General features: G+C 64.8%; 60 protein-coding genes (2 of these 60 running past the window's edge). 25 read left to right on the forward strand and 35 right to left on the reverse strand.

The features are described from left to right. The 3 genes from K3M67_RS03705 to K3M67_RS03715 form a co-directional block, all read right to left on the reverse strand. Positions 1-312 carry the beginning of a 23S rRNA (adenine(2030)-N(6))-methyltransferase RlmJ gene (locus tag K3M67_RS03705; RefSeq protein WP_285832317.1) on the reverse strand. Its footprint begins 519 nt before the window's first position, so only the first 312 of its 831 coding nucleotides appear in the window; the start codon lies at positions 310-312; its stop codon lies off the left edge, out of view. A 342-nt stretch (positions 313-654) separates the two neighbouring features. Beyond that, the gene (locus K3M67_RS03710; protein WP_066856183.1) at positions 655-1,584 is read right to left on the reverse strand and encodes a hydrogen peroxide-inducible genes activator; all 930 of its coding nucleotides are present in this window, start codon (positions 1,582-1,584) and stop codon (positions 655-657) included. Between the two features lie 39 nt (positions 1,585-1,623). Then, a complete protein-coding gene (locus K3M67_RS03715; protein ID WP_066856179.1) occupies positions 1,624-2,397 on the reverse strand; it encodes a sulfite exporter TauE/SafE family protein in 774 nt (257 codons plus the stop codon). A 177-nt stretch (positions 2,398-2,574) separates the two neighbouring features. Here K3M67_RS03715 and epsC point away from each other — a divergent pair, with 177 nt between their 5' ends. Genes epsC through K3M67_RS03730 form a run of 3 tightly spaced genes read left to right on the forward strand, consistent with a single transcriptional unit; the run spans position 2,575 to position 4,004 of the window. After that, positions 2,575-3,288, forward strand: a complete 714-nt coding sequence (gene epsC / locus K3M67_RS03720; RefSeq protein WP_066856176.1) for a serine O-acetyltransferase EpsC — start codon at positions 2,575-2,577, stop codon at positions 3,286-3,288. Then, the gene (locus tag K3M67_RS03725; protein WP_066856173.1) at positions 3,288-3,626 is read left to right on the forward strand and encodes a DUF2794 domain-containing protein; all 339 of its coding nucleotides are present in this window, start codon (positions 3,288-3,290) and stop codon (positions 3,624-3,626) included. Before epsC ends, K3M67_RS03725 begins: the two co-directional genes overlap by 1 nt. 48 nt (positions 3,627-3,674) lie before the next feature. Continuing rightward, positions 3,675-4,004 carry a YnfA family protein gene (locus K3M67_RS03730; protein ID WP_285832318.1) on the forward strand — a complete coding sequence of 110 codons (330 nt, stop codon included), beginning with the start codon at positions 3,675-3,677 and terminating at the stop codon, positions 4,002-4,004. Positions 4,005-4,102: 98 nt separating this feature from the next. Here K3M67_RS03730 and K3M67_RS03735 read toward each other — a convergent pair whose 3' ends face one another. After that, positions 4,103-5,155, reverse strand: a complete 1,053-nt coding sequence (locus K3M67_RS03735) for an NAD(P)-dependent alcohol dehydrogenase (RefSeq protein WP_285832319.1) — start codon at positions 5,153-5,155, stop codon at positions 4,103-4,105. Positions 5,156-5,316: 161 nt separating this feature from the next. Between K3M67_RS03735 and uvrC the strand changes: the two genes are divergently transcribed. The 8 genes from uvrC to K3M67_RS03775 all read left to right on the forward strand — a co-directional run bounded on the left by uvrC (position 5,317) and on the right by K3M67_RS03775 (position 14,358). Continuing rightward, positions 5,317-7,230 (forward strand): excinuclease ABC subunit UvrC, encoded by a 1,914-nt coding sequence (gene uvrC / locus K3M67_RS03740; RefSeq protein ID WP_285832320.1) that lies wholly within the window; start codon positions 5,317-5,319, stop codon positions 7,228-7,230. Positions 7,231-7,394: 164 nt separating this feature from the next. Beyond that, positions 7,395-8,966, forward strand: coding sequence for a methyl-accepting chemotaxis protein (locus K3M67_RS03745; RefSeq protein ID WP_285832321.1), 1,572 nt, complete (start codon positions 7,395-7,397; stop codon positions 8,964-8,966). Between the two features lie 49 nt (positions 8,967-9,015). Further along, positions 9,016-9,762 carry a DNA repair protein RecO gene (gene recO / locus K3M67_RS03750; protein ID WP_285832322.1) on the forward strand — a complete coding sequence of 249 codons (747 nt, stop codon included), beginning with the start codon at positions 9,016-9,018 and terminating at the stop codon, positions 9,760-9,762. A 63-nt stretch (positions 9,763-9,825) separates the two neighbouring features. Further along, the gene (gene leuB / locus K3M67_RS03755; RefSeq protein ID WP_285832323.1) at positions 9,826-10,869 is read left to right on the forward strand and encodes a 3-isopropylmalate dehydrogenase; all 1,044 of its coding nucleotides are present in this window, start codon (positions 9,826-9,828) and stop codon (positions 10,867-10,869) included. A 61-nt stretch (positions 10,870-10,930) separates the two neighbouring features. Beyond that, positions 10,931-11,929: a threonine dehydratase gene (locus tag K3M67_RS03760; RefSeq protein WP_066856155.1), complete on the forward strand. Its 999-nt coding sequence runs from the start codon at positions 10,931-10,933 to the stop codon at positions 11,927-11,929. Further along, a complete protein-coding gene (locus K3M67_RS03765) occupies positions 11,926-13,134 on the forward strand; it encodes a trans-sulfuration enzyme family protein (protein ID WP_066856151.1) in 1,209 nt (402 codons plus the stop codon). Before K3M67_RS03760 ends, K3M67_RS03765 begins: the two co-directional genes overlap by 4 nt. Before the next feature lie 37 nt (positions 13,135-13,171). Beyond that, positions 13,172-13,570 carry a Co2+/Mg2+ efflux facilitator ApaG/CorD gene (apaG, locus tag K3M67_RS03770; RefSeq protein WP_066856315.1) on the forward strand — a complete coding sequence of 133 codons (399 nt, stop codon included), beginning with the start codon at positions 13,172-13,174 and terminating at the stop codon, positions 13,568-13,570. Further along, positions 13,567-14,358 carry a LysR family transcriptional regulator gene (locus tag K3M67_RS03775; RefSeq protein WP_066856148.1) on the forward strand — a complete coding sequence of 264 codons (792 nt, stop codon included), beginning with the start codon at positions 13,567-13,569 and terminating at the stop codon, positions 14,356-14,358. The genes apaG and K3M67_RS03775 overlap by 4 nt, the downstream gene beginning before the upstream one ends. A 30-nt stretch (positions 14,359-14,388) precedes the next feature. Here the strand turns inward: K3M67_RS03775 and aguB are convergent, their stop codons facing one another. Both aguB and K3M67_RS03785 read right to left on the reverse strand, forming a co-directional pair. Continuing rightward, on the reverse strand, positions 14,389-15,252 hold the full coding sequence (gene aguB / locus K3M67_RS03780) for an N-carbamoylputrescine amidase (RefSeq protein WP_285832324.1): 864 nt from the start codon (positions 15,250-15,252) through the stop codon (positions 14,389-14,391). 17 nt (positions 15,253-15,269) lie between these two features. Then, positions 15,270-16,268: an agmatine deiminase family protein gene (locus K3M67_RS03785; RefSeq protein ID WP_285832325.1), complete on the reverse strand. Its 999-nt coding sequence runs from the start codon at positions 16,266-16,268 to the stop codon at positions 15,270-15,272. Positions 16,269-16,368: 100 nt separating this feature from the next. Here K3M67_RS03785 and K3M67_RS03790 point away from each other — a divergent pair, with 100 nt between their 5' ends. Continuing rightward, on the forward strand, positions 16,369-16,812 hold the full coding sequence (locus tag K3M67_RS03790; protein WP_084438945.1) for a DUF6265 family protein: 444 nt from the start codon (positions 16,369-16,371) through the stop codon (positions 16,810-16,812). A gap of 30 nt (positions 16,813-16,842) precedes the next feature. Here the strand turns inward: K3M67_RS03790 and K3M67_RS03795 are convergent, their stop codons facing one another. Further along, positions 16,843-18,513, reverse strand: coding sequence for a M28 family metallopeptidase (locus K3M67_RS03795; protein WP_285832326.1), 1,671 nt, complete (start codon positions 18,511-18,513; stop codon positions 16,843-16,845). 134 nt (positions 18,514-18,647) lie between these two features. Here K3M67_RS03795 and K3M67_RS03800 point away from each other — a divergent pair, with 134 nt between their 5' ends. Then, positions 18,648-20,570, forward strand: coding sequence for an alpha/beta hydrolase family protein (locus tag K3M67_RS03800; RefSeq protein WP_285832327.1), 1,923 nt, complete (start codon positions 18,648-18,650; stop codon positions 20,568-20,570). A gap of 111 nt (positions 20,571-20,681) precedes the next feature. On the opposite strand, the gene rpsD is transcribed toward K3M67_RS03800, so the two are convergent. Beyond that, positions 20,682-21,296, reverse strand: coding sequence for a 30S ribosomal protein S4 (gene rpsD, locus K3M67_RS03805; RefSeq protein ID WP_066856133.1), 615 nt, complete (start codon positions 21,294-21,296; stop codon positions 20,682-20,684). A gap of 190 nt (positions 21,297-21,486) precedes the next feature. On the opposite strand from rpsD, the gene K3M67_RS03810 reads away from it, so the two are divergent. Continuing rightward, on the forward strand, positions 21,487-21,783 hold the full coding sequence (locus tag K3M67_RS03810) for a chorismate mutase (protein WP_285832885.1): 297 nt from the start codon (positions 21,487-21,489) through the stop codon (positions 21,781-21,783). Positions 21,784-21,804: 21 nt separating this feature from the next. Here K3M67_RS03810 and K3M67_RS03815 read toward each other — a convergent pair whose 3' ends face one another. Then, complete coding sequence (locus K3M67_RS03815) at positions 21,805-22,941, reverse strand: aminotransferase class I/II-fold pyridoxal phosphate-dependent enzyme (RefSeq protein ID WP_285832328.1); 1,137 nt, start codon at positions 22,939-22,941, stop codon at positions 21,805-21,807. A gap of 58 nt (positions 22,942-22,999) precedes the next feature. On the opposite strand from K3M67_RS03815, the gene K3M67_RS03820 reads away from it, so the two are divergent. Beyond that, on the forward strand, positions 23,000-23,263 hold the full coding sequence (locus tag K3M67_RS03820; RefSeq protein ID WP_285832329.1) for a hypothetical protein: 264 nt from the start codon (positions 23,000-23,002) through the stop codon (positions 23,261-23,263). 138 nt (positions 23,264-23,401) lie between these two features. On the opposite strand, the gene pgl is transcribed toward K3M67_RS03820, so the two are convergent. The 5 genes from pgl to K3M67_RS03845 all read right to left on the reverse strand — a co-directional run bounded on the left by pgl (position 23,402) and on the right by K3M67_RS03845 (position 29,124). Next, positions 23,402-24,094, reverse strand: coding sequence for a 6-phosphogluconolactonase (pgl, locus tag K3M67_RS03825; protein WP_066856125.1), 693 nt, complete (start codon positions 24,092-24,094; stop codon positions 23,402-23,404). A gap of 5 nt (positions 24,095-24,099) precedes the next feature. Then, positions 24,100-24,576: a YbaK/EbsC family protein gene (locus K3M67_RS03830; protein ID WP_066856121.1), complete on the reverse strand. Its 477-nt coding sequence runs from the start codon at positions 24,574-24,576 to the stop codon at positions 24,100-24,102. Positions 24,577-24,586: 10 nt separating this feature from the next. Continuing rightward, entirely contained in the window at positions 24,587-25,588 is a 1,002-nt protein-coding gene (galE, locus tag K3M67_RS03835) for a UDP-glucose 4-epimerase GalE (RefSeq protein WP_285832330.1), read from the reverse strand. 68 nt (positions 25,589-25,656) lie between these two features. Continuing rightward, positions 25,657-27,834: a 3-hydroxyacyl-CoA dehydrogenase NAD-binding domain-containing protein gene (locus K3M67_RS03840; RefSeq protein ID WP_285832331.1), complete on the reverse strand. Its 2,178-nt coding sequence runs from the start codon at positions 27,832-27,834 to the stop codon at positions 25,657-25,659. An 81-nt stretch (positions 27,835-27,915) separates the two neighbouring features. Beyond that, positions 27,916-29,124 carry an acetyl-CoA C-acetyltransferase gene (locus K3M67_RS03845; protein ID WP_285832332.1) on the reverse strand — a complete coding sequence of 403 codons (1,209 nt, stop codon included), beginning with the start codon at positions 29,122-29,124 and terminating at the stop codon, positions 27,916-27,918. Positions 29,125-29,354: 230 nt separating this feature from the next. Between K3M67_RS03845 and K3M67_RS03850 the strand changes: the two genes are divergently transcribed. Together K3M67_RS03850 and K3M67_RS03855 are read left to right on the forward strand one after the other, a co-directional pair. After that, the gene (locus K3M67_RS03850) at positions 29,355-30,089 is read left to right on the forward strand and encodes a metallophosphoesterase family protein (protein ID WP_285832886.1); all 735 of its coding nucleotides are present in this window, start codon (positions 29,355-29,357) and stop codon (positions 30,087-30,089) included. Between the two features lie 39 nt (positions 30,090-30,128). Beyond that, positions 30,129-31,799 carry an MFS transporter gene (locus tag K3M67_RS03855; protein WP_066856108.1) on the forward strand — a complete coding sequence of 557 codons (1,671 nt, stop codon included), beginning with the start codon at positions 30,129-30,131 and terminating at the stop codon, positions 31,797-31,799. 3 nt (positions 31,800-31,802) lie between these two features. On the opposite strand, the gene K3M67_RS03860 is transcribed toward K3M67_RS03855, so the two are convergent. Beyond that, a complete protein-coding gene (locus K3M67_RS03860) occupies positions 31,803-32,381 on the reverse strand; it encodes a nucleotidyltransferase family protein (RefSeq protein WP_285832333.1) in 579 nt (192 codons plus the stop codon). 149 nt (positions 32,382-32,530) lie between these two features. On the opposite strand from K3M67_RS03860, the gene folE reads away from it, so the two are divergent. From folE to K3M67_RS03875, 3 genes are all read left to right on the forward strand, one after another. Continuing rightward, positions 32,531-33,136, forward strand: coding sequence for a GTP cyclohydrolase I FolE (gene folE, locus K3M67_RS03865; RefSeq protein ID WP_066856101.1), 606 nt, complete (start codon positions 32,531-32,533; stop codon positions 33,134-33,136). Beyond that, complete coding sequence (locus K3M67_RS03870; protein WP_066856099.1) at positions 33,133-33,972, forward strand: SDR family oxidoreductase; 840 nt, start codon at positions 33,133-33,135, stop codon at positions 33,970-33,972. Before folE ends, K3M67_RS03870 begins: the two co-directional genes overlap by 4 nt. 141 nt (positions 33,973-34,113) lie before the next feature. Then, positions 34,114-34,893 (forward strand): enoyl-CoA hydratase-related protein, encoded by a 780-nt coding sequence (locus K3M67_RS03875; RefSeq protein WP_066856303.1) that lies wholly within the window; start codon positions 34,114-34,116, stop codon positions 34,891-34,893. Positions 34,894-35,036: 143 nt separating this feature from the next. On the opposite strand, the gene mmsB is transcribed toward K3M67_RS03875, so the two are convergent. Genes mmsB through K3M67_RS03900 form a run of 5 tightly spaced genes read right to left on the reverse strand, consistent with a single transcriptional unit; the run spans position 35,037 to position 39,929 of the window. Further along, entirely contained in the window at positions 35,037-35,942 is a 906-nt protein-coding gene (gene mmsB / locus K3M67_RS03880; protein ID WP_325230173.1) for a 3-hydroxyisobutyrate dehydrogenase, read from the reverse strand. A 7-nt stretch (positions 35,943-35,949) separates the two neighbouring features. Then, positions 35,950-37,017: an enoyl-CoA hydratase/isomerase family protein gene (locus K3M67_RS03885; protein ID WP_285832334.1), complete on the reverse strand. Its 1,068-nt coding sequence runs from the start codon at positions 37,015-37,017 to the stop codon at positions 35,950-35,952. 29 nt (positions 37,018-37,046) lie between these two features. After that, positions 37,047-38,189, reverse strand: coding sequence for an acyl-CoA dehydrogenase family protein (locus K3M67_RS03890; RefSeq protein WP_285832335.1), 1,143 nt, complete (start codon positions 38,187-38,189; stop codon positions 37,047-37,049). Next, entirely contained in the window at positions 38,186-38,425 is a 240-nt protein-coding gene (locus K3M67_RS03895; protein WP_285832336.1) for a hypothetical protein, read from the reverse strand. Before K3M67_RS03895 ends, K3M67_RS03890 begins: the two co-directional genes overlap by 4 nt. 4 nt (positions 38,426-38,429) lie before the next feature. After that, positions 38,430-39,929 carry a CoA-acylating methylmalonate-semialdehyde dehydrogenase gene (locus tag K3M67_RS03900; RefSeq protein WP_285832337.1) on the reverse strand — a complete coding sequence of 500 codons (1,500 nt, stop codon included), beginning with the start codon at positions 39,927-39,929 and terminating at the stop codon, positions 38,430-38,432. Between the two features lie 106 nt (positions 39,930-40,035). Between K3M67_RS03900 and K3M67_RS03905 the strand changes: the two genes are divergently transcribed. From K3M67_RS03905 to K3M67_RS03920, 4 genes are read left to right on the forward strand one after another with little or no spacing between them, the layout of a single operon-like run. After that, positions 40,036-40,938: a LysR family transcriptional regulator gene (locus K3M67_RS03905; RefSeq protein WP_066856084.1), complete on the forward strand. Its 903-nt coding sequence runs from the start codon at positions 40,036-40,038 to the stop codon at positions 40,936-40,938. A 38-nt stretch (positions 40,939-40,976) separates the two neighbouring features. Further along, positions 40,977-41,606: a class I SAM-dependent methyltransferase gene (locus K3M67_RS03910; protein ID WP_066856081.1), complete on the forward strand. Its 630-nt coding sequence runs from the start codon at positions 40,977-40,979 to the stop codon at positions 41,604-41,606. Between the two features lie 59 nt (positions 41,607-41,665). Continuing rightward, the gene (locus K3M67_RS03915; protein WP_285832338.1) at positions 41,666-42,598 is read left to right on the forward strand and encodes an ABC transporter ATP-binding protein; all 933 of its coding nucleotides are present in this window, start codon (positions 41,666-41,668) and stop codon (positions 42,596-42,598) included. Next, entirely contained in the window at positions 42,595-43,365 is a 771-nt protein-coding gene (locus tag K3M67_RS03920) for an ABC transporter permease (protein ID WP_066856075.1), read from the forward strand. Before K3M67_RS03915 ends, K3M67_RS03920 begins: the two co-directional genes overlap by 4 nt. Before the next feature lie 44 nt (positions 43,366-43,409). Here K3M67_RS03920 and K3M67_RS03925 read toward each other — a convergent pair whose 3' ends face one another. The 9 genes from K3M67_RS03925 to rpsF all read right to left on the reverse strand — a co-directional run bounded on the left by K3M67_RS03925 (position 43,410) and on the right by rpsF (position 49,518). Further along, a complete protein-coding gene (locus K3M67_RS03925) occupies positions 43,410-43,730 on the reverse strand; it encodes a WYL domain-containing protein (RefSeq protein ID WP_066856072.1) in 321 nt (106 codons plus the stop codon). 91 nt (positions 43,731-43,821) lie between these two features. Further along, positions 43,822-45,132, reverse strand: coding sequence for an MATE family efflux transporter (locus tag K3M67_RS03930; RefSeq protein ID WP_066856300.1), 1,311 nt, complete (start codon positions 45,130-45,132; stop codon positions 43,822-43,824). 126 nt (positions 45,133-45,258) lie between these two features. Next, positions 45,259-46,188, reverse strand: coding sequence for a DUF808 domain-containing protein (locus K3M67_RS03935; RefSeq protein ID WP_066856069.1), 930 nt, complete (start codon positions 46,186-46,188; stop codon positions 45,259-45,261). A gap of 103 nt (positions 46,189-46,291) precedes the next feature. Further along, entirely contained in the window at positions 46,292-46,525 is a 234-nt protein-coding gene (locus K3M67_RS03940; protein ID WP_285832339.1) for a hypothetical protein, read from the reverse strand. Then, the gene (locus K3M67_RS03945) at positions 46,522-46,854 is read right to left on the reverse strand and encodes a hypothetical protein (protein WP_285832887.1); all 333 of its coding nucleotides are present in this window, start codon (positions 46,852-46,854) and stop codon (positions 46,522-46,524) included. Before K3M67_RS03945 ends, K3M67_RS03940 begins: the two co-directional genes overlap by 4 nt. A 129-nt stretch (positions 46,855-46,983) precedes the next feature. Then, the gene (locus K3M67_RS03950) at positions 46,984-48,051 is read right to left on the reverse strand and encodes an extracellular catalytic domain type 1 short-chain-length polyhydroxyalkanoate depolymerase (protein ID WP_285832340.1); all 1,068 of its coding nucleotides are present in this window, start codon (positions 48,049-48,051) and stop codon (positions 46,984-46,986) included. A gap of 196 nt (positions 48,052-48,247) precedes the next feature. Further along, positions 48,248-48,844, reverse strand: coding sequence for a 50S ribosomal protein L9 (gene rplI, locus K3M67_RS03955; RefSeq protein ID WP_285832341.1), 597 nt, complete (start codon positions 48,842-48,844; stop codon positions 48,248-48,250). Positions 48,845-48,857: 13 nt separating this feature from the next. Continuing rightward, positions 48,858-49,082 (reverse strand): 30S ribosomal protein S18, encoded by a 225-nt coding sequence (rpsR, locus tag K3M67_RS03960; protein ID WP_004212076.1) that lies wholly within the window; start codon positions 49,080-49,082, stop codon positions 48,858-48,860. Between the two features lie 13 nt (positions 49,083-49,095). Further along, entirely contained in the window at positions 49,096-49,518 is a 423-nt protein-coding gene (gene rpsF / locus K3M67_RS03965) for a 30S ribosomal protein S6 (RefSeq protein ID WP_066856054.1), read from the reverse strand. A gap of 256 nt (positions 49,519-49,774) precedes the next feature. Between rpsF and K3M67_RS03970 the strand changes: the two genes are divergently transcribed. Continuing rightward, a complete protein-coding gene (locus tag K3M67_RS03970; protein ID WP_285832342.1) occupies positions 49,775-51,175 on the forward strand; it encodes a GntP family permease in 1,401 nt (466 codons plus the stop codon). Here K3M67_RS03970 and K3M67_RS03975 read toward each other — a convergent pair. The 6 genes from K3M67_RS03975 to K3M67_RS04000 all read right to left on the reverse strand — a co-directional run. Then, entirely contained in the window at positions 51,154-51,573 is a 420-nt protein-coding gene (locus K3M67_RS03975) for a BLUF domain-containing protein (RefSeq protein WP_285832343.1), read from the reverse strand. The genes K3M67_RS03970 and K3M67_RS03975 overlap by 22 nt on opposite strands. A 149-nt stretch (positions 51,574-51,722) precedes the next feature. Beyond that, positions 51,723-52,100 carry an RcnB family protein gene (locus K3M67_RS03980; protein ID WP_285832344.1) on the reverse strand — a complete coding sequence of 126 codons (378 nt, stop codon included), beginning with the start codon at positions 52,098-52,100 and terminating at the stop codon, positions 51,723-51,725. A gap of 204 nt (positions 52,101-52,304) precedes the next feature. Further along, positions 52,305-52,469 (reverse strand): hypothetical protein, encoded by a 165-nt coding sequence (locus K3M67_RS03985; protein ID WP_198162808.1) that lies wholly within the window; start codon positions 52,467-52,469, stop codon positions 52,305-52,307. 112 nt (positions 52,470-52,581) lie between these two features. Then, on the reverse strand, positions 52,582-53,787 hold the full coding sequence (locus K3M67_RS03990) for an ABC transporter permease (protein WP_066856041.1): 1,206 nt from the start codon (positions 53,785-53,787) through the stop codon (positions 52,582-52,584). Beyond that, positions 53,787-54,500 (reverse strand): ABC transporter ATP-binding protein, encoded by a 714-nt coding sequence (locus K3M67_RS03995; protein ID WP_285832345.1) that lies wholly within the window; start codon positions 54,498-54,500, stop codon positions 53,787-53,789. Before K3M67_RS03995 ends, K3M67_RS03990 begins: the two co-directional genes overlap by 1 nt. Positions 54,501-54,505: 5 nt before the next feature. Beyond that, positions 54,506-54,625 carry the end of an efflux RND transporter periplasmic adaptor subunit gene (locus K3M67_RS04000; RefSeq protein WP_285832346.1) on the reverse strand. It continues 1,410 nt past the right edge of the window, so the window shows 120 of its 1,530 coding nt (coding positions 1,411-1,530); the start codon falls outside the window, past its right edge; its stop codon occupies positions 54,506-54,508.

Consider the following 54,625-nt stretch of genomic DNA (forward strand, 5'->3'; position numbering starts at 1 on the left):
AAGCTGCGCCAGAATCTGCGGCGAGCCGGGGTAAAGGCGCGGTTCGCCACTCACATTCACCGCCTGCACGGCGGCGCGGTAGTCGTCCAGCAAAGGGTTCGGGTCTGCAACGGCCCGCAGCACGCCTTGCATGGCTTCGCCGGTACGTTGGGCCTCGTCGCCGCCAAGATCGTACAGCCCGCAGCCGGCATGGGTGTCAATCAGGGTCAGCGGACCCGGCTTGTGTTGCAAGGTCCGCACCAGGGTGATCAACAGGCTGTGCTTTACGACATCGGCGCTATTGCCAGCATGGAAGGAATGGCGATAATTCATTGTGCTTCAAAATCCTGATGATCTGCCTTTACGAGTTGCTGGACCTTCTGCAAGGCGAAGCTATGGCAGTGCCGCTATTGGCCGATTTTGCGACGGCGGCTGGCTGGCCGGTAAAAGCAGATAGCTGTCCATCTGGTTGTGGCATGGATATTGATAGCAAGTGGCCATTAGCTGTCGGTCGGCCGCCGCGCGTATATCGCCAGGTGATTTTCACCGTCCAGTGTCAGATATTGCCACTTGCCTCACTGAAAGCAGACAGTCGCCTCGCCACCCATTTCCGTCACTGCGAGCCGCCAGTTTCCCGACCCTTTCGCCCTTCCCTTCGAACGAACGGGATGGTCTTCAGGCCGCTTCCGGCAGCCGGCAACTCGTTGCCGCCGCGTCGCGCAATATGCCCGCCAGCATGTGAAATTCCTTCTCCCGCGGGCTGTTCTTCCGCCATACCAGCGCGATGTCGCGCGAAGACCGCTCCGATTTCAGCGGCCGGGCGGCGATGCGCGTATGCTCCAATATGCCGCCGGCGATTGCCATTTCCGGGATCATCGTCACGCCTAGCCCATTGTCTACCATCTGGATCAGCGTGTGGAGCGAAGTGCCCATCATCGTCGCGCTGGCACGCAGGTCCGGTCGGTTGCACGCCGCCAGCGCATGATCCTTCAGGCAGTGGCCATCCTCCAGCAGCAGCAGCTTGCTCTCATCGATCATGTTGGGGCCGATCCAGTCGGGTGGATTGGTCGGGTCGTCATGCGGGAAGGCGACATAGAGCCGGTCCTGGAACAATATCTCGCTGTCCAGTTCGCCCATGGGGAAGGGCAGGGCCAGCAGCACGCAGTCGACATTGCCGTGGCGGAGCGATTCGATCGCCGCCTGCGTCGTTTCCTCGCGCAGATAGAGTTTGAGTTCGGGCCGTTCCCCGCGCAGCCTGGGCAGCAGCCGCGGCAGCAGGAAGGGGGCGATGGTCGGGATCACGCTCATCCGCAATTCGCCGGTCAGCGGCTTGCCGGAGGCTTCGGCGATCGCGGTCAGTTCCTCCGCCTCGCGCAGGACACGGTGCGCCTTTTCCACGATCCGGTCGCCCAGCGCGGTGAAACGCACCACGCGGCGGGTGCGCTCGACCAGCGTGACACCGATCAGCGACTCCAATTCACGGATGCCGGCCGACAACGTCGACTGGGTGACGAAACAACTGTCAGCGGCCTTGCCGAAATGGCCCTGCTCCTTGAGCGCTACCAGATATTGCAGCTGTTTCAGCGTGGGCAGGTAACTGGACATTTATCGGCTTCCTCGATCAGAAAGCCGGATATAAGCGCATTATCCGATATATCCAAGATATTTGGCGACGCCGAACAGCGACGTGATCGTCAGGATGATGCCGACCGCCGTGAAGAGGACGCGGGGCGAGACGCGCCGGGCGAGCATCGCGCCGAAGGGCGCGGCGACGACGCCGCCAATCAGCAGGCCGACCGTGTAGGTGGTGAAGGTTTCCCAGCCCAGATGGAACAGGAAGGTCAGGCTGATCGAGGTGGTCAGGATGAACTCCACCGTGTTGACTGTGCCGATCGTATGGCGCGGGCTGGACCCCTGGAGCAGCAGGTTGGACGTCACGATCGGTCCCCAGCCGCCACCGCCGGTGGCATCCATGAAGCCGCCCACGAGGCCCAGCGGCGTCACCCATTTGGGATCGCGCGGCTTGGGCGGCAGGTGGAAGCCCCGCCAGATGAGATAGACGCCGATCGCGGCGAGATAGAATTGGACGAAGGGCTTGATGACCGATCCGTCGATGTTCGACAGCAGATAGGCGCCCGCGACGCCGCCGATCACGCCGGGAATGATGAGCCGGGCAAACAGCTTCCAGTCGACATTGCGGTGCAGGATATGGCTGACCGCCGACACGCCGGTAGTGAAGGTTTCGGCGGCATGGACGCTGGCGGACGCGCGGCTGGGCGGCACGCCGAGCGCCAGCAGCAGCGTGCTGGAAATAACTCCATAGGCCATGCCGAGTGCGCCGTCGATCATCTGGGCGCCGAAACCAATCAGGATGAAGGGCAGAATGTCGCCGAAATTGGCGATGAAGGCGTCAATCATCCGTCGTCCTTTGGTTTGATTGTCTACCTCATTGATAGGCATATATCATATTGCAAAGCAAGTTTCCCTTTATAACCCGAAAGCGGCATTTCGCCGCATCGGCCTGCTGCTCTGGAAAAAATCCGGGCATGGCCTTATGTAGGACGCGGTCAGGGAAGAATTTTCAGGGACGCGGACATGCTGCGCAATCTTGTCGCTTATCTCGATTCGGTGAAGGCGCGCGATCCCGCGCCCCGGTCCCGCGCGGAAATCCTGCTCTATCCCGGCGTATGGTCGCTGGCTTTCCACCGCGTCGCGCACCGCCTGTACGGCGCCCGCCTCTTCTTTCTGGCACGCGCGGTGAACCATCTGTCGCGCTTCCTGACCGGCAACGACATTCATCCCGGCGCGAAGATCGGCAAGCGCTTCTTCATCGACCATGGCTTCACCGTGATCGGGGAGACAGCCGAGATCGGCAATGACGTGACCCTCTACCAGAATGTCACGCTGGGCGGCACGGACCCCGCCAACGGCATCGCCGGCAAGCGGCATCCGACGCTGAGCGACGGCGTGATCGTCGGGTCGGGCGCGCAGGTGCTGGGGCCGGTGCAGGTCGGCGCGCGTGCGCGGGTCGGCGCCAATGCGGTCGTGACCAAGGACGTGCCCGAAGGGGCCACGATGGTCGGCATTCCGGCGCGGCAGATGCTGGTCGACGTCACCGCCTATCAGCGTGACTTCATGCCCTATGGCACGCCCTGTTCGGACTGCTTCGACCCGGAAAAGCAGAAGCTGGAAATGCTCCAGTGCGAGGTAGAGCAGTTGCAGAAGCGGATCGCCGAACTGGTGGCCGAGCGGCAGCAGCCGGACGTTCCCGAACCCGGCGTGCTGTTCAGGGAGCGTGGCCGGGCCTGATGACCAATGTGACGCCGTTCCCTGCGGCTTCGCCCGGACAGGTGGGCTTCGACCGGCTGGAACTGCAGCGTATCATGGATCTTTATGGCCGGATGGTGTCGGCCGGTCACTGGCGCGACTATGCCATGGACATGGGGCGGGAGGCGGCGATCTTCAGCGCTTTCCGCCGCTCCGCCGAGCGCCCCGAATATCGCATCGAGAAACGCCCCGCGCTGCGCCATCGCCAGGGCATGTGGGCGCTGGTCGGCGAGGGCGGCCATATCCTGAAGCGCGGGCAGGATCTCCAGAATGTGCTGGCCCCGGTCGAACGCAAGCTGCTGAGGATCGTCGAGGATTGACGCCGGTTTAGGAAAGACGGCGCGATGCCCGCTTGATAGAGCCGGGTGATGACCTCTGCCCTTGTCTATGTCGTCGCCGCCCTTGCGGAAATTGCCGGATGCTTCGCCTTCTGGGCGTGGCTGCGGTCGGGCCGGTCCGCGCTGTTGCTGATCCCCGGCTCCGCCTCGCTCATGCTGTTCGCCTGGCTGCTGACGCTGGTCGACATGTCGCAGGCCGGGCGCGCCTATGCGGCCTATGGCGGCGTCTACATCCTGTCGGCCTTGATGTGGCTCTGGCTGGTGGAGGGCGTGCGGCCAGACCGTTGGGACGTCGCGGGCGTGGCCCTGTGCCTGATCGGCGCGGCGGTGATCTTCCTCGCCCCGCACCGCACCGGATAGGGCGAAGCGGGTGACCCTGGTCGAGCCGCCCGCCCTCGACGCGTTTTCAGGGCAAGTGCAATCGCTGCCGAGCCGGAAAACGCCTCAGACCGGCCAAGTCACGCCGCCAGCGTGGCGTTGTCGATTACGAAGCGATATTTGACGTCGCTCTTCTGCATCCGCGCATAGGCGGTCTCGATCTCCTGGATCGCGATCATCTCGATCTCGGCCGTGATGCCCTTCTCCGCGCAGAAATCGAGCATCTCCTGCGTCTCGGCGATGCCGCCGATCAGCGACCCGGCGATCGTCCGGCGCTTGAAGATCAGCGCCGCGACATTGGGGGAGGGGTGTGCATGTTCCGGCACGCCCACCAGCGTCATCGTGCCATCCCGCTTCAGAAGCGCGGTGAAGTTGTCGAGATCATGGCTGGCGGCGACCGTGTTCAGGATGAAGTCGAAGCTGTTGGCATGAACGGCCATCTCCTCCGCATTGCGTGACACCACGACGTCGTCCGCGCCCAGTTCCAGCGCGTCCTGGCGCTTGGAATCGGACGTGGTGAAGGCTACGACATGCGCGCCCAGGGCATGGGCCAGCTTGATGCCCATATGGCCAAGCCCGCCGATGCCGACGATGCCGACCTTCTGCCCCGGCCCGACCTTCCAGTGGCGCAGCGGCGACCATGTGGTGATGCCCGCGCACAGCAGGGGCGCGACCGCGGCAAGCTGCTCTGGCGCATGGCTGATCTTCAGGACGAAATCGTCCTTGACCGTGATGCTCTGCGAATAGCCGCCCAGCGTATGGCCGGGCGCATCGGCGGTCGGGCCATTATAGGTGCCGACGAAACCCTTTTCGCAATATTGCTCCAGCCCTTCGTCGCAGGCCGAACAATGCTGGCAGCTATCGACCATGCAGCCGACCCCGACCGTGTCGCCGACCTTGAACTTCGACACATGGTCGCCAACGGCGGTGACATGGCCGACGATCTCGTGACCAGGAATGCAGGGATAGCGGGTGCCGTCCCATTCGGAGCGGACCTGATGCAGGTCCGAATGGCAAACGCCGCAATAGGCGATGGCGATCTGCACATCATGCGCGCCGACCGCGCGCCTTTCGATGTCGATCGCTTCCAGGGGTTTATCGGCCGCATAGGCACCATAGGCTTTCACGCTCATGGAGTGTCCCTCTTTTGAATGATTTGGAGATGCCAGCGAGGCTCGCGGCAATGGGGGTGGAAAGTCCGCATCTTTTTGTACGGTGCGGTATAGATAGGGTCGGGAATGGGTCGATCAACCCGGCCATTGCGAAAGAAGCCGGGTGCGCTATCTCAGGCGCCATGTCCGGCCCCCAATCCCCCGACCGTTTCAACGAAGACAAGGCGAGCTTCACCGTCACCGGCAGCCAGCCGGACATCGACGCCGGGGTGGAGGCGATCCGCACCACGCTCAAGACGCTGCCGATCCGCCCCGGCGTCTACCGGATGCACGATGCGCGCGGCGACGTGCTCTATGTGGGGAAGGCGCGGGCGCTCAGGAACCGCGTCGCCAATTACACCCAGGTCGACCGCCTGCCGCGCCGGCTCCAGCGCATGGTCGCCCAGACGCGCAGCATGACCATCGTCACCACCAACAGCGAGGCCGAAGCGCTGCTGCTGGAGGCGCAGCTCATCAAGCGCTACCGCCCGCCCTATAATGTCCTGCTGCGCGATGACAAAAGCTTCCCCTTCATCCTGCTGCGGGAGGATCATGCCTTCCCCCGCGTCCAGAAGCATCGTGGCGCGCGCAAATATCAGGGCCGCTATTATGGTCCCTTCGCCAGCGCCGGATCGGTGACGCGGACGATCAACGCGCTGCAAAAGCTGTTCCTGCTCCGGTCCTGCACCGACAGCTTCTTCGCCAACCGCTCGCGGCCCTGCCTTCTCTACCAGATCAAGCGCTGCTCCGCGCCCTGCGTCGATCGCATCGACGCGGCGGGTTATGCCGAACTGGTCAGGGACGCGCAGGATTTCCTCGGCGGCAAGTCGACCGCCGTGCAGAAGAAGCTGGGCGCCGCCATGGAGCAGGCGGCGGAATCGCTGGATTTCGAGCAGGCGGCGGTGATCCGCGACCGGCTCAAGGCGCTGACCTTCATTCAGGGGTCACAGGCGATCAATGCCGAAGGGCTGGGCGACGCCGACATTTTCGCGCTGGCGGAAAAGGGCGGGGCGATGTGCATCCAGGCCTTCTTCATTCGCGGCGGCCAGAATTGGGGGCACCGCAGCTTCTTCCCGGTCCATACCGCCGATGTCGCGACGGAGGAGGTGCTGGAAAGCTTCATGGCGCAATTCTATGAGGAAGTGCCGCCACCGCGACTGATCCTGACCGATCGCCAGCCCGCCGAGTGCGAACTGATGGCGCAGGCGCTGGCCGAGCGGGCGGGCGGCAAGGTGCGGATCGAGGTGCCCCAGCGCGGCGAGCGCACCCGCCTTATCAAGCAGGCGCAGCGCAACGCGGTGGAAGCGCTCGACCGCCGGCTCGCCGAAACCACCAGCCAGGGCCGCATACTCGACGAGATGGTCGAGGCGTTCGGGCTGGACGGCGTGCCCGACCGCATCGAAATCTACGACAACAGCCATATCCAGGGCGCGCACGCGCTGGGCGCGATGGTGGTTGCGGGGCCGGAGGGCTTCCGCAAATCCGCCTATCGCAAGTTCAATATGAAAGACCCGGCCATCTCGAACGACGATTTCGCGATGATGCGCGAAATGTTCGAGCGGCGCTTCGGGCGCGCGCAGAAGGAAGACCCGGATCGCGACAGCGGCGAATGGCCCGACCTGGTGCTGATCGACGGCGGCAAGGGCCAGCTATCGGCCGCCCGCACCATGCTGGAGGAAATGGGGATAGAGGATGTCTGCATGATCGGCGTCGCCAAGGGGCCGCATCATGGCCGCGAGGGGCGGGAGATATTCCACCTGATGGACGGCCGCGAAATCACCTTCCCGCTCAACCATCCCGTCCTCTTCTACCTCCAGCGCCTGCGCGACGAAGCCCACCGCTTCGCCATCGGCGCCCACCGCGCCAAGCGCAGCAAGGCGATCACCGTAAGTTCGCTGGACGAAGTCCCCGGCATCGGCCCCGCCCGGAAAAAGGCGCTGTTGATGCATTTCGGGACCGCCCGCGCGGTGCGCGACGCCGCCCTGGAAGACCTGCAACGCGCGCCCGGCGTCTCGAAGGCCGTGGCGCAACAGGTCTATGATTATTTCCATGGGTGATCGAAGGTCAGCCTGACACGCATGAAAGCGGGTTCGTTACGGCTAAGGACCTATTAATGCTTTTCTGTCAGCTTCATGGTCGCATCTTGAGCTGGACGGGACTGGCGATCATGAGGTGGGACGAAGCTACGCATATTTTCCGGCGCGCTCGCCTTGGGGATCGCTTGCGGCTCCATACGCTGCGCAGCCCCGACACAAGCGGCGTCCTGCCCGATGCGGATGATTCGCTGCGTGCCATGCGGCGGGCGGGCGCGCGGATGCTGGTGCTGCTGTTCTGGCTGAACATTGCTGTCCTAGGTCTGGTAGCGATGGGACGGGATGTTGCCGACGCCTTTGCTGCGCCGCTCGTCGCCGCGCTCCTCGCGCTGATCCCGACCGCAATGGTCCTGCGCGGCGACGTATCGCCATCCGCCCGGATGACCCTGGCGCTTACGGCGATGGCTTTCCCCGCGCTCCACGTCTTCCTGCTGCGTGGCCATATCTGGCAGATGGACCTGCATATGGCGTTCTTCGCGGCGCTGGCGATGTTGACGGCGCTGCTCGATCGTCGCGCCCTGCTGGTTGCAGCCGGCGCCACCGCGGTACATCATCTGGCGCTTGCCTATCTGCAACCAGGCTGGGTTTTTGCCGACGCTGGAAATCTGCCCCGCGTATTCCTCCATGCGCTGATCCTTCTTTTACAGACGGTGATGCTGCTTTGGATCATCGATCAGTTGACCCAATTGATCCGAGCGCAGGCGCAGGCCCGGATTGTCAGTGAGCAATTGCGGGGTGAAGCGGATGACGCCAAGGGCCGCGCCGAAGAGGCGCTGGCGGCGCTCGAGAAGGCACAGATTGCAGCCGATCGGCAGCGGGCCGTGGAGGAGACGGCGCGACGCGCGGAGGAAGCGGCCGAACGCCGACGGCTGGTTGCCGACGCGCTGGAGGCGCGGCTGGGCGCCGTCGTCGGCGACCTCGGTCAATTGTCGCGTCAGCTCTCCACCAGCAAGCAATGGCTTTTCAGACTGCTCGACCGCACCACCAGCCAGTCGGCGGAACTGCGTGCTGCCCATGCCAGGGCCGAAGGGGACGTCCGTGCAGTGGCGCACGACACAGAACGGCTCGCAGCGTCGATCAACCATGTCGGAAGCAGCGCCGCCCGCACGCGGGAGAGCGCGCACGGCGGTGCCGTGGCGGCGCGCGCGCTCAATCCCGAAGTGAAGGCGCTTTCGACCACTGTCGACGCTGCCAGTTCGATCGTCGCGCTGATTTCGTCCATCGCCGCGCAAAGCCGTACCCTGTCTTTCAACGCCGGCATCGAAGCAACCCGCAGCAACGCCGACACGCGTGGCTTTGCCGTGGTCGCGTCGGAAATGAAGAGCCTGGCGTCCCAGACGGCGCAGGCGACCCGTCAGATCGACGCCTATCTCGAGGATATCAGGCAAGCGGCGCGCAGCGTATCGGAGGCGATCGACATCGCCGCCAGATCGGCCGAAACAGCGGATGCCTCCGCCGCTACCATCGCCGATCAGGTCGCCGAGCAGATTCGCGCGACCAGCGAAATCGCCGCTGCGACCGAGGAAATGGCGCGGCATATCGCCGACGCGGCGGCGCAGGCCGAAGCGCTGAGCGGCGCGTTGACGGAGGCGCATGACGCGATGGGCCGGACCGATACGGCTGCCGGCGCCCTGTCCAGCCGTTCCGTGGAATTGCAGGACACTGTGCGCAAGGTCTTGCAGGAACTGCGTGCCGCGTGACTCGCTGGTGAGGCTAGTCGGCGCGAAAGCATCTCGCTAAGCCGATGGCGTGGCCATGCTCAACACCTCCGCCCTTGTCTGTGCCGTGCGGCATCATGGCGAGCATGGCGCGATCGCGCGGTTGCTGACGCCCGATCATGGCCTGATGCCGGGCTATGTGCGCGGGGGCCGGTCGCGCGCGATGCGGCCGGTATTGCTGCCGGGCAATGTGGTGAAGGCGGAATTTCGCGCCCGCACCGAAGAACAACTGGCCGGGCTGACCGTCGAACTGGAGCATAGCCGCGCGCCGCTCCATGCCGAGCCGCTCCCCGCCGCGGCGATCGACTGGAGTTGCGCACTGACTGCCGCGACCCTGCCCGAAATGACGCCCTATCCCGCGCTTTTCCAGGCGCTGGAGGGCGTGCTGGGCGCGATCGAGGCGGCGCCGGCGGCGCGGGGCTGGGCGGTGGCGCTGGTGCGCTACGAATTGCTGCTGCTCGCCGAACTGGGCTTTGGTCTCGACCTCACCCGCTGCGCAGCGCTGGGCGATGCGGAGGATCTGGCGTTCGTCAGTCCGCGCAGCGCGGCGGCGGTCAGCCGGGCGGCGGCAGTCGGCTATGAAAGCCGGCTGCTGCCGCTGCCGCCCTTCCTGCTGGCGGGCGGCCCGCATGAGTCCGGGGGCGACTGGACGCAGATAGTGGACGGGCTGCGCCTCACCGGCTTCTTCCTGGAGCGGTCGGTGCTGACCGACCGGCGCGCCGATGTGCTGGCCGCGCGGGAAAGACTGGTCGAACGGCTCAAAAGGGCGGTTGCGTGAAACCTTCTGTCTTCATAAGGGCCAGCCACGCAATATCAGCCACGCAATATAAGGAGTCTCGCCATGTTGATCGCCCTGTTCCCCGGAGACGGCATCGGTCCCGAAATCGTGGCGCAGGCAAAGCGCGTACTCGATGCGCTGGCCATTCCCGGCCTGACCTATGAGGATGGCCTCGTCGGCGGCGCGGCCTACAAGGCGGTCGGCCATCCGCTGCCGCCCGAGACGCTGGAGATTGCCAGGCGCGCGGACGCCATCCTGTTCGGCGCGGTCGGCGATCCCGATTGCGACTCGCTGGAACGCCATCTGCGCCCCGAACAGGCGATATTGGGCCTGCGCAAGGAACTGGGCCTGTTTTCCAACCTGCGCCCGGCCAAGGTCTTTCCCGAACTGGCGCATGAAAGCGCGCTCAAGCCCGAAGTCGCCGGCTCCATCGACCTGCTGATCGTGCGCGAAACCAATGGCGACGTCTATTTCGGCGAAAAGGGATTCCGCACCACCGCCGACGGCCTGCGCGAAGGCTATGACGTCATGTCCTATAACGAAGCCGAAGTGCGCCGCATCGCCCATGCCGGTTTCCAGGCCGCGCGCGCCCGGCGCGGCAAGCTCTGCTCGGTGGACAAGGCCAATGTTCTGGAAACCAGCCAGCTCTGGCGCGACGTGGTGATCGAAGTGTCGGCCGACTATCCCGACGTCGCCCTGACCCATATGTATGTCGACAATGCCGCGATGCAGCTGGTCCGCAACCCCGGCCAGTTCGACGTGATCGTGACCGGCAACCTGTTCGGCGACATCCTCTCGGATCAGGCGAGCATGTGCGTCGGCTCCATCGGGATGCTGGCGTCGGCGACGCTGAACGGCAGCGGCCAGGGGCTGTACGAGCCGATCCACGGCTCCGCCCCCGACATCGCCGGCACCGGCAAGGCCAATCCGCTGGCGACCATCCTGTCCGCCGCGATGATGCTGCGCTACTCGCTGAACCTGCCCGAACAGGCCGACCGGATCGAGGCGGCGGTGGCGAAGGCGCTGCGCGACGGCGCGCGCTCGCCCGATCTGGGCGGCACGATGGACACGGTGGCGATGGGCGACGCGGTGCTCGCCGCGCTCTGAAAGGGCCAATATGCGGGCAACGGTTATTGGCGTCGTTGCCCGCCAGCCATAAGGGCGGGCGATGACCGATCTCTCGCTCGCCTCGCTCCGTTCCGCCGCTGCCCTGATCCGCGATCAGGTGCCGCCGACCCCGCAATATGCCTGGCCGCTGCTGGCCGGCCGCACCGGCTGCGACGTCTGGGTGAAGCATGAGAACCACACGCCCACCGGCGCGTTCAAGGTGCGCGGCGCGATCACCTATATAGACTGGCTGCGGACCGCCCACCCGGACGTGACCGGCATCATCACCGCGACGCGCGGCAATCATGGGCAGGCGCAGGTGCGCGCGGCGCGGGCGGCGGGGCTACATGTCACGATCGTCGTGCCGCACGGCAATGCGCTGGAAAAGAACGCCGCGATGCGCGCGTTCGGCGCGACCCTGATCGAACATGGCCATGATTTCGACAGTGCGAAGGCGGAGGCGCTGCGCCTGTCGCAGGAGGAGGGACTCTATATGGTCCCCGCCTATCATGGCGAACTGGTGCGGGGCGTGGCGAGCTATGGCCTGGAACTGTTCGACGCGGTGCCCGATCTCGACACCGTCTATGTGCCGGTCGGCTGCGGATCGGGCCTTTGCGGGACGATCGCGGCGCGCGATGCGCTGGGCCTCGGCACGAAGATCGTCGGCGTCGTCTCCGCCCATGTCGACGCGGCCAAGCGCAGCTTCGAGGCGGGGCGGCTGATTTCCAGCCCGACCGCCTACACCTTTGCCGATGGGGTGGCTGTCTGCACCCCGGTCCAGGCGGCGCTCGACTATTTCGGGCCGCGCGCCGACCGCTTCGTCGCCGTCACCGATGATGAAGTGGCGCAGGCGATCCGCATCTATTGGGAGGATACGCACAACCTAGCCGAAGGGGCGGGCGCGGTCGCTCTGGCGGCGCTGTGCCAGGAAAAAGAGCGAATGCGCGGCAAGAAGGTTGCGGTAATCCTGTCGGGCGGTAATGGCGACAGGAGCCAGATGGCCGAGATATTGAGCGGGGCCACCCCGCGCGTCACGATGGATATGCGGAAAGCAATATGAAGCGGAAGAGCGGGCAGGATCGGGAGATCACGAAGAACTGGAAGCCGGCGACGCTGGCGGTCCGGGGCGGCACGGCGCGCAGCGAATATGGCGAAACGTCCGAAGCGCTCTTCCTGACCAGCGGCTATTGCTACGACCGGGCAGAGGATGCCGCCGCGCGCTTCGCCGGCGAGCAGGTCGGCATGACCTACAGCCGCCTCCAGAACCCGACCGTGGAGATGCTGGAACAGCGCATCGCCCTGCTGGAAGGGGCGGAGGCGTGCCGCGCCACGGCGACCGGCATGGCGGCGATGACCGCGGCCTTGCTGTGCCAGTTGTCGGCGGGCGACCATGTCGTCGCGGCCAAGGCGGCCTTCGGATCGTGCCGCTGGCTGACCGACACGCTGCTGCCCAAATTCGGCATCGCGACCACCACGATCGACGCGCGCGACACCGACGCCTGGGAAGCTGCGGTGCAGCCCAATACCAAGGTCTTCTTCTTCGAAACGCCGGCCAATCCGACGATGGACGTGGTGGACATCGCCGCCGTCTGCGCGATTGCGAAAGCTCATGGCATCACCACCGTGGTCGATAATGCCTTCGCCTCGCCCGCGCTCCAGCGGCCGATGGAATTTGGCGCGGATGTGGTTGCCTATAGCGCGACCAAGATGATGGACGGGCAGGGGCGGGTGCTGGCCGGGGCCATCTGCGGCACGCGCGAGTGGATCGACAATGTGCTGCTGCCCTTCCACCGCAACACCGGGCCGACGCTCAGCGCCTTCAACGCCTGGGTGGTGCTGAAAGGTCTGGAGACGCTCGACCTGCGCATCCGTCGCCAGAGCGAAAATGCGCTGAAGGTCGCCGCCTTCCTGGAAACGCGCCTGCCCAAGGTGCTTTATCCTGGGCTGGAGAGCCATCCGCAGCACGCGCTCGCCATGCGGCAGATGGAAATGGCAGGGCCGATCTTCTCGCTCTATGTCGGCGGTGGCCGGGCCGAGGCGCATGGCCTGCTCAATGCGCTCGAACTGGTCGACATCAGCAACAATATCGGCGATTCGCGTTCGCTGATGACGCATCCGGCCTCAACCACCCATTATGGCATGGCGGAAGCCGCGCGCCTGGAGGTCGGCATTACCGAAGATATGCTGCGCCTGAATGTCGGGCTGGAAGACCCGGACGATGTCATCGCCGATTTCGACCGGGCGCTGCGCGCGATAGGCCGTTGACGGACGCGGGGGCAGGGCGCATTCCTGAGACATGACCGTGCTGGCGCTCTTCCCCTTTCATGCGACGACGCGCGACATCACCGTCCACGTCGCGGTTACATTCCTGCCCGAACAGTCGGAGCCGGACCGGGGCCGCTGGTTCTGGGCCTATCATATCCGCATCGAAAACCAGGGCGATCAGCCGGTGCAGCTGCTGACCCGTCACTGGGTCATCACCGACGGACGCGGCGGCCAGCATAGGGTCGATGGCGACGGCGTGGTGGGCGAACAGCCGGTGGTGCAGCCGGGGAAAAGCTATGACTATGTTTCGGGTTGCCCGCTCAACACGCCGACCGGCTCGATGCAGGGCAGCTATCGCATGATCGGCATCGGCGGCGAGACGTTCGACGTCGCCATTCCCCATTTCGCTCTCATCGCGCCGGCGGTGGCCGAATGAAGCGGACGCATTTGCCGCTCAACGGCCTGCGCGTGCTGGATGCGGCGGCTCGGCATTTGTCCTTCACCCGCGCAGCGGACGAACTGGCAGTGACACCGGCGGCCGTGGGCCAGCAGATCCGCGCGCTGGAGGACATGCTGGGCGTTGTCCTCTTCCGCCGCACGCCCAAGGGGCTGGAACTGACGCCCGAGACGGAGGCCGGCCTCGACGCGCTCCGCGCCGGTTTCCTGGAGTTCGAGGAAGCGGTCCGGGCGATGCAGGCGGGCCAGTCCAGCCATGCGCTGACGATCGCCGCGCCGCGCGACATCAGCGCCAAATGGCTCCAGCCGCGCCTTGCCGCCTATGCCGTGGGCCAGCCCGACCTGACCTTCCAGCTGATCGCGGCCGACGACGCGCTGGACTTCACCGAAGCCAATCTGGACATCGCCCTGCGCCTGACCGACGGAGCGGGCGAGCATGAGGGCATCAAGATCGGCGAGGCCGCCTATGTCATGGTCGAGGCGGCATCGGGCGGCCCCGATCATCGCATCGACTGGCCCGGCTGCCCTGCCGGCGACAAGCCCGCGACGATCCGCGTGGCCGACGGCGGCCTCGCCATCGAGGCGGCGGCCAATGGCTTCGGCCGGGCGCGCGTGCCGCTGTTGCTGGCGCAGGCCGATCTGGCGTCGGGACGGGTGCGGCAGGTGGGCGACCCGACGCCAACGCTGCTCGCCTACTGGCTGATCGCGCCCTTGCCCCAATGGCGGCAGAAGAAGGTCAAGGCGCTGGTCGAGGCGCTGACCGCCTGAATCGGGGATGGAGGCGCGCCACCGCCGCCTTCAGATATCCTGCGCGATCCGTCCGTAAAGCTCCGGCCGGCGGTCGCGGAAGAAGCCCATGCCGGCGCGGTGGATCTTCGCCTTGGCGAGGTCCAGCGTCGCAACCAGCGCACCGCTGTCCTTCGCATCGGCTTCGGCCAGATAGTCGCCCCATTCATCGCTGATGAAGCTGTGGCCGTAGAATTTCTGGCCTTCCTCCCCATCGCCACCTTCTACGCCGATGCGGTTGGCGGCGATCACCGGCATACAGTTGCTGACCGCATGGCCGATCATCGCTCGGCGCCACATGCGGCTGGTGTCGAGTTCGGCGTCATAGGGTTCGGAGCCGATCGCGGTCGGGTAGAACAGCATTTCCGCTCCCATCAGCGCCATGCAGCGCGCGGTTTCGGGATACCATTGGTCCCAGCAGATGCCGACGCCCACGGTGCCATATTTCGTATCCCACACCTTGAACCCGCTATTGCCGGGGCGGAAATAATATTTCTCCTCATAGCCGGGACCATCGGGGATGTGGCTCTTGCGGTAGACGCCCATGATCTCGCCCGCGTCATCGATCATGGCGAGCGAGTTGTAATAATGATGACCGTCACGCTCGAAGAAGCTGGTCGGAATATAGACGCCCAATTCCTTCGCCAGCTTGCGCATTTCCTGTACGGCGGGATGCGCGTCGGTCGGCTGGGCGTTGGCGAACAGGGCTTCGTCCTCGACACGGCAGAAATAGGGGCCTTCGAACAGTTCGGGCGGCAGGATGATCTTCGCGCCCCGCATCGCGGCCTTGCGCACATGGTCCGCGACCTTGGCGATATTCTCGCCCATGTCGTCCGAAAAGCTGAGCTGGAGCGCGGCGACGGTAACTTTGGTCATGCTGGTTTCGGACCCTGTCAAAGCGAAGGCATCTGCTGGCTGCAACAATGGAAGCTGCCGCCGCCCGACAATATGGCATCGCTGCGCAATCCTACAATCTCCCGGCCGGGGAAGAAGGGGCGGAAGGCGTCGAGCGCGGCCTGATCGTTGGGCTGGCCATAGATGGGCACGATGACGGCCGCGTTGCCGACATAGAAATTCATGTAGCTGGCGGGGATCGCGTCTCCGTCCGCCAGCACAAGGCCGGGCGAGGGGATGTCGACCACCTCGATGCCAAAGGCGCGCGCACGGGCGCGGGCGTCGGCATAGAGGGCGGCGTTCGGATCATCCGGCGTGGTGGCGATCGGCAGCGCCAGCGTGCCGGGCGCCACGAAGCGGGCGAGATTGTCGACATGGCCGTCGGTATGGTCATTGAGCAGGCCGTCACCCAGCCAGAGCATGTCGGACAGGCCCAGGCTGCCCGCCAGCAGCGTCTCGATCTTCCCGCGATCCAGGTCCGGGTTGCGGTTGGGATTGAGCAGGCATTGCTCGGTCGTGACGAACAGGCCAGTGCCGTCGGTGTCGATCGCGCCGCCCTCAAACACCCAATGCTGGGTCGATGTGGGCAGGCCCGTCGTCGCGGCGAGCCGCGCGCCGATATCCTCGTCGCCGGGCATCCGGTATTTGCCGCCCCAGCCGTTGAAGCCGAAATCGACCAGTGCACGCCCATGCTCCCCGGCGCCAGCGCGGTTCAGCACCGCGATCGGCGCGGTATCGCGCAGCCACACGTCGCCCAGATGCTGGACAACGATCTGGACGGCTTCCGTGACCAGTGCGCGCGCTGCGGAGGCGTCCACTTCGTTGTCCACGACCAGCCGCACCTCCTCACCCCTGCCATCGGCATGAAGCGCGCTGGCGAAGGCGGCGATCTGCGCGCGCGCTTCGTCGAAGGCGCCGGGCCATTCGGCGGGGTCGGTCGGAAAGCCGATCCAGGTCCATTCGTGCGGCGCCCATTCGGCGGGCATACGGAAAGTCATGAATATCGTCCTTGCTCGGCCTGCGGGCCGATCCGTGATAGGCTGCGGGTCGCGCGCTCCATAGCGTGGCGCGCGCGCCATGGACAGGGGAGAGACGATCATGCGGAACGTTGCGGTTGCGCTGATGCTGATGGCCGGGTCGCCCGCGGCGTCAGCGGGCGAATTGCCCGGCTGGATGGCGGGGGCATGGATCGAGAAACAGGGCGAAAGCTGGGCCGAGGAGTTCTGGTCATCGGCGCGGGGCGGCATCCTGCTGGGCGCCGCGCGGACCGGCAAGGGGGAGGCGCTGGAATTCTGGGAGCAGACCCGGATCGAGCGCGATCCCGACGGCACGATCGCCTTCTACGCATCGCCCAGGGGTGTGTCGGTTTCCCGTTTCCCGATGGAATCGCAGGGCGCGAGCGAAATCGTCTTCGCCAATGCCGCCCACGACTATCCCCAGCGCATCCGATATTGGCGCGAAGGGCCGCTGCTCAAGGCGGAAGTGTCGAAGCTGGACGGCAGCGGGACGCAGGCATGGACCTATGCGCCGATGGGACAATAGCCATCGGCGCATGACGGTTCGGTCGGCTGCTTATTTCGCTGCCCGGTCCTTGTCGCGGATGGCGCGGAATTCGTCGCCTTCCACCCAGTTGGGCCAGTCGGTCGTCTTCGCCAGATCACGACCCACCGAATAATAGATTTTCAGGTCGGCCAGCACGCCGCTCCAGTCCCAATTGGGATCATATTCGTCCTTGGGGCCATGGTAGCGGTTCTTGGTATAATCCTCCGCTGCGGCCAGGCCCGCCGCGGTGCCGCCCTTCACCAGATCCTCGCCGCCCTCGAAATAAAGCATCGGCAGGCCATGCTTGGCGAAGCTGAAATGGTCGGAGCGGTAATAATAGCCCTTCTCCGGCGTCGGTTCGAGAGTCGCGACCCGGCCCTGCGCGGTCAGCGCGCGGTCGAGATAGGCGTCGAGCTGCGACTTGCCCTTGCCGATCACCACGACATTCCTGGCAAGTCCCGCGACGCTGAGCGCGTCCATGTTGACGCCGCCAACCGTCTTCGCGAAGGGGAAGACCGGGTTGTTGCCATAATAGGCCGAACCCAGCAGCCCGGACTCCTCGGCCGTCACTGCCAGGAAGACCTGGCTACGGTCGGTCGGACCGGCCTTCACATTCGCTTCCGCCAGCGCCACCAGCGCGGCGGTGCCGGTCGCATTGTCCACCGCGCCGTTGCAGATGTCGTCGCCGTCGGGCGCGGCCTGGCATCGGCCCAGATGATCCCAATGGGCGGAATAGAGCACATATTCGTCCGGGCGCGTCTTGCCGGGGAGCAGGGCGACGACATTCTTGGACTTATGCTTGCGCAGGTCATTGTCGAAGGAGACGCTGGCCTTCACGCCGGTCAGCGGCACCGGCTTGAAGCCCGGCTTCTTTGCCGCCGCCATCTGCGCGTCGAGGTCCAGGCCCGCGCTGGCGAAGAGGGCCGCCGCCTTCTCCTTCTGGATCCAGCCGATCGCCTGGCTCTGCCCGGCATTGCCGTCGGCGCTGTCGGCGACATGCTGCGCGCCGGTCCAGCTCGACTGGACGACGTTCCAGCCATAGGCGGCGGGCACCGTGTCATGGATGATGATCGCGGCTGCGGCGCCCTGCCGCGCGGCTTCCTCATATTTGTAGGTCCAGCGGCCATAATAGGTCATGGCGCGGCCGTTGAACGGCCCGGTCAGCCCCTGCGTCTCATAATCGGGATCATTGACCAGGATGACGACCGTCTTGCCCTTCACGTCCAGCCCGGCATAGTCGTTCCAGCCCTTTTCCGGGGCGTTGATGCCATAGCCGACGAAGACGACAGGGCTGTCCTTCACCTCGATGTGCGGCTGGTTGGTGCGATAGGTGCCGATCACCATCTCCGGACCATGGGCGGCGGTGACGGGCGCCTTCCCGCCCGTGAAGCTGAGCGCGGAGACATTCTTCGCATTGATTTCGACCAGCGGCACGTCCTGGAACCAGCTGCCGTTGTTGCCGGGCTTCAGGCCCAGCTTGCCGAATTCCGCAGCCAGCAGGGCCAGCGTCTTCTCCTCGCCCGCGCTGCCGGGCGCGCGCCCTTCATAGGCGTCGGAGGACAGCTCCTGCACCAGCCGCTTCATCGTCTCGATCGACGGTTCCGCCATTCTGGCGGAGGTGGATTTTGCCGGCGCGGCGATCGAATCGCCGGGCGCGGACAGGGCGAGGATGGCGGCGATCGCCGCGATGGAACTGCGCATGGGAATGACCTTTGTTTTACGAATGCACAGGTGATGCCACCGCGCGGCGGCAAGGGCAAGCAAGGCCGTTGCCTTTGCCGATGGCTTGGCCTAGCCATCTGATCTGACGGGTTTTTCAGGGGGATTTTGGGGGGATGGCACGATATTCCAGGGCGGCCGTGCTCGGGCTTTTTGCGGCGGGCGTCGCACCGGGCGCGCTGGCGCAGGGGCAGCCCGATGCGCTGGCCAAGGCATTTGGCGCGCGCGAGACGGTGATCTCCGCCAGCCTCTCGCCCGACGGCCAGAAGATCGCGCTGATCGCGGCGGGGACGGGGCGGACGACACGCGCCTATGTGCTGGACGCGAAGGAGGGGGCGGAGCCGGCGGCGGTCGCAGCTGCCAGCGGCAAGCCGGAATATCTCGACCGCTGCGACTGGGTCTCCAATGATCGTCTGGCCTGCAATATCGGCGGGGAAAGGCGGGTTGGTGATGAGGTCTTTGGTTTCAGCAACATCTTTGCGGTCGATGCCGCAGGTGGCAATATCATTCCGCTAAACCGATTGCACACCAGTTTATATGGCGGTGATATCATTGACCTTTTGCCGAACGAGGATGGCGCGGTGTTGATGGCAAGACCCGACTCTGGCGGCCTTGGCGTCGAACGCATTGATACGCGGACGGGCAAGGGCAAGCGGGTTGAACAGCCTGAAGCCATGGCAACCGAATATATCTCGGATGGACGCGGTGTAGTGCGTGTCGTCGGCTTTCAGGAAAACAAGGGTTCAGGTTATGCAAAGGGGACTTTCCGCTATCTTTATCGGCCGCTAGGCAAATCTGACTGGAGCAGGCTTGGCATTTATGACTCGAGAGATCGGAGCGGCTTTTCGCCCGCTGCGGTCGATGCCGACAAGAATATCGTCTATGGCTATGAGCGCTTCGATGGACGACTGGCATTGGTCAGTCTGGCGCTGGACGCTGGTCAGGAAAAGAAACTCGTGTTCGCTCATCCACGAGTGGACGTCAGCAATCTGGTGACTGTGGGTCGCGACCGCCGGGTCGTGGGCGTCCGATATGTTGAGGAACGGAGCGAGGTCGTCTATTTCGACGAAAAGATAAAAACATTGGCAGGGTCACTTAGCAAGGCGCTGGGCGGCAAGGCCGTGCATATCGGTGACATGAGCGCCGACGGGCAGCGGGTGCTGGTCTGGGCCGGCAGCGATGTCGATCCGGGACAATATTATCTGTTCGATCGCGCCGCGCGTAAATTGTCGCCGGTCATGCCCGACCGTCCCGAACTGGCCGGCCGGGCGCTCGTGGCGATGCAGTCGATCACTTACAGGGCGAGTGACGGGACGATGATCCCTGCTTACCTTACTCTGCCGCTGGGCAAGGAGACGGCCAAGGGCCTTCCCGCCATCGTCATGCCCCATGGTGGTCCCCAGGCCCGCGACGAATGGGGCTTCGACTGGATGGTGCAATATTATGCCGCGCGCGGCTTCGCCGTCATCCAGCCCCAGTTTCGTGGCTCTTACGGCTTTGGTGAGGAATGGGTGCTGAACAATGGCTTTAAGTCGTGGCGTGTCGCCGTGGGCGACGTTGCCGACGCCGGACGCTGGCTGGTGTCGGAAGGGATTGCCGATCCCGCACGGTTGACCATCGCGGGCTGGTCTTATGGCGGCTATGCCGCGCTCCAGGCGCAGGCGCTCGATCCGATCCTGTTCAAGGCGGTGGTCGCGGTCGCGCCGGTCACGGATCTGGGTGACATGAGCCGGCGGCGGCGGGTGTGGTCGGACTATTTCCTGCAGAAGGATTATCTGGGGTCGGGCAAGACGGCCGAGGACGCCTCGCCGTCCAATCACGCCGCCGAATTTCGCGCGCCGGTGCTGATGTTCCACGGCACCGACGACAATAATGTCGACATCAGCCAGGCGCGGATCATGCAGGGCAAGCTGGAGGGCGCGGGCAAGCGTAGCCAACTCGTCATCTATGACGGCCTGACCCACAATCTAAACGACAGCGATGCGCGCGCCGACCTGCTCCAGAAGAGCGCCGACTTTCTGCTGGCCGCAGGAAAATGACCGGCGATGGGGGGAGGGGCGACCCTCTCCCTTTCGATCCCCTTTCAGGCAAAGAAAAAGGGCGGCTCCTTGCGGGCCGCCCTTTTCTGTAATTCTGTCCGGAAGGACCGATCAGCGCGAATAGAATTCGACGACCAGGTTCGGTTCCATCTTCACCGGGTAGGGCACTTCGTCCAGCGTCGGAACGCGGACATAGGTGACCTTGGTGGCGCCGTCCGGCGACACATAGTCGGGAATGTCGCGCTCGGGCAGGCTCTGTGCTTCCAGGACCAGCGCCATTTCCTGCGCCTTCTTGCCCAGGGTGATTTCGTCGCCCGGCTTCACCAGACGCGACGCGATGTTGCACTTCACGCCATTCACATAGATGTGGCCGTGCGAGACGATCTGGCGGGCCGAGAAGATGGTCGGCGCGAACTTGGCGCGGTAGACGACGGCGTCCAGGCGGCGCTCCAGCAGGCCGATCAGGTTCTGGCCGGTGTCGCCCTTCATGCGGCTGGCTTCGAAATAGTTCTTCTTGAACTGCTTTTCGGTGATGTCGCCATAATAGCCCTTCAGCTTCTGCTTGGCGCGCAGCTGAATGCCATAGTCGGACATCTTGCCCTTGCGGCGCTGGCCGTGCTGACCGGGACCATATTCACGCTTGTTGACCGGGCTCTTCGGGCGACCCCAAATATTCTCGCCCATGCGGCGGTCGAGCTTGTACTTGGCGCTTGTGCGCTTCGACATAGATAATTCCTTACAACTGCTAACGACGTTACCCCGGTATCGCCTACGTCCGTATTGCGTGGATGCGCTCAGGGGCAGGGCCGCCGCTTCACCGGGATGCGGGGCCAATCGCGAAGGCGGGCCTATGACCGCAAGGGTCGGGCATGTCAAGCCTCGACAGGGCTGGGCGGGCGGCCTAATTCCGTCCCCCATGAACCCCGATAGCTATAGCAGCATGGCGCAGGTGCGCGCCGGTGTCGACGAGATCGACCGCCAGCTCGTCGCCCTGCTCGACCTGCGTTTCGCCCATATGCGCGCCGCCGCGCGGATCAAGCCCGATCGCGGTGCCGTCCGTGACGAAGCGCGCAAGGCGCAGGTGATCTCCAACGCCCGCGCGGAGGCCGAACGGCTCGGCGCGCCCGGCGATGTCATAGCCGACCTGTGGGAGCAACTGGTCGAAGCGTCCATCGCCTATGAGCTGGCCGAGTTCGACCGGACGCGGGGCTGAACGCTGCGGAGAGGGCCGGGCTTAACGCCCGCCCTGCGCCTGGAACCAGGGGATCATCCGCGCGATCGCATCCTCGATCCGATCGGTCGACACGGCGAAGCTGAAGCGGATGAAGCGGTGGCCGTCGACCGGATCGAAATCGATCCCCGGCGCGGTGGCCACCCCGGTTTCGCGCAGCAGCTTCTGGCAGAAGCTCAGGCTGTCATTGGTCAGATGGCTGATGTCGGCATAGATGTAGAAGGCGCCGTCGGGCGGCGCGATGCTGGCGAGGCCGAGCGCGGGCAGCGCGTCGAGCAGCAACTGTCTATTTCGCCGATAGGTTGCGACATGCCCATCCAGTTCCTCGGCGCAGTCGAAGGCGGTCAGTCCTGCGCGCTGCGCCAGCACCGGCGGCGTCAGGAACAGGTTGCCCATCCGTGCCCGCGCCACGTCGATCAGGTCGGGCGGCACGACGATCCAGCCCAGCCGCCAGCCAGCCATGCTGTAATATTTGGAGAAGCTGTTCACGACGATCGCGTCGGCCGCGAACTCCAGCATCGAGCGCGCCGCTTCGCCGAAGCTGAGGCCATGATAGATTTCATCGGAAATGATACGGATGCCGCGATCCGCGCAGACCCTGGCAATGGCCGCCAGTTCGTCCGCCGGGATGATGGTGCCGGTGGGATTGGCCGGGCTGGCGAGGATCAGCCCTTCTGGCGGGGGATCGAGCGCGACCAGCGCATCGGCGCTGATCTGATAGCGTTCCGCCGGGCCACAGGCGATTTCGACCGGCTCCAGATAGAGCGCCTTCAAATTGTTGCGATAGGCGACATAGCCGGGCCGCGCGGTGGCGACGCGGGCACCGGGCGCGAACAGGCTGGTCAGCGCCAGCACCAGTCCGGGCGACGCGCCGCACGTCAGCAATATCTGTTCCGGGTCGATGGCGACGCCATGCCGCTCGGCATAATGCCGCGCGATCCGTTCTTTCAGCGCGGTGCTTTCCCAATAGCCCATGGGTTCGGTGTCGAGTACCTGATGCGCCACGGCGATGGCGGCGGCGGGTGCCCCGGTCGATGGCTGGCCGAACTCCATGTGCAGGATGGAGCGGCCTTGTGCTTCAAGTGCGTGGGCCTCGCGGCTGATGGCGATGGCGTGGAAGGGATCGATTTCGGCAACCATGGCCGCGTGCCTAGAGCCGGGGCGCAACCATGTCCATGGCCGCAGCGTTGCAACCGGCATGAGCCCCACTCTGCTGACTGCCTTGCAATATTATGGCGCGGGAGCGGCTACGCTCGCCGCGCTGATCGTTTCGCTGAACCTCGGTCGCCGCATCACCGGCTGGGCCTTCGTCCTGTTCGTGACCTCATCGCTCGCCCTGATCGGCTGGGGCTTTCTCGACAAGGACAGCGAAGGGATAGGGTGGCAGAATGTGGCGTTGCTGGTCATCAACGCCGTTGGGGTATGGCGTTACCTGATCTCGAGGCATGAGGTGCGAGGGTGAAGGGGGCTAAGCTTTCAAAAATCCTTCCCGTAAGGAGGGGGGCAGGCGCGTAGCGCCTGACGGAGGGGGGCGCCCTGTCGTTAGCGGGAAACCCCTTTACCACTTCGTGGTCTCCCTCCCGTTTCAGGGGAACAAGAGTTAGCCTTCCGCGATCCAGACCTCGACCGGTACCTTGTCCTGCAACAGCGCCAGCCGGATCGGCAATTCCTCCACGGCACCGCCCGCCAGCGCGCGATCATAGACCGCTTTCTTGCCCGCGCCGCCGATCTGGAGGAAGACATGGCGGCTCCGAAGAATGCCGTGCGCCGTCAGCGACATTCGCTGGTGCGGGGCAGCCGGGGGCGTGGCTGCTATGGTCAGCGCCTTGCTCGCCAATCCGTCCGTCAGTTCCTTGCCTTCGGGGAAGAGCGAGGCGGTATGGCCGTCATCGCCCATGCCCAGCAGGATGACGTCGAGCGGCCAGGGCAGTTCGGCAAAGGCCGCCTCGACCGCGGGCTGGCCCGCATAGGCGTCCCCCGCGTCATTCTTCATCGGCACGAACCGCGCCGCTGCCGCCGGTCCCTGCAATAATGTCTCGCGTACCAGCCGCTCGTTGCTGTCCGGGCTGTCGGGGGCGACCCAGCGTTCGTCGACCAGGGTCACGACGACCCTGCTCCAGTCGAGATCGGCCGCGCTCAGCGCCTCCAGAACCGGCCGGGGAGATCGGCCACCCGACACGGCGATGCCGGCCAACCCGCGCGTCGCGACGGCGTCGGCCAGGATCGTGGCGATGCGCGTTGCGATGTCGGCGGCGGCCTCGGCCCCGGTGGCGAAAAGATGTTCGGTCGGCATGGCTCTCACTCGACGGTTTCGGGAAGGGTGCAGATGTCGATCCATTGCGCTCCGGTCAAGGCAGCGAGCCGGTCGGGCGTCAGTTCGACGGACGTGGTGCGGGATCCCGCCGCCGGGAACACGGTGGCGAAGTCCTTGAGCGACACGTCGCAATAGACGGGCAGGGGCGTCGCCAAGCCAAAGGGGCACACGCCGCCGACCGGATGGCCGGTAATTTCTTCCACCTCGTGCCCGCCCAGCATCCGGGGCCTGGCGCCCAGCGCGGCCTTGGCCTTGCCATTGGACAGCCGCGCGTCGCCCCGCGCGCAGACAAGCACGATCCTCTCCCCCACGCGCAGCGACAATGTCTTGGCGATCCGCGCCGGCTCCACGCCCAGCGCGGCGGCCGCCTCGATCACCGTCGCGGTGCTGACGCCCTGGTCGATGATCGCCACATCGGGCGCTTTTTCTCCAAAGAAGGCGCGAACGCTCGCCTCACTCATGCCGTCCGCCTCATGCGCCCTGCAATTCGCCGAGCTTGCGTTCCCAGGCGAGGGCGTGGGTGACGATCTGCTCCAGGTCGGCATAGCGGGGTTCCCAGGGGAATTCCGCCATGATCGCGCGATTGTCCGAAATCAGCGAATCTGGGTCGCCGGCACGACGGCCTTCCAGCTTGCGGTCGATGGTCATGTTGGTGACGCGATCGACGGCGTCCAGCACCTCCAGCACGGAGAAGCCCCGGCCATAGCCGCAGTTGAGCAGGTAATTCTGATCGGGCTTCGCGATCAGCGCCTCCAGCGCCAGCACATGGGCGGCCGCGAGGTCGGTGACATGGATATAGTCGCGCACGCCGGTGCCGTCGGTCGTGTCGAAATCGGTGCCGAACACCGATACATGGCTGCGCTTGCCCAGCGCCGCCTCGACCGCGACCTTGATGAGGTGCGTCGCGCCCGCCGTCGACTGCCCGGTGCGGCCTGCGGGGTCCGCCCCCGCAACATTGAAGTATCGCAGCGCACAGAAGTTGATCGGATGCGCCGCGGCCACGTCGCGCAGCATATATTCTGTCATCAGCTTCGACATGCCATAGGGATTGATCGGCCGCTGCGGCGTCGTTTCCCGGACCGGGCTTTCCTCGGGGATGCCATAGGTCGCGGCGGTGGAGGAGAAGATGAAATGCGGCACGCCCGTTGCGACCGCGCTCTCGATCAGGTCGCGGGTCTTGGCGCTGTTGTTGTGATAATATTTGAGCGGGTTCTCGACCGATTCCGGCACCACGACCGACCCGGCGAAATGCATGATCGCCTTCACATCATGATCGCGCAATGTCGCCTGCACCAGCGGCTGGTCGGCAATGTCCCCCTGCACGAAGGCGACGCCGTCGGGCACCGCCCAGCGAAAGCCCGTGACCAGATTGTCGATCACGACCACGCCATAACCGGCGTCCTTCAGCGCCAGCACCGCATGGCTGCCAATATAGCCGGCGCCGCCCGTAACCAGGACCGTAGGCTTGCTCATAAGAAAAAAGGTCTCCCCGGAGATGTCCGGGGAGACCTAATACAGAAGCGTTACGATTTACAAATCGATCATGCTGCGGCGCGGGACGGAACGGGGCGATAGAAGGTCGCGCCGTTGGCCGCCATCTCCCGCAGCTGTGCTGTGGGTGCGAAGCGGGGACCATGCGCCGCCGCCAGCCGGTCCAGTACGGCCACGACATGGGCGATGCCGACCGTGTCCATATGGCTGAACGGGCCGCCGGTGTAGGGCGCGAAGCCCCACCCGAAGATCGCGCCGATGTCGCCATCCTCCGGCGTCTCCAGCACGCCTTCCTCGAAACAGCGGGCGCATTCGATCAGCTGGCGATAGAGCAGCCGTTCCTTGACCGCCTCGACATCGGGCTGCTCGGCTGCGCGGGGGAACATCTCCTCCAGCACCGGGGACAGATGCTTCTTGCCGCCTTCGGGATAGTCGTACCAGCCCTTGCCGTTCTTGCGGCCCAGCCGCCCGGCCTCGACCATCCTGACCATGATGTCGTCCGACCCCTGCGGGACATAGGCGTCGCCCAGTTCCTTCTTCGCGGCGGTCATGATCTTGACGCCCAGTTCGATCGACACCTCGTCGCTGACGGCCAGCGGCCCGGTCGGCATCCCCAATTGCTTGCCGGCATTTTCGATCAGCGCCGGGTTGACGCCTTCGCCCACCAGTTCCGCGCCTTCCTGCACATAGGTGCCGAAGCTGCGCGAGGTGTAGAAACCGCGGCTGTCATGCACGACGATCGGCGTCTTCTTGATCTGGGCGACGAAGTCCAGCGCCTTGGCGATGGCGGCGGGGCCGGTCTTTTCGCCCAGGATGATCTCCACCAGCGGCATCTTCTCGACGGGTGAGAAGAAGTGGACGCCGATGAAATTCTCGGGCCTGCTCCATGCCCGCGCCAGCTTCGTGATGGGCAGGGTGGAAGTGTTGGAGCCGAAGATGGTGTCTGCGCCCAGCACCTCCTCGACCTTCTTCGTGACTTCCGCCTTGATCGCGACATCCTCGAACACCGCCTCGATCACGAAATCCGCTCCGGCGAGCGCGGCATAGTCGGTGGTCGGCGTCACGCGGGCCAGCGTCTCCGCCATTTTCTCCGGGGTCATGCCCTTGCCGAGGCGCTTCTTCAGCACCTCCTCGACATGCGCCTTGCCCTTCTCGGCATAGGCCTGATCGCGGTCGAACAGCACGACCTCGATCCCCGCCTGCGCCGCGACGGTGGCGATCCCGGCCCCCATCATGCCCGCGCCCAGCATGGCAAGTTTCCTGGTCGGCGCCTTCGGTTCGTCCTTGGGGCGGCGCGCGCCGCGTTCGGCGGCCTGCTTGTTGACGAACAGGGTGCGGATCATGTTGCTCGCCTGTGGATCGGCGGCGACCTTGGCAAAATATTTGCTCTCGATCCGGATTGCCCGGTCCATCGGCAGGGTGATGCCTTCATAGACAGCGGACAGCAAAGCGATCGGCGCATTCATGTTGCGCTGGGTCTGCTTGAGCGTCATCGGCAGCGCGCCCGCCATCGTCTGGACGAAGGCCGGGTTGAAGCCGCCGGCGCCGCCGGGCACCTTAAAGCTCTTCACGTCCCATGGCTGGGTGCCGGCATCGGGATTGGCCTTCACCCATTCCCTCGCCGCCGCGACGGCCGTGCCCTGCGGCACTACCTGATCGACCACCTTGAGCATCGCGGCCTCGGCCGGACGGAACAGCTTGCCCTGAAGCATGTACATCAGCGCGGCCTGCACCCCCATCAGGCGCGGCAGCCGCTGCGACCCGCCGCCGCCGGGGAACAGGCCGATCAATATTTCGGGCAGGCCCAGCTGGGTCTTGGGGCTGTCGCCGACGAAACGGCGATGGCAGGCCAGCGCCAGCTCGAACCCGCCGCCCACGCAGGTGCCCTCGATCGCGCAGGCGACCGGCTTGCCGCCGGTTTCGAGCCGGCGGAACAGATTGTTCAGCACGAAAACCTTGTCGAAGATGGCCGCCGGGGCAGGGCGCTGCCCGCCCTCGCTCGCCAGCATCGATCCGAAATATTTAAGGTCCATGCCGGCCATGAAGCCGCTGTCCTTGCCCGACGCGATGACCGCGCCCTTGATGGCGTCCTCCGACGCGATGCGCGTGATCGCGGCGTCGAGATCGGAGAGAAAATCGGGGCCGATGACGTTCATCGACTGGTCCGGAACGTCGATGGTCAGGGTGGCGATGCCGTCGGCATCGATGTCGAATGCAATGGTCTGCATGATGCTGCCTCTCAATTCCGTTCGCCCTGTTCGAACGAGCCACATGTCTCGTTCGAATGTCGAAGGGCTCGTCTCTTATTTTCAAAAGCGCTCGATGATGATGCCGGTGCCCATGCCCGCGCCGACGCACAGGTTGATGAGCGCGGTGCCCTTGCCGCTCCGCTCCAGTTCGTCGAGCGCGGTGCCCAGCACCATCGCCCCGGTCGCGCCCAGCGGATGGCCCATGGCGATCGCGCCGCCATTGACGTTGATCTTGCTATGATCCAGGTCCATCGCCTGCATATAGCGCAGCACCACCGAGGCGAACGCCTCGTTCAGTTCCCACAGGTCGATGTCGGCGGCGCTCATGCCCGCACGGGCGAGCAGCTTGCCCGCGACGAATTCCGGCCCGGTCAGCATGATCAGGGGCTCCGACCCGATCGAGGCCATCGCCCTGATCCGGGCGCGGGGCTTCAGCCCATATTTCTCGCCCATCTCCCTGTTGCCGACCAGCACGGCGGCCGCGCCATCGACGATGCCGCTGCTGTTGCCGGCGTGGTGGATATGGTTGACCCTTTCCAGCTCGGGATAGCGCAGCAGGGCGACGGTGTCGAAGCCCGGCATCTCCTCGCCCAGTGCGGTGAAACTGGGCTTCAGCGCCCCCAGCGACTGCATGGTCGCATCGGGGCGCATATGCTCGTCATGATCGAGCACGACCTGGCCGATCACGTCCTTCACCGGCACGATCGACTTGGCGAAGCGCCCTTCGTCCCAGGCCTGCTTGGCGCGCTTCTGGCTTTCGATCGCATAGGCGTCGGCATCGTCGCGGCTGATGCCGAACTTGGTTGCGATGACATCCGCGCCAATGCCCTGCGGCGCGAAATAGGTCTTGTAGGCGACTGCCGGGTCCATCGCGATTGCGCCGCCGTCCGACGCCATCGGCACGCGGCTCATCGATTCGACGCCGCCGCCGATCGCGAACATCGCTTCGCCGGAATACACCTTGGCAGCAGCAATGTTGACGGCTTCAAGGCCAGATGCGCAGAAGCGGTTGATCTGTACGCCCGGCACGGTCTGCGCATAATCGGCGTTCAGAACGGCTGCGCGGGCTATGTCCGCTCCCTGTTCGCCCACCGGGCTGACGCAGCCCAGAATGACGTCATCGACATCTGCAGTGTCGATCCGGCTGCGGTCGCGCACCGCTTCGAGTACCTGTGTCGCCAGTTGGATAGGGGTGATCTCGTGCAGCGACCCGTCGGCCTTGCCCCGGCCACGGGGCGTCCTGACGGCGTCGTAGATATAGGCTTCCATGTCTTTTGTCCCTCTCCGTGGGGTCGTTCCGGCGCTTTGCCCAACCATAGGATGCTGCCGTGAATGTATTTACGTTTACGTAAAGTGCAAGTCTCAATTCCAGCCCTGATCCGTGACGGCGCTGCCGTAACGGCAATCGCAAGGCGCCGACGCGACACGTGATGAACTGTCCAGATCGCCGTCTATATTTACCCCCTTTCGTCGCGCGAATCTCCATGCCATTCAACCTCATGCGTATCGCCGTCCTCTCCGACATCCATGGCAATCTGGCGGCACTTGACGCCGTGCTGGCGGACATCGGGCGGCGGGGCGTCGATCGCATCGTCAATCTGGGCGATATCCTTTCGGGTCCACTGTTCCCGTGCGAAACCGCCGACCGATTGATGGCCATGAACCTGCCGACCATCCGGGGCAATCATGAGCGGCAGTTGCTGACGCTCGCACCGGAGCGGATGGGGCTGTCGGATCGCCATGCCGATTCGCTCCTGCAGCGGCATCATCGCGACTGGATCGCCGGCTTGCCCGAACGGCTTTGGCTGACCGACGAGATAGTGATGGTCCATGGCACGCCCGACAGCGACCTCGTCTATTTCCTGGAAACGATCGACGGCACCGTGCTGCGCGCCGCGACGGCGGACGAGGTGGAGGCGCGGGCAGGGGGAATCGCTGCCCCGCTGATCCTGTGCGGCCACACCCACGTCCCGCGCATCCATCGCCGGCCGGGCGGCGGGCTGGTGGTCAATCCCGGCAGCGTGGGATTGCCCGCCTATCGGGACGACCAGCCCGTGCCGCACCGGGTGGAGACGGGGTCGCCCCACGCCCGCTATGCGATCGTGGCGCGGGACGCATCCGGCTGGGTGGCGGCGATCGTGGCGGTCGCCTATGACTGGGAGGCGGCAGCGCAGGTGGCCGGGGCGCGCGGCCGCGCCGACTGGGCAAGGGCGTTGCGTACCGGCAGGGCATAGAAGCGTTGCGCCCCGGCGGATGCGGCCTATATCCGGCCCATGGACAGTGTGACCGAAGCCCCGACCCAAAAGCCGCCGTCTCCCTTTTCCATCCCAACTTTCCGCGCCATCTGGACCGCCAGTCTCGCTTCCAATTTCGGCGGCCTGATCCAGTCGGTCGGCGCGGCGTGGATGATGACCTCGCTCTCCGCATCGCCATTGCTGATCGCGCTGGTGCCGGCGGCGACCACGCTGCCGATCATGCTGCTCTCGCTCTGGGCCGGCGCGGTCGCCGACAATCTTGACCGGCGCAAGGTGATGATCGCCTGCCAGTGCGCGATGCTGCTGACCTCCGCGGCGCTCGCGGCCACTGCGTGGTCGGGGCTGATGACGCCTTGGCTCCTGCTGGGCTTCACCTTCGCCCTGGGCTGTGCGACCGCGATCAACGGACCGGCCTGGCAGGCGTCAGTCGGTGACATGGTGCCGCGCGCCATCCTGCCGAGCGCGGTGGCGATGAATTCGATGGGCTTCAACCTCGCCCGCAGCGTCGGGCCGGCGCTGGGCGGCGTCATCGTCGCTGCGGCCGGGGCGGCGGCTGCATTCCTCACCAATGCGCTGACCTATATCGGCCTGCTCGTCGTGCTGGCGCGCTGGCGGCCGGACCTGCCGCCCAAGCTGCTGCCGCGCGAGCGACTGGGCGTGGCGATGGTGGCGGGCGTGGGCTATGTCGCCGCCTCGCCGAAGATCAAGCGCGTGCTGTTGCGCGCGGGCGCCTTCGGCATCGGCGCCAGCGCGGTGTCGGCGCTGATGCCGCTGGTCGCCCGCGACCTGCTGGGGGGCGGTGCGCTGACCTTCGGCCTGACCAGCGGCGCCTTCGGCGTGGGGGCGGTGCTGGGGGCGCTCTCCAGCCGTCACCTGCGCGCGCATTTCTCGATCGAAAGGATCGTGCGCTCCGCCGCCTTGTCGCTGGCGCTGGGCACGGCGCTCACCGGGGTGAGCAGCTGGCTGGCGCTGGCGATCCTGGGCTATATGCTGGCGGGCGCCGGCTGGGTGCTGGCGCTGTCCACCTTCAACGTGTCGGTGCAGATGTCCGCGCCGCGCTGGGTGGTGGCGCGCGCGGTCGCGCTCTATCAGATGATCGCCTTTGGCGGCATGGCTGGCGGCGCCTGGCTGTTCGGCTGGGTGGCGGAGCATCAGGGCGTCGTCACCGGCCTTTATGCCGCCGCCGCTGCCCAGTTCTTCGCGGCCCTGCTGGGACTGTGGCGGCCGCTGCCGCAGACTGGCAACGACAATCTCGATCCGCGCGACGACTGGCACGAGCCGGATACCGCCGTCCCGGTCGAGCCGCGCAGTGGTCCCATCGTCATCACCATCGAATATCGCATCCCGCCTGGATCGATCGTCCCCTTCCTGACCGCGATGAGCGAGCGCCGCCGCATCCGCCGCCGGGATGGAGCCCATGGCTGGCAGCTGCTGCGCGACCTGGGCGAATCCGATCTCTGGATCGAGCGCTATCATGTGTCGACCTGGCTGGACTATGTGCGCCACAACCAGCGGCGCACGGTGGCCGATATTGCCAACAGCGACGCCATTCATGCGCTGCACGCCGGTCCCGATGCGCCGGTCGTGCATCGCCGGCTGGAACGGCAGACGGGATCGCTGCCGATCAGTCGCGCGCCGGATGCGCGGGAAATGGGCGACGGTCTGACCGATCCCACCCGATTGAGCTGAACCTCAGCCTGCCAGGTCGTCGGGCGTATCGATATCGCGCAGGACCGCGCCGGTCGTCTCGATCTGGATACCGTGGCTGAGCAGCGCCCGCGCACCCTGATCGCCCTTCAGTGCCAGCAGCTCCGGGAAATGCCTGCGCCCGATAAAGGCCGGCGGCGAGGAGGAGAAGGCGTCGGTGCTGGCGACCACCGACCGGATGTCCTCCGCCGCCAGGCAGATGCGATTATAATGGCTGGGCGGGACATCGGGCATGTCGGCCAGGCAGATGAGGATGCCGCGTATCCGGTTGTTGGGCATCACATGCTCGACGGCGCGCACGATGCTGCCCGATATGCCTTCTTCGGGCTGGTCGTTGACCAGGATGGTGTAGCCGCGCCGGTCGAGCTTGCGGTGGATGACCGGCGCCAGCTCGATCGGCCTTACGACTGCCACCAGCTCGGCAAAGGCCATGGACGCCACTGTTTCCAGCGTGTGCGCCACTACCGGCTTGCCGCGCAGCTCCGCCATCAGCTTGTCGTCCTCGCCGAACCGGGACGAGTTGCCGGCTGCCAGCAGGACGGCGGCGATACGTTCAGTGCGCATGGCTGGTGAAGGACATTATTCTTTTGCGTTCCCGATCATGCCTGATGTGCCACCGGGGCGATCTTGTGTCCAGCGGCCCGAAAGGGACTGGCCATCGGCGGCACGAAACGCCATATGCGGGGCCGACAGGATAAGGAGTGGCCCCGTTCATGGCATGTGACCTCGATGCCGAAACCGTCGGCGAAGGCAAGGAGCCGGTGCCGGCCGAAGTCAGCGACGCCATCCGCACGCTGATCCGCTGGGCAGGCGATACGCCCGAACGCGAAGGCCTGCTGGAAACCCCCGAGCGCGTCGCGCGCGCGTGGCGCGAATATTGCCGGGGTTATGGCGACGATCCGGCCTATCATCTTTCGCGCATCTTCCACGAAGTGGGCGGCTATGATGACATCGTGCTGCTCAAGGACATTCCCTTTCAGTCGCATTGCGAACATCATATGGCGCCGATCGTGGGGAAGGCCCATATCGCCTATCTGCCCGGCGCCTATGTCGTGGGCATTTCCAAGCTCGCCCGTGTCCTCCACGCCTATTCCAACCGGCTGCAGGTACAGGAACGGCTGACCTCCGAAGTCGCCAACTGCATATGGGAAAATCTCAAGCCCCAGGGTGTCGCTGTGGTGATCGAGGCGACCCATGGTTGCATGACAGGGCGCGGCGTGCGGACTCCCAATGTCGTCATGAAGACCAGCCGGATGCTGGGCGTGTTCCGCGATGACGAAAAGTCGCGGGAGGAAGTGCTGAAGCTCATCGCCTCATGAGCGAAGCGGAAGAGCCTGCCTATCGTCCGCTCGGCAGGGCGAGGGTCGATGCAAAGCCCATCGGTGCGCCGCTGGCGCAGAAGAGGCTGGCACTCGTCACCGGCGGGCATCGACGGCTGGGCGGCATCATCGCCGCCGCGCTGGCGAAGGCCGGCCATTCGCTCGCGATCCATGGCAGTCACGACACGCGGCTCGATTCCCATCTGGCGCTGACGCTGGAGGAGGAGGGGACCGAGTGGGACGGCTTCGTCGTCGATTTCGCCGATCCCGAAGGAGCGGAGGAGCTGGTGGCGATGGTGGCGGAGCGCTTCGGCCGCCCGCCCGACATATTGGTCAACAGCGCCGCCATATTCGGTCAGGACAGGCTGGAGGATGTGACGGCAGACGACCTGATGCGCCATTATGCGGTCAACTGCGCCGCGCCGACCATGCTGACCAAGGCGTTCGCGACCGTGCCGGCGGGCGTGGGAGATCGCTGCATCGTCAATATCCTCGACCAGCGGATCGACCATCCCCACGCCGACCAACTCGCCTACACCCTGTCCAAACTGGCGCTGGCCGGGCTGACGCGCACCAGCGCCCACAGCCTGGCGCCCAGGGTTCGGGTCAACGCCGTCGCACCGGGGCTGACGATCGCGACGCCCGATTATGACGAGGCGCAGATGGAGCGACTGGGGAACATGATGCCGCTCGGCCGTTTGCCCCAGGCGGAGGAAATTGCCCAGGCGGTACTCTATCTGGTGAATGCCAGCGCTATCACCGGGCAGACACTCTATGTGGACGGCGGGGCCCATCTCAAAAGCTATGATCGCGACTTCATGCATCTTTGCCGCTAGCATTGGCACAAATGCGAGGGGGTGGGGGATGGCGAAGCGCGCGCGGCCCCAATAGAGCGGTGGTCAAACTAGTTTGTTGTTCGCGTTTTCCGGGTCAGCCGGCGGGGCCTGCTGATTCGAGAACGCCAAAGGGAGATGGCGATGACCTATGAAACGATCCTGGTCGAACAGCGCGATGCAGTAACGCTGATTACGCTCAACCGGCCGCAGGCCTTGAATGCGCTGAACAGCCATGTGCTGGCCGACCTGAGTGCCGCCTTCGCCGCCTATGATGCAGACCCGACCCAGCGTTGCGCCGTCCTGACCGGCAGCGGCGAAAAAGCGTTCGCGGCGGGTGCCGACATCAAGGAAATGGTGGAGAAGGACGCGGCCGACTTCTTCCTGCAGGACTTTTTCTCGGGCTGGCAGACCGGCGTCGTCGCGACCCGCAAGCCGTGGATCGCGGCGGTGCAGGGCTTTGCGCTGGGCGGCGGCTGCGAACTGGCGATGATGGCCGACTTCATCATCGCGGGTGACACGGCGAAATTCGGCCAGCCCGAAATCAAGCTGGGCGTGGCGCCAGGCATGGGCGGATCGCAGCGCCTGACCCGCGCCGTGGGCAAGGCCAAGGCCATGGAAATGTGCCTGACCGGCCGGATGATGGATGCGGCCGAGGCGGAACGCGCCGGGCTGGTCAGCCGGGTCGTTCCAGCCGCGGATTTGCTGGAGGATGCGCTCAAGACCGCGGCGGCCATCGCCGCGATGCCGCCCATGGCGGCGATGATGAACAAGGAGATGGTCAACATCGCCTTCGAGACCGGTCTGGCGCAGGGGCTGCTGACCGAACGCCGCATGTTCCAGATCCTGACCGCGACCGAGGACAAGAAGGAAGGCATGACCGCCTTCGTCGAAAAGCGGCCCGGCGTCTGGAAGGGCCGATAGGCTAGGCCACCGGCTTAATCACGCCGCCACTTGCGGGAACAGGAGAGCGGTTTAGACTTCCGTTGCTTTCGAGCGTGTCGAGAAACTGAAGCGCAGCGCTGGCCGCTTCTCGACTCCGCTCGAAGCGAACGGAAGATGTCTGCCTATTTCCCCTCCAGCATCTCGATCATCAGCGAAAAGTCGCGCGCGGCCTCTCCCTGGTTGGCGAGCAACTGATACAGCGCTTCGGCGGCATTGCCCATCGGCACCGAGGCGCCGACCGACGCGGCGGCTTCCGTCGCCAGCTTCAGATCCTTGAGCATCAGGCCGACGGCAAAGCCGCCCTGATAGCCATTGTCGGCGGGGGTTTGTGGACCCACGCCGGGGACCGGGCAATAACTTGTCATCGACCAGCTCTGCCCCGACGACACGCTCGATATATCGTAGAAGGTCTGGGGATCGAGACCCAGCTTCTTCGCCATGGCGAAGCTCTCGCAAGTGGCGACCATGGTCGCGCCCAGCAGCATATTGTTGCAGATCTTGGCCGCCTGGCCGTTGCCTGCGCCGCCGGCATGGATCACGGCCTTGCCCATGGCGGAGAGGATCGGCCTGGCCCTGGCGAAGGCCGCGTCCGCACCGCCCACCATGAAGGTCAGCGTCCCGCCATTGGCTGCCGCGATCCCGCCCGATACTGGCGCATCGACCATCTCGAAGCCCTGAACACTCGCCGCCTCGATCACGCGGCGCGCTGTGGCGACGTCGATGGTCGAACAGTCGAGGAAGAGCGCTCCGGGTCTGGCCGCGCCGAACACCTCGCCGCCATAGACGCTTTCGACATGCTTGCCAGCCGGCAGCATCGTCACCACCGCATCGGCGCCGGAGACGGCCTCGGCGGCGCTCGCCGCACGCACCGCGCCATGGCTTTCCGCCTTGGCTAGAGCCTCTTCCGACAGGTCGAAGGCGCGCACGGCATAGCCATTCTTCAGCAGATTGGCGGCCATACCGCCGCCCATATTGCCAAGGCCGATGAAGGCGATCGTCTGGGTCATGGTCCGGGCTTCCTCTCTCAATTCTGTGTCAGGAGCGGGCGGTTGCCAGTTCGGGCAGCGGCGTCCATTGCTTTTCCGGGGGCAGCGGCGCGAAGATCGCCTCGATCATCGTATCGCTGACCTCCTCCAATGTCGGCGGAGTCCAGATCGGCGCATTATCCTTGTCGAAGATCACCGCACGCACGCCCTCGACGAAATCGGGGCGGCGGATGATGGCGCAGGCAAGGCCGAACTCCATTGTCATATTGTCGGCGAAGCTGGCCTTGCTCGCGCCCTCGACCAACTGGCGCAACGCTACCTTGATCGTCTGGGGCGATTTGGTGGCGAGCACCGTCAACTGTCTCGCGGCCCATTCGCCGCCATCGGCGCGCAGGGCGGCGACGATGTCCTCCGCCTTGTCGGATGCGAACAGCCGGTCGATCTCCGCGCGGTGCGCCTCCAGTTTCGATGCCGGGGGCGGTGCGACATTCTCGTCCAATATCTCGCCCAGACCCAGCGGATCGGCCAGGATGCGCGCCTTGACGGCGTCCAGCCGGTCGGAGGGAATATAATGGGAGGCGATGCCGATCGCGGCGCAGTCCGCCCCGTCGATGCGCGCCCCGGTCGCCGCCAGCCAGGCGCCGACGCGGCCGGGCAGGCGAGGCAGGAACCAGCCGCCCCCAACGTCCGGAAACAGGCCGATGCCGGTTTCGGGCATGGCGAAGGTCGTGCGCTCGGTCGCGACGCGGAAACGGGCGGGCAAGGAGATGCCGACGCCACCCCCCATGACGATTCCGTCGATGAAGGCGACGATCGGCTTTTCATAGACGAACAGCAGATGGTTCATCCGATATTCGAGGCTGAAGAAGCGTTCCGCCTCGACGCAATCCGTCCTGGCGCTGTTGGCGATCAACGCGATGTCGCCGCCGGCGCAAAAGCCGCGTCCGTCGGCATGATCGATCATCACCGCGATGATCGCGTCATCCTGCGCCCAGTCGAGCAGCGCGTCATTGATTGCCGCGCACATCTCCGGCGTCAGCGCGTGGATCGCCTTGGGCCGGTTGAGCCGGATGCGGCCGACGCCATTTTCGATCAAGGTCAGAACCTGGTCCGTCATAACTGCTCCTCACATCCGTGGAAAGGCGACTATTGCCGCAGCATATCGCGCGCGACGATCATCCGCATGACCTGATTGGTGCCTTCCAGGATCGAATGGACCCGCAGGTCGCGCCAGAAGCGCTCGATTGGATAGTCCATCAGATAGCCGTAGCCGCCATGGAGTTGCAGCGCGCGATCGACCACAGAGGATCCGGTGTCGGTGGCGAAGCGCTTGGCCATGGCAGCGAAGCGGGTCTTGTCGGGCGCATTGTCCGTCACCTTGACCGCGGCGGCATAGAGCAGGGTGCGGGCGGCCTCCAATTCGGTCTGCATGTCGGCCAGGGTGAACTGGGTGTTCTGGAAATCGGCCACGGCGACGCCGAACTGTCTGCGATCCTTGGTATACTGGACCGTTTCGTCGATGCAGCGCTGCGCGCCGCCCAGCGAACAGGCGCCGATATTGAGCCGCCCACCATCCAGCCCCATCATCGCAATGCGGAAGCCTTCGCCCTCGCCGCCGACCAGATTGGCCACCGGCACCCGCACGCCGTCGAAATTGACCTGCGCGGTGGGCTGCGAATGCCAGCCCAGCTTGCGCTCCTGTGCGCCGAAGCTGACACCCGCCATGTCCTTCTCGATGACGAGACAAGAGATTCCTTTGGGACCATCCTCGCCGGTGCGGACCATCACCACATAGACGTCATTCTCGCCGCCGCCGGAAATGAACTGTTTGGAGCCGGTGACGACATAATGGTCGCCGTCCCTGACCGCGCGGGTCTTGAGCGCGGCGGCGTCCGATCCGGCGCCGGCCTCGGTCAGGCAATAGCTCGCCATGCGCGCCATGGGGATCAGGTCGGGCAGATATTTGTCCTTCACCGCCTGCGATCCGAAGCGGTCGATCATCCAGGCGCCCATATTGTGGATCGAGATGAAGGCGCTGGTCGAGGGGCAGCCATAGGCCATCGCCTCCATGATGAGTGCGGCTTCGAGGCGACCGAGGCCGATCCCGCCTGCTTCCTCCGACACGTATATGCCGCCAAAGCCGAGTTCGGCGGCGGCGCGGATCGCGTCGCGGGGGAAGATATGCTTCTCGTCCCATTCGGCGGCGTGGGGCGTGATGGCGTCCGCTGTAAAGCGCTGCGCCATTTCCTGGATCGCGCGCTGGTCGTCGGTCAGATCATATTGGGTCATGCTGACATTTCCATGAAAAAAATTCCGTCATGGTGACGAAAGCCAGCGTCCATTAGCGCGGCGTTGGAATGGATCGTCAACCGGGCGTCGATACTCTGGCCAGCCGCCGCCATGGCGTCATCTATATCAATATTATGTCCGATTTGATGGCGCGCCCGCATCAGCATCGCTCCGGTGTCGTCGATGGGTTCAGGTCGCAATGACAAGGCAGGGAGAGGCGGAGCCTCTCCCTCCAAGCCCTTACCCCATGGTCGGAATGACGAAAGCGTTGGCTGCGTCGCCCACTCCCCCGTCGGGCCAGCGCTGGGTGATTGTCTTGACCTTGGTCCAGAACTTCACGCCTTCCATTCCGTGCTGGTTGGTGTCCCCAAAGGCCGAGCGCTTCCAGCCGCCGAACGTGTGATAGGCCACTGGTACCGGGATCGGCACGTTGATGCCGACCATGCCGACATTGACGCGGGCGGCAAATTCACGGGCGGCGTGGCCGTTGCGCGTGAAGATGGCGACACCGTTGCCATATTGATGCTGGCTCGGCAATGCGAGCGCCTCCTCGAAGCTCTCCGCCCGCACCATCTGGAGCACGGGACCGAAAATCTCCTCCTGATAGGAGCGCATGGTCGGCGTCACATGATCGAACAGGGTCGGGCCGACAAAAAAGCCGTCCTCATGGCCCTGGAGCGTGAAGCCGCGACCGTCGACCACCAGTTCCGCGCCTTCGTCCACACCCATCTGGATATAGCTTTCGATCTTCGCCTTGTGCGCGGCGGTGACGACGGGGCCATAATGGGCGTCGGGATCGGTCGAAACGCCCACGCGCAGCGACTCGATCGCGGGGATCAGCTTCTCGCGCAGGGCGATGGCCGTCTTCTCGCCGACAGGAGTCACCACGGGCAGCGCCATGCAGCGCTCGCCCGCCGATCCGAAGGCGGCGCCGGAGAGGTCGTTCACCACCTGGTCGAGGTCCGCATCGGGCATGACGATGCCGTGATTCTTGGCGCCGCCCATGGCCTGCACGCGCTTGCCGTTGTCGACGCCCCGCTTGTAGACATAATGGGCGATGTCGGACGATCCGACGAAGCTGATCGCGCCGATATCCGGATGGTCGAGGATGGCGTCGACCATTTCCTTGTCGCCCTGCACGACCTGCAAGATGCCTTCGGGCAGGCCCGCCTCCAGGAAGAGTTCGGCGAGCCTGACGGGCACCGACGGGTCGCGTTCCGAGGGCTTGAGGATGAAGGCGTTGCCCGTCGCGATCGCGACGCCCGACATCCAGAGCGGGATCATGCCAGGAAAGTTGAAGGGCGTGATGCCCGCGCCGATGCCGATCGGCTGGCGGAAGCTGTAGACGTCGATGCCGGGGCCGGCGCCTTGGGTATATTCGCCCTTCAGAACGTGCGGGATGCCGCAGCAGAATTCGATGACTTCCAGCCCGCGCTGGATGTCACCCTTCGAATCCGCGATCACCTTGCCATGTTCGGAGCTGAGCAGATGCGCCAGTTCGTCCATATTCTTCTCGACCAGGGCCTTGAAGTTGAACATTACGCGGGCGCGGCGTTGCGGGTTGACCATCGCCCAGGCGGGCTGTGCCTTCTTCGCCGCGGCCACTGCAACGTCGAGCAAGGCCGCGTCGCCGAGTGTTACGCGCGCCTGGACGCTGCCATTGTTGGGATCGAACACGTCGCTGTAGCGCGTCGGCGCGGCGGCATGAGCGACAGCGAGCTTGTGCGAAATCTCACGCATCGGGCTATCCTCTCCTAAGGTTGCCCTCTTGTAGCGTTCTTGCGATATTGCAAGCAACAGGGGACTATTGCATGATGTCGCTGCAATAATGCAGCACAGGGGTGCCATGTTCGATTGGGACGACTTGCGGGTGTTTCTGGCGGTGGCCCGCGCGCGCAAGGTCGCGCCGGCGGCGCGGGCGCTGGGGATCGACGCGACCACGATCGCGCGGCGGTTGGCACGGCTGGAAAAGGCGCTCGACACCGAATTGTTCGAGGTCGGGGCGGGCGAACGGTTGCTGACCGCGCGTGGGCAGGAATTGCTGGGTCATGCCGAGGCGGCCGAAAGCGCCGCGCTGGCGGCGGTCGAGCAGATGAGCGGGCAGGAGCGCAAGCTCAGCGGACAGGTCCGGCTGTCGGTGGCGGAGGGTTTCGGTACCTGGGTGCTGGCACCGGGCATGGGGGATTTCAACCGTCGACATCCGGGGATCAGGCTGGACCTCATCACCGCATCGGGTTTTCTCAATCCCTCGAAACGGGAGGCCGACATGGCGGTGATGCTGGCGCGGCCTCAGCGCGGGCGGCTGACGGTGCGGCGGCTGGGCGATTATCGGCTGCACCTCTATGCCTCGCCGGCCTATCTTGAGCGGGTCGGACGGCCCGGCAAGCCCGCCGACCTGCGGGACCACGCACTGATCGGCTATGTGCCGGAATTCATCTTTTCCCCCGAACTGGACTATCTGGACGAGGTGGAGGCGGGTCTGGAGGCCAATTTGCGGTCGACCAGCATCATCATGCAACAACGCATGATCGCGGAAGGCGCGGGGATCGGCGTCCTGCCCGATTTCATCGGTCGTCGCGATCCTGGCCTGATGCCGTTGATGGCCGACCGAGTGGAGATCACCCGCAGCTTCTGGCTGGTCATGCATGGCGACCTGCGGCGGCTGGCGCGGATCGGTGCGGTCGCCGACTGGCTGCAAGAACGTATTGAAACGTTAAAGCCAATCGACGCGGCCCGTTCACCTCGCTAAGGGAGTCGTGATGGTTAGAGAGCGGTCGCATTTCGCCCATGCAGCATAAGCACAAGCGCAGCCGGGTGGTCGCCCTGCCGAATGGCGAGTTTCGCACGCGCGCGACCGAATATCTGGATTTTCTCGCCGCCTGGGTGAAAAAGCCACGACAGACCGCGTCGGTAGTGCCGTCGAGCCGCTATCTAGCTCGCTTGATGGTCGCGCAGATTGATCCGCAGGACGGCCGCGTGCTCGAACTGGGCGGTGGCACCGGGGTATTTACCCGCGCCATCCTGGAAACCGGCCTTCCGCCCGAAAAGCTGGAGGTGGTGGAGATCAACCCTGCCTTTGCGCGCGGCCTTCGCCGTCATTTCCCGCATGTATCGGTTCTGGAAACGCCGGCGCAGATCGTGTCCACCGCGACGGCGGGCGCGGCCGGCGAATATCAGACGGTGGTCAGCGGCCTGCCGCTCCTGGCGATGGACCGTCACATGCACGCCGACATTTTGTCCGAATCCTTTCGCATGTTGCGGCCGGGCGGCAGCTTCGTGCAATTCACCTACTCGATGCGCCCTCCGGTGAGCCGCGACATATTGGACGCGCTGGACCTGGACGTCGTCCGTGCCGGGCAAACGGTACGCAACTTTCCGCCCGCCACGGTCTTCCGCTTCTTCCGGCGCGGCGAATAGGTTGCGCTTCGCAATCTGCCTCCTATCTTTGCGGCAACGCAAAAGGGGCAGAGCCATCCATGGCATCCATCATTGAAATCAACGGCCTGACGAAGCGCTATGCGTCGGGCTTCGAAGCTCTCAAGGGCGTCGACCTGACTATCGAGGAAGGCGAGATTTTCGCGCTGCTCGGGCCGAACGGCGCGGGCAAGACGACCATGATCTCCATCATATGCGGCATTGCGCGGGCGACCGGCGGCAGCGTGATCGTGGCCGGACATGACATCGTGCGCGACTATCGCGGTGCGCGCGGGGCGATCGGACTGGTGCCGCAGGAACTGTCCACCGACCAGTTCGAGCGCGTCATCGACACTGTGAACTTCAGTCGCGGTCTGTTCGGAAAGCCGCGCGATGACGCCTATGTCGAGAAGGTGCTGCGCGACCTGTCGCTGTGGGACAAGCGCAACAGCAAGATCCTGGAATTGTCGGGCGGCATGAAGCGCCGGGTGATGATCGCCAAGGCGCTGAGCCACGAACCGCGCGTCCTGTTTCTCGATGAGCCGACCGCCGGCGTCGACGTGGAACTGCGCCGAGACATGTGGACGCTGATCGGCGAGCTGCGCCAGACCGGCGTCACCATCATCCTGACCACCCACTATATCGAGGAGGCGGAGGAAATGGCCGACCGGGTGGGTGTCATCAACCAGGGTGAACTGATGCTGGTCGAGGACAAGACCGCCCTCATGAAGAAGCTGGGCAAGAAAACGCTGACCGTGGTGCTGGCCGAACCGATCGGCGTTGTTCCGCCCGAACTCGCGGAATGGGGCGTGGCGCTGGGCGCCGATGGCCATGAGATCGAATATGTGTTTGATACCCAGGCGGAACGGACGGGCGTGTCGTCACTGCTGCGCCGGATGGGCGACCTCGGCATCGGCTACAAGGATCTCAATACGCGACAGAGCAGTCTGGAGGATATCTTCGTCAGTCTGGTCCATCAGGAGAAGGCCGCATGAGCCTCCAGAATCTGCGCGCCATCGCAGCCATCTATCGTTTCGAACTGCACCGCTTCCGCCGCACGCTGCTGACGGGACTGCTCGTGCCGGTCATCACCACCTCGCTCTATTTCGTCGTGTTCGGCGGCGCGATCGGGTCGCGCATGACGGAGGTGGACGGCATTCCCTATGCCGCCTTCATCGTGCCCGGCCTCATTATGATGTCGATGTTCACCGAAAGCATCTTCAACGCCAGTTTCGGCATCTACATGCCCAAATTCACCGGCACCATCTATGAACTGCTCTCCGCGCCCGTATCGGCGACCGAGACGATCATCGCCTATGTCGGCGCGGCGGCGACCAAGTCGCTGATCGTGGGGAGCATCATATTCCTGACCGCCCATCTCTTCGTCGATGTGCCGGTGGCGCATCCCTTCGCCATGGTCGCCTTCATGGTGCTGATCGCGGTCAGCTTCTGCCTGTTCGGCTTCATCCTGGGCATATGGGCGCAGAGCTTCGAGCAGTTGCAGGTGATCCCGCTTCTGCTCATCATGCCGATGACCTTTCTGGGCGGCGCTTTCTATTCGGTCCAGATGCTGGGAGAACCCTGGCGCACCATCACGCTGTTCAACCCGATCGTCTATCTGATCTCGGGCTTCCGCTGGACCTTCTTCGGCCGGGGCGACGTGGGAATCGAATTCAGCCTGATCTTCGTCGCAGGGATGCTGGCGGTCTGTCTCGCCATCATCGGCTGGATGTTCCGGACAGGGTATCGGCTGAAGAAGTGAGGGGTAGGGGCGGGGCGCTTGTCGCGCCCCGTCCTCGGGGCGGATTAGGCCGCCTGGCTTTCCGGGGCTACGGCGAACAGGGTCACGCCCTTATATTTGTCGTCGCCGTCATTGTAGAGGCCGTACATCGCCTCGAACGTCTCATCCAGAACCTGGAGGTCGGACAATCCCGCCAGCTTGAAGGTGCCGAGCTTCAGTTCGCGGGGCGGGCGGCCGTCGCGATCCGTGGTCACCGCGTCGATGTACATCTCGTCATGACGGGTATAGAGGATGTGCGGCGCGAGCGTGACCACCATCTTGTTGTAGGTCACCTTCAGGCACTTCTGGAGCGCGATCGCTTCAAAAATCTCGGTCGGGGCTTGCATGATCGGTTTTCCCTGACCGATTTTTGCGATTCTTTCAATTGCTTTGTGCGCTGCACCATGTTCCTGCCGTGCAATCGCCGCGACGAAACGATCAGGCGGGCAGCAGCCCGAGCCTTTCGCGCAGGCTCCAGCGGGTGATGAGCAGCAGTGCCACTGCGCCCAAGCCGCTCGCCAGACCCAGCCAGATGCCGACGCCCTCCATGCGGAAGGGGAAGGCGAGCAGCGTGCCGACACCGATGCCGACCACCCAATATCCAAGGAGGGCGAAGATCATCGGCACCTTGGTGTCCTGCACCCCGCGCAGCACGCCAGCGCCGACCGCCTGCGCCGCATCGACCAACTGGAACAGCGCGGCGACGGCGAGGAAGCTGACGGCAAGGCGCACCGTCTGGGCATTGGCGGGATCGGTGAGGTCAAGGAAGGCCGACACCAGGCTGCGTGGCATCAGGATCAGCAGGGCGGCGGCACAGCAGGCGAAGCCGGTGCCGATCATCAGCGCCAGCCATCCGGCCCGCCCGATTGCAGCGCGATCCTTGCGGCCATAGGCGATGCCGACACGCACCGTCGCGGCCTGCCCGATGCCCATCGGCACCATGAAGACCAGGGCGGCAATCTGGATGGCGACGGCATGGGCGGCGAGCGAATCGCGGCTTATGAGGCCCATGAGAAAGGCGGAGGCGTTGAACACCGTGGTTTCGAATCCCAATGTGATCGCGATGGGCAGGCCCAGCGCCCAGACCTCCCGGTGCCGTTCGCGATCGCGAGTCCAGAAGCGACCCATCAGGCTGTAGCGGCGGAAGCGTCGGTCTACCAGGATGACCGCCAGCAGCCCCAGGAAGAGGAAGCTGGAGGAGATGGTGCTTGCCAGTCCCGCGCCGAACAGCCCGAGTGCGGGCAGGCCCAGATGACCGAAGATCAAGGCCCACCCCATGACGACATTGACGGGGATGGCGGCGAGCATGATGAGCAGCCCCCAGACCGGTCGTTCCAGCGCGGCAATGAAATTGCGCAATGTCGTGAAGCACAGGAAGGGGAGCAGCGCCCATTGCAGCCCGCGCATCAACTGGCCTGCGCCCTGCGCCAGGTCCGCCTGCTGTCCCATGGCAAGCAGGATCGTCTCGCATTCCCACAAGAGGACCCAGGCAGGCAGGACGAAGAAGACCGCAGCGCGCAACGTCTGGTGGACCGTGCGGCGCACGTCGCGCACGCTATGGCGGCGGCGTCCGCGTTCGCTTGCAATCAGCGGCGAGGCGGCGGTGACGAGGCCCATGCCGAAGATCAGCAACGCGTGGAACAGATTGATGGCGAGCGCACCCGCCGCCACGCTCTCCGCACCCCGGCGACCGAGCAGCAACAGATCGGTCGCGGCGATCGCCGACCAGGCGATATTGCCCGCGATCATCGGCAGCGCCAGCGCGATCAGCGCGCCGGCCTCGATCCGCCAGGGGGAGGGGTGGGTCACGTCGATGGTCCCGTCAGAAATGGTGCTGCGCCGGCGATCAGACTCGCCAGCCTTGCCCTATTTGCCTCAATGTTTCTTGAAAAGGTGCAGGGCGCCGACGATGATCCCGCCCACTATCAGCCCGACGATCGCGCCGCCGAGGGCATTTACCAGCCAGTCCAGGAAGCCCCCGATTGCCGGAATTGCTCCCGCGGCGCCTTCGGCCAGATGGTGGATCGTGCCGGGAATGGCGTCGACGTGGAATTCGTGCAGGCCATGGACGATGAGGCCGCCACCGACCCATAGCATTGCCGCCGTGCCGACCACGCCTAGAATTGACATGAGGACCGGCATCGCCTTGACGAGGCCACGGCCCAGCGCCTTCGATCCGGCATTGTCACGTTCGGTCAGGTGCAGACCGATGTCGTCCATCTTCACGATCAGGCCGACCACGCCATAGACGCCGGCCGTGATAAGCAGGGCAACCACGACAAGAATGATCGCCTGTTCCCACACCGGTTCGGTCGCGACCGTGCCGAGAGCGATCGCCATGATCTCTCCCGACAGGATGAAGTCGGTGCGGATCGCGCCTGACACCTTCTGATTTTCCAGATCGACCGAACTGTGGGTCTCGAGCGCCTCTTCCGCCAGATCATGTCCACCCTGAATCGCTTCCAGCAGCTTTTCCACCGCCTCGAAACAGAGGAAGGCGCCGCCCAGCATCAGCAGCGGCGGTAACAGCCAGGGAGCGAAGGCGGACAGCAGCAGCGCCGCAGGCAGTAGAAACACCAGCTTGTTGCGCAGCGATCCCTTGGCGATCTTCCAGATGATCGGCAATTCGCGGTCGGGGGTCAGGCCCATGACATATTTGGGCGTCACGGCAGCATCGTCGATCACGACACCGGCAGCCTTCGACCCGGCCTTGCCAGCGGCCCCGGCGACATCGTCCAGCGATGTCGCGGCCAGCTTGGCAATGCCCGCCACGTCGTCGAGCAGCGCAATCAGACCCGAAGGCATAGTCGTTCATTCCCCCTGTTGCAGGCGGCGGCGCCGTCCCTGCGCCCGTCTCATAGAGAGGGCACAGCGTCGGGGCAATGCGGGTGAAGAGCGCGAAGCAGTGTCAGTAATTGCCCGGCGGATCGCTGGCCGGGAAGCTCTCATCGGACTGTTCGTCGACCTTGTCCCATTCCTGGGCCGTTATCCCGTGCTGCGGTCCCGCATCGCGCACGATGCCGGACGAACCGACCGGCCCTCGATCGTCCGGCACCCGTCCGTCGCCCATCCATTCGCGCCACCCCTTGACCGCAATCGCGCCAAGGCCCGTGACGATGGCCAGTTTCAGCAGCCCCTTCATGATGGTTTCTCCTGCCCTTGATGAAGATGAATCCACTCGGCGCGGTCATTACCGACTGCGTCCGGGGTCAGGCGAATCTCGCCTTCCTCATCCGATCCGATGGCCGGCTCCTCCTGGCTGACCGATGGCGCGACGCTCCAGCGCGTGCGGAGCGCCGCGTCGATCATCGCGCCCCATACCATGACGTCGCCCGCCTCGCGCATGGCGTCATCCGGCTCCTTGAGAAGGGCGAGGATGCTGGCCGCATCCTGGACCCTGGCTGGCCAGTCGGACGGGTCGTTGGCGGAGAGTTGGCGCGCCAGACGTTCGATCAGGGATCGGTTTTCCATGAGTATCGAACGCACGGATGGGGCGGCCGTTCCGCATATCATAACGATATCGCATCGAAATTCGTCGACAAGCGCACGCGGCGGGTATTTAGCGGTCCCGCTTGGACGCGCCAGGAATTCCGGCAATATTTAGCGGCTGGCGTCGCCGGTCGCTGGCCTGCGTCTGTGCGCCAGGAAAAATCGTAGCATTTCCCGCGAAGCATCCGGCCCAGCCGGATCCGTATAGGAACCGGAGCGCGCGCCGCCTGACCAGGCATGGCCGCTGCCATGGATGGTCCAGCTTTCCAGCATGACGTCGCCTCGCGCAGTGCGATGCTCCGTCCGGGTGAAAGCGCGTCCGCCTGCGGATTGACCCTGGCGCGTGCGGCTGACGATGGGACCGAGGGTCGATCTTTCGAGCTGTGCGCGAAAGCTGTCCGCGTTGGAGGGATGCACGACCTTGTCGCAATCGCCATGGAAGACGATGGTCGGCCGGGGCCGCACCTCACGCGCGGCCCGGATCAATGGCGCCCGGCCCCGCATCGCGGCCAGAGCACTGCCGAGGCTATCGACCGCTCCGCAGGCCAAGCCCGAATGCACTCCGACGGCCACGAAGAGATTGGAATAGGCCTGACCGATGATCGCCGCCGCCACTCCGCCCGCAGAAATCCCCGCTATGTAGACGCGCGACGGGTCGGCCCGGCACAGCGCGATCGCATGACGGGTCAAGCCGGCGATCATGGCTGGTTCGCCGCGACCCCGCACCTGGTTATCCGGCCTGTGCCAGTTCCAGCAGCGGCCAACATTGGCCGACGCGGATTGCTCGGGATACAGGATGATGACGCCCAGTTCGTCGGCAAGGCTGTTCATCCGTGTTCCCGCCGCAAAATCGCCGGCCGACTGAGAACAACCGTGCAGCATCACGACGATCGGGAGGCGACGGCGGGTTGATCCTCTGGGGGTGTAGAGCTTGTAACGGAGCGATCCGTGCTTGCTGTCGAGGACACCGTCGATAAAGCTGCCGGGCAAGGGGCGCGCAGGCGGGCGCCGCACTGGCGCTCTTGCGGCTTTTGCCGTCGCGGCCTTGCGCGGGGCTGATCGTTTTGCTGGCTGGATGGGTGGCATCAGCGCGCGCTGCATGACGAGCGCGGCCGACATGGTGCGGCCCTTGCTGATCAGTCGCGCCGCCTTGAGCGCGGAAGTGAACGGATTTTTCATCGAAACCCCCTGCTGGCGATCGGCCGGTGGGCCGCACCATGCGGCGCGCCAGAACAGGATAACGGGTCGCGCGTCGCAATGATCCTGCGATGCAGCATTTCTTTGTCGAGATGACGTGCGCCTTCTCGCAAACCGCCACCCAACAAAAAAGCCGCCCTGAGAGGGGCGGCTTTCCTGTCGGTTCCGTTCAGGAAGCTCAGGCGTCTTCGGCCGGGGCTTCTTCGGTCACGGCGGCGATTTCACCGGGTTCCGCATTCGGGTCATAGTCTTCGGTGAAGCCCGCCTCGTCCTTTTCGAACAGGTCGGCCATCACGTCGACGCCCTGCGACTGCAACTCGGCTTCCTCAGGCGAGCGGGCGACGTTCACCGTGATGGTGACGGCGACTTCCGGGTGCAGCGCAACCTTGACGTCGAAGACGCCCAGGGTCTTGATCGGGCGTTCCAGCACGACCATCGCCTTGGTGACGTTGGTGATGCCTTCGGCGTGAAGCGCTTCGACGACGTCACGGACGGCGACCGAACCATAAAGGTGGCCGGCGTTCGACGACTGGCGGATCAGGACGATCTGCTTGCCGTTGACGCCTTCGGCAGCCTTTTCGGCATCCGAGCGGCGAGCGGCGTTGTCGGCTTCGATCTTCGCGCGGTTGGCCTCGAAGACCTTCTTGTTGGCGTTGTTGGAGCGCAGCGCCTTCTTGTTGGGCAGCAGATAGTTGCGCGCGTAACCGTCCTTGACGGTCACGACGTCGCCGATGGCGCCCAGCTTCTCGATGCGTTCGAGGAGAATGATTTCCATGGGTCTTTCTCCCTTACTTCACGATGTAGGGCAGCAGGCCCAGGTGACGGGCGCGCTTGATGGCCTGGGCCAGTTCACGCTGCTTCTTGGCGGACACAGCCGTGATGCGGCTGGGGACGATCTTGCCGCGCTCGGACACGAAGCCCTGGAGCAGACGGACGTCCTTGTAATCGATCTTCGGCGCATCCTTGGCGGCGAAGGGGCAGCTCTTGCGGCGGCGGAAAAACGGGCGTGCCATGTTTCAGATCTCCTTATTCGCCAGCAGCGGCTTCTTCGCGCTCGCGGCGCGGGCCACGATCTTCGCGCGGGCCACGGTCACCGCGATCGCCGCGCGGACCACGCTCGGCGCGCTCCTGCTTGCGCATCATGACCGAAGGGCCAGCTTCCAGCTCGTCGACCTTGACGGTCATGTAGCGGATGATGTCTTCGTTGATCTGGGTCTGGCGCTCCAGTTCCGCAACGACGCCGGCCGGGGCATCGATGTTCAGCATCACATAGTGAGCCTTGCGGTTCTTGGCGATCTTGTACGCGAGCGAACGCAGGCCCCAGGTCTCGACCTTGGTCACCTTGCCTTCATTTTCCTCGACGATCTTGGTGGCGGTTTCCGCCAGGGCGTCCACCTGCGCCTGTGCCAGATCCTGGCGCGCAAGGAACACATGCTCGTAAAGAGCCATGGGTAAGCCTCATCTGTTGGCCGATCGCTGACGTCCACCCCATGTGGAACGCCCCTCCGGCTGTCGTCTCAATGCCTCGCGGTGACGCCGAGTCACCCCGGAGCCGATGCGAAGGCGCGCCTATGGCGGAAAAGCGTGAGGAAAGCAAGGCCGCATCGGTGCGTCGCGGGCGGGCAATAATGCCGCGCGGCCCCTGCTTGTCGCAGCCCTGTTTTTCTTCTTAAATCGGGCGATAGAAAATAGTCTAGGAGAGTTCATGGCCGTAGCGATCGCCGCCCTGTCGCTGATATTGCTGATGATCGCCGCCTATCGCGGCATGAGCGTCATCGTCATGGCGCCGCTGCTCGCCATGCTGGCGGTGTTCCTGACCGACCCGACCGCCGTGCCCGCCGCCTTTTCCGGCCTGTTCATGGAAAGGGTCGCGAGTTTCCTGAAGCTCTATTTCCCGGTATTCCTGCTGGGCGCGCTGTTCGGCAAGCTGGTGGAGATTTCCGGCTTTTCCCGCGCGATCGTGATCGCGGTGATCGGCTTCATCGGCGCCAGCCGGGCAATCCCGGCGATCATGATCGTGACCGCGCTGTTGACCTACGGCGGCGTGTCGGTCTTCGTCGCCGTGTTCGCCGTCTATCCCTTCGCGGCCGAGATGTTCCGCCGCGCCGACATCCCCAAGCGACTGGTGCCGGCGACCATAGGCCTTGGTGCGCTGACCTTCACCATGGACGCGCTGCCGGGCACGCCGCAGATCCAGAATATCATTCCGACCAGCTTCTTCGGCACCACCGCCTGGGCGGCGCCGGTACTGGGCCTGATCGGTTCGGCTTGCATCATGGCGGCTGGGCTGACCTATCTGGCGTGGCGGCGACGCAGCCTGATGGCGACGGGCGAGGGCTATGGCGCGCCCGAAACGCTGGTCAACGAACCGGAGACGGTGAACGACGGCGCGCCCGTCCATCCGCTGGTCGCGCTGCTGCCGCTGATCGTCGTTGGCGTGGGCAATCTTCTGCTGACGCTGGCCATCCCGCGCTGGCTGACGAGGGAGGAGGTTACGCTGTCGCTGCCGGGCATGGTCGAACCGGTGGCGGTCAAGCTGGCGCAGGTCTCTGCGCTCTGGGCGGTCGAGGGGGCGCTGCTGCTGGGGATCGGCACAATTCTGCTCTTTGCGTTCCGGACGGTGTCCAGGCGCTTTGCCGAAGGGTCGAAGGCGGCGGTTGACGGGGCGCTGCTGGCGGGGATGAACACGGCAGTGGAATATGGGTTCGGCGCGGTAATCGCGGCGCTGCCAGGCTTCCTCCTCGTCAAGGAAGCGCTGCGCGCGATCCCTAACCCCCTGCTTAATGAAGCGATCACTGTCACCTCGCTGGCCGGCATCACCGGATCGGCGTCGGGCGGGTTGTCGATCGCGCTTGCCGCGATGGCGGAACAGTTCGTGGCGGCGGGCGATGCTGCGGGCATCCCGCGCGAGGTGCTGCACCGCGTTGCGTCAATGGCGTCGGGCGGGATGGACAGCCTGCCGCATAATGGCGCCGTCATCACGCTGCTGGCGGTGACGGGCCTCACTCATCGACAGGCCTATAAGGACATCTTCGCCCTGACGATCATCAAGACGCTGACCGTATTCATAGTGATCGCCGTCTTTTATATGACAGGCTGGGTCTGATCCCGATACATTCCGGCTGAACCGATGAAATCCGCGCGGGTTGAGGGACCGGCTCTGTCGAGAAGCGCGACGACCTTGTCCTTCAGGCTCGCGGTGGGATTGGCCGAGTCGTCATAGACCATTCCCCATTCACCGAATTCCCGGGCCTCGATGGTCATTTCACGCAGCTTGACCATGGCGCAGTGGCGATCGTCTTGCATGATGCGATCATAGATGCGCTCGACTGCAGCCTTCGGTCCTTCCAGGACCTGAAGAAAGCGCTTGCCGTTGAACAGCAACAGTCCCGTGACATCGACCGAACGGTTGCTAGCGGCCGCCAGTCTGGCGATGGTCGCACATTGAGAAGGGGTCACTGTGCCGCTGGCACTGCTGATATACATGATCTGGTAAAAAGACATGAAGGTTCCCGAATGCGTGCCCCCCGGCATCGTCCCTATGGCCTTCCATCATTTAAGATCCGGTTTTTAACCTTGATCATAAAAATGCCCCAGGGGGGGGAATCCCCTGGGGCATCGTGCGACGTTCCGGCTCCGCGAAGTATCCAGGTTCAGCGGATGGCGCTGCCGACGACGGCGCCGATCAGACCGCTGGTGATCGCGATCAACACGGCGTCATTGCCGGAGCGGACCCACTGATAGCCGCGCGGCGGGGCGGACAGGCGATAGTCGCGATAATTGTTCACGACCCGATAATTGGTGGCATAGCGCCGGTCGAAGCGCTGACCCTTGGCCCAGCGACGCGGCGCCGGGGTCGCCTTGCGGACGACGGTCTGCTGCTTCACGACGGTGCGGCCATTGGGCTTCTGCTTGATGACGGTGCGGCTGGTTTCCTGGCGATGCTCCGGGGCGGCCTGCGCCTGGGCGGTGACGAGGGGGCTGGCGACCAGGGTGGTGGTGGCCAGGGCCATGATGATCTTCCTGAACATATTTGCTCCTTTGCCTTGTTTCGGGCGCCATTCCGTGGCGTCGAAGACAGAGTTAGGAGAGTCTTGTCGCGTGAATGTGTCAGTGGCGGACATAGTTTGTCAGAAAATGTAACGAGACCCGATTCCCGACCGGATGGCTTCTCTCAACAGAAAGCCCCGAAGGGGCATCTCCGGGGTAAGGGAAGTGGGCCAGGGTCGGGCCGATCATCGGCAATCGGGCAAGGGCGTGGCGATCACTTCGGCCCGCGCGAGCAGGGGCAGTCCGGCTCCCGTCCTGATGGTGCGTGCGCTGGCGGAAGTAGCGAAGGGAGAGAGGCTGAGGCCCAGGATCAGGGCGCTGCCAGCGAGGCTGAGAACGATGGTCTTCATGAATGTACCTTTCCACGACGCCCTGTTGCGCCGTGGAAAGGAAGATGCGCGCGGAATGTCGCATGAATATGCCTTGAACGGCGGGGAATGTACGAAAGTGTAACGATCCTGCCTATTCGTGCCGCAGCGCGTCGATCGGGTTGAGCGCCGCCGCGCGCCGCGCCGGGAAATAGCCGAACACCACGCCGATAGCCGCCGAGAAGAGGAAAGCGATCAGGTTGACCTTCACGTCGAACAGAAACGGCACCTGCATCAGTGGTGCGATGGCGAGGGACGCGATCAGCGCCAGGAACAGGCCGATCAGCCCGCCAAGGCACGACAGAACGATCGCCTCGACCAGAAACTGCATCAGAACTTCGCGCGCGACAGCGCCGATGGCGAGACGGATGCCGATTTCCCGCGTGCGCTCGGTCACCGACACCAGCATGATGTTCATGATGCCGATGCCGCCGACCAGCAGAGAGATCGCCGCCACCGCGCCGACGATCTGGGTCAATATGGTGGTGGTGCCGGTCAGCGTGTCGCTGATCTGCTTGGTGTCGAAGACGTTGAAATTATCCTGATCGCCCGCCTTGATCTTGCGCCGTTCGCGCATCAGCTCTTCCAGACTGGCCTGGACGGTGCTGGTATCATAGGCGTCGTCGACAGCGACCATGATCTGGCTGATGTCGCGGTCGCCGGTGAAGCGCCGCTGGACGAACTTGATCGGCATGACGACGACATCGTCCTGGTCGCCGAAGCCGCCCTGGCCACGCGTCGCCAGCACACCCACGACTTGGCAACTGACGCCTTTGATCCGCATCCGCTTTCCCGTCGGCTCGGCACCCTGGAACAGGTTGGTGCGGACCGTATTGCCGATGATGCAGACGGATTTCCCGGCTTCTTCTTCATCAGGGAGGAAGAGGCGTCCGTCCGCCACCTTCCACTGCTGCACCTCGGAATAGGCGGACGTCGTGCCATAGACTGTGGTCGACCAGTTATTCCCTTCATAGATGGCGGTGCCGCTCGACTGCACCACCGGCGCGACAGCGCGCACGCCCGTCAGCTGGTTCTCGATCGCGGCCAGGTCGCCCGGCTTGAAGTCGGGCGGGCGCGGACCACCGCCACCGCGGCCGAAGCCCTGTCCGGGACGCAGCTGGAGGACATTTGCACCCAGCGAGCTGATCTGTTCGCGCACGGCCGCCGTCGCGCCATTGCCCAGCGTCACCATGGTCACGACCGCGGCCACGCCGATGATGATACCCAGCGTGGTCAGGAAACTGCGTAGCTTGTGCCGGTTGATCGCGCGAAATGCGAGGATGATGGTGGTGCCTAGCATTACGCCTTCGACCTTTCCTCGACCCGTTCGACATGGCCGTCCTTGAAATGGACGATGGTGCGCGCAAAGGCCGCCATGTCCGGTTCGTGCGTCACCATCAGGACGGTGATGCCGCTGTTGCGGTTGAGGTCGGTCAGCAATTCCATGATCTCGATCGAGCGCTCCGAATCGAGGTTGCCGGTTGGCTCGTCCGCCAGCAACACGTCGGGCTGGGTCACGATGGCGCGGGCTATGGCGACGCGCTGCTGCTGGCCGCCTGACAACTCGGCGGGCGTATGATCCCACCAGTCGCGCAAGCCCACCTTGTCGAGCGCCGCCATGCCCATGTCGTAACGTGCCTGCTTGTCTTCGCCGCGATAGAGAAGGGGCAACTCGACATTCTCCAACGCCGTGGTGCGCGACAGCAGGTTGAAGCCCTGGAACACGAAGCCGAGGTAGCGGCGGCGCAGCAGCGCGCGCTGGTCGCGGTCCAGGGTCTCGACATGGCGGCCCTTGAACAGAAACTCTCCGCCAGACGGCACGTCGAGGCAGCCGAGAATGTTCATCGTCGTCGATTTGCCCGAGCCTGAGGGCCCCATCACGGCGACGAAATCGCCCTGCGCGATATCGAGGTCGATGCCCTTCAGCGCCTGGAAGGCCGTTGGGCCCTCGCCATAGACTTTGGTCACGCCGCGCAGGGAGATGATCGGATCGTCAGAAAGGATGGAGGCCATGAGGCTCAGGTTCCGCTCGGACGGCCGGTGCCGCGCGTCTTTGACGGAGCAGCCTGGCCTTGTAGCGGCGCGGCCGGTGCGGTCGCGGCGTCGCCCGAATTGCCCAGCTTTCCGACGCTCGCAGG

It is taken from the genome of Sphingobium sp. V4, assembly GCF_029590555.1.
Taxonomy (GTDB): Bacteria; Pseudomonadota; Alphaproteobacteria; order Sphingomonadales; family Sphingomonadaceae; genus Sphingobium.

Excerpts from the sequence above, each read along its gene's own strand:
- K3M67_RS03710 (WP_066856183.1), bottom strand. The coding sequence starts at position 1,584 with ATGTCCAGTTACCTGCCCACGCTGAAACAGCTGCAATATCTGGTAGCG.
- K3M67_RS03715 (WP_066856179.1), bottom strand. The coding sequence starts at position 2,397 with ATGATTGACGCCTTCATCGCCAATTTCGGCGACATTCTGCCCTTCATC.
- epsC (WP_066856176.1), top strand. The coding sequence starts at position 2,575 with ATGCTGCGCAATCTTGTCGCTTATCTCGATTCGGTGAAGGCGCGCGAT.
- K3M67_RS03725 (WP_066856173.1), top strand. The coding sequence starts at position 3,288 with ATGACCAATGTGACGCCGTTCCCTGCGGCTTCGCCCGGACAGGTGGGC.
- K3M67_RS03730 (WP_285832318.1), top strand. The coding sequence starts at position 3,675 with ATGACCTCTGCCCTTGTCTATGTCGTCGCCGCCCTTGCGGAAATTGCC.
- K3M67_RS03735 (WP_285832319.1), bottom strand. The coding sequence starts at position 5,155 with ATGAGCGTGAAAGCCTATGGTGCCTATGCGGCCGATAAACCCCTGGAA.
- uvrC (WP_285832320.1), top strand. The coding sequence starts at position 5,317 with ATGTCCGGCCCCCAATCCCCCGACCGTTTCAACGAAGACAAGGCGAGC.
- leuB (WP_285832323.1), top strand. The coding sequence starts at position 9,826 with ATGTTGATCGCCCTGTTCCCCGGAGACGGCATCGGTCCCGAAATCGTG.
- K3M67_RS03760 (WP_066856155.1), top strand. The coding sequence starts at position 10,931 with ATGACCGATCTCTCGCTCGCCTCGCTCCGTTCCGCCGCTGCCCTGATC.
- K3M67_RS03765 (WP_066856151.1), top strand. The coding sequence starts at position 11,926 with ATGAAGCGGAAGAGCGGGCAGGATCGGGAGATCACGAAGAACTGGAAG.
- K3M67_RS03775 (WP_066856148.1), top strand. The coding sequence starts at position 13,567 with ATGAAGCGGACGCATTTGCCGCTCAACGGCCTGCGCGTGCTGGATGCG.
- aguB (WP_285832324.1), bottom strand. The coding sequence starts at position 15,252 with ATGACCAAAGTTACCGTCGCCGCGCTCCAGCTCAGCTTTTCGGACGAC.
- K3M67_RS03785 (WP_285832325.1), bottom strand. The coding sequence starts at position 16,268 with ATGACTTTCCGTATGCCCGCCGAATGGGCGCCGCACGAATGGACCTGG.
- K3M67_RS03790 (WP_084438945.1), top strand. The coding sequence starts at position 16,369 with ATGCGGAACGTTGCGGTTGCGCTGATGCTGATGGCCGGGTCGCCCGCG.
- K3M67_RS03795 (WP_285832326.1), bottom strand. The coding sequence starts at position 18,513 with ATGCGCAGTTCCATCGCGGCGATCGCCGCCATCCTCGCCCTGTCCGCG.
- K3M67_RS03800 (WP_285832327.1), top strand. The coding sequence starts at position 18,648 with ATGGCACGATATTCCAGGGCGGCCGTGCTCGGGCTTTTTGCGGCGGGC.
- rpsD (WP_066856133.1), bottom strand. The coding sequence starts at position 21,296 with ATGTCGAAGCGCACAAGCGCCAAGTACAAGCTCGACCGCCGCATGGGC.
- K3M67_RS03810 (WP_285832885.1), top strand. The coding sequence starts at position 21,487 with ATGAACCCCGATAGCTATAGCAGCATGGCGCAGGTGCGCGCCGGTGTC.
- K3M67_RS03815 (WP_285832328.1), bottom strand. The coding sequence starts at position 22,941 with ATGGTTGCCGAAATCGATCCCTTCCACGCCATCGCCATCAGCCGCGAG.
- K3M67_RS03820 (WP_285832329.1), top strand. The coding sequence starts at position 23,000 with ATGAGCCCCACTCTGCTGACTGCCTTGCAATATTATGGCGCGGGAGCG.
- pgl (WP_066856125.1), bottom strand. The coding sequence starts at position 24,094 with ATGCCGACCGAACATCTTTTCGCCACCGGGGCCGAGGCCGCCGCCGAC.
- K3M67_RS03830 (WP_066856121.1), bottom strand. The coding sequence starts at position 24,576 with ATGAGTGAGGCGAGCGTTCGCGCCTTCTTTGGAGAAAAAGCGCCCGAT.
- galE (WP_285832330.1), bottom strand. The coding sequence starts at position 25,588 with ATGAGCAAGCCTACGGTCCTGGTTACGGGCGGCGCCGGCTATATTGGC.
- K3M67_RS03840 (WP_285832331.1), bottom strand. The coding sequence starts at position 27,834 with ATGCAGACCATTGCATTCGACATCGATGCCGACGGCATCGCCACCCTG.
- K3M67_RS03845 (WP_285832332.1), bottom strand. The coding sequence starts at position 29,124 with ATGGAAGCCTATATCTACGACGCCGTCAGGACGCCCCGTGGCCGGGGC.
- K3M67_RS03850 (WP_285832886.1), top strand. The coding sequence starts at position 29,355 with ATGCGTATCGCCGTCCTCTCCGACATCCATGGCAATCTGGCGGCACTT.
- K3M67_RS03855 (WP_066856108.1), top strand. The coding sequence starts at position 30,129 with ATGGACAGTGTGACCGAAGCCCCGACCCAAAAGCCGCCGTCTCCCTTT.
- K3M67_RS03860 (WP_285832333.1), bottom strand. The coding sequence starts at position 32,381 with ATGCGCACTGAACGTATCGCCGCCGTCCTGCTGGCAGCCGGCAACTCG.
- folE (WP_066856101.1), top strand. The coding sequence starts at position 32,531 with ATGGCATGTGACCTCGATGCCGAAACCGTCGGCGAAGGCAAGGAGCCG.
- K3M67_RS03870 (WP_066856099.1), top strand. The coding sequence starts at position 33,133 with ATGAGCGAAGCGGAAGAGCCTGCCTATCGTCCGCTCGGCAGGGCGAGG.
- K3M67_RS03875 (WP_066856303.1), top strand. The coding sequence starts at position 34,114 with ATGACCTATGAAACGATCCTGGTCGAACAGCGCGATGCAGTAACGCTG.
- K3M67_RS03885 (WP_285832334.1), bottom strand. The coding sequence starts at position 37,017 with ATGACGGACCAGGTTCTGACCTTGATCGAAAATGGCGTCGGCCGCATC.
- K3M67_RS03890 (WP_285832335.1), bottom strand. The coding sequence starts at position 38,189 with ATGACCCAATATGATCTGACCGACGACCAGCGCGCGATCCAGGAAATG.
- K3M67_RS03900 (WP_285832337.1), bottom strand. The coding sequence starts at position 39,929 with ATGCGTGAGATTTCGCACAAGCTCGCTGTCGCTCATGCCGCCGCGCCG.
- K3M67_RS03905 (WP_066856084.1), top strand. The coding sequence starts at position 40,036 with ATGTTCGATTGGGACGACTTGCGGGTGTTTCTGGCGGTGGCCCGCGCG.
- K3M67_RS03910 (WP_066856081.1), top strand. The coding sequence starts at position 40,977 with ATGCAGCATAAGCACAAGCGCAGCCGGGTGGTCGCCCTGCCGAATGGC.
- K3M67_RS03915 (WP_285832338.1), top strand. The coding sequence starts at position 41,666 with ATGGCATCCATCATTGAAATCAACGGCCTGACGAAGCGCTATGCGTCG.
- K3M67_RS03920 (WP_066856075.1), top strand. The coding sequence starts at position 42,595 with ATGAGCCTCCAGAATCTGCGCGCCATCGCAGCCATCTATCGTTTCGAA.
- K3M67_RS03925 (WP_066856072.1), bottom strand. The coding sequence starts at position 43,730 with ATGCAAGCCCCGACCGAGATTTTTGAAGCGATCGCGCTCCAGAAGTGC.
- K3M67_RS03930 (WP_066856300.1), bottom strand. The coding sequence starts at position 45,132 with ATGATCGCGGGCAATATCGCCTGGTCGGCGATCGCCGCGACCGATCTG.
- K3M67_RS03935 (WP_066856069.1), bottom strand. The coding sequence starts at position 46,188 with ATGCCTTCGGGTCTGATTGCGCTGCTCGACGACGTGGCGGGCATTGCC.
- K3M67_RS03940 (WP_285832339.1), bottom strand. The coding sequence starts at position 46,525 with ATGAAGGGGCTGCTGAAACTGGCCATCGTCACGGGCCTTGGCGCGATT.
- K3M67_RS03945 (WP_285832887.1), bottom strand. The coding sequence starts at position 46,854 with ATGGAAAACCGATCCCTGATCGAACGTCTGGCGCGCCAACTCTCCGCC.
- K3M67_RS03950 (WP_285832340.1), bottom strand. The coding sequence starts at position 48,051 with ATGAAAAATCCGTTCACTTCCGCGCTCAAGGCGGCGCGACTGATCAGC.
- rplI (WP_285832341.1), bottom strand. The coding sequence starts at position 48,844 with ATGGAAATCATTCTCCTCGAACGCATCGAGAAGCTGGGCGCCATCGGC.
- rpsR (WP_004212076.1), bottom strand. The coding sequence starts at position 49,082 with ATGGCACGCCCGTTTTTCCGCCGCCGCAAGAGCTGCCCCTTCGCCGCC.
- rpsF (WP_066856054.1), bottom strand. The coding sequence starts at position 49,518 with ATGGCTCTTTACGAGCATGTGTTCCTTGCGCGCCAGGATCTGGCACAG.
- K3M67_RS03970 (WP_285832342.1), top strand. The coding sequence starts at position 49,775 with ATGGCCGTAGCGATCGCCGCCCTGTCGCTGATATTGCTGATGATCGCC.
- K3M67_RS03975 (WP_285832343.1), bottom strand. The coding sequence starts at position 51,573 with ATGTCTTTTTACCAGATCATGTATATCAGCAGTGCCAGCGGCACAGTG.
- K3M67_RS03980 (WP_285832344.1), bottom strand. The coding sequence starts at position 52,100 with ATGTTCAGGAAGATCATCATGGCCCTGGCCACCACCACCCTGGTCGCC.
- K3M67_RS03985 (WP_198162808.1), bottom strand. The coding sequence starts at position 52,469 with ATGAAGACCATCGTTCTCAGCCTCGCTGGCAGCGCCCTGATCCTGGGC.
- K3M67_RS03990 (WP_066856041.1), bottom strand. The coding sequence starts at position 53,787 with ATGCTAGGCACCACCATCATCCTCGCATTTCGCGCGATCAACCGGCAC.
- K3M67_RS03995 (WP_285832345.1), bottom strand. The coding sequence starts at position 54,500 with ATGGCCTCCATCCTTTCTGACGATCCGATCATCTCCCTGCGCGGCGTG.